Raw genomic sequence first — 57,671 nt, 5'->3', positions numbered from 1 at the left:
ATTTTAATTGCAACAAAGATTCTGCGATGGTTTTTTTTGCCGGGTTTTGGTCCTGCTTAGCCAGATTGTCCAGCCCGGATCTGTGGTAGCTGTAATAAACCGTTCTCAGCGTAGATGTATTTTCGTTTTGAAGTCCGGAGATCAGCGCACCTCTGTTTCTTTGACTTTCGATGGCGTTCCAACCTTCATAATTTTGATTCTGGGAGTTTTGAGCAATTTTGAATGCTTTGTCAAACCAGGGCTGTCCGCCTTTGAGCTGAAAGCTGTCTCCATCATAACCTAAAATCACATAGATGTAAAAACTGATGACATCGATAAGGTTTTTACCGGAGAATTGTCTCTCATTGAATATAAGATTCTCATTTTCATTATATTCGAAAGTGAAATTCGTATCGTTGATGTTCATCAAAGGGGTCTCGTATTGAGAGTTAAAAACCGGACGTGTCGCCTGAACCACCAGTGATCCTTTGAAGGTATTGTTACTTGGACGTTCCGAGATAACCAAAGCAAAATTGCACTTTACCTTTTCAAAATTTTGAAGCTTTTTCCCCGTCCAGCTTGTATTGTTGATGAAGTCACGCAAAGATTTTTCCAGAGTTCTGAAAACCTGTGTGTTACTTCCCGCAATCTGTTGGCTGTTAATTTGTACAGTGGCCAAAAGCTCCTGAGAATATGCTGTTTGAGCAAAAAGTAAAGCACAAATTATATAAAGTAGTTTTTTCATTCCAAATAAAAATGTTTGTAAAAATAAGGAATCTTTGCCAAAGATAGACATCTAAAATCCTTATAAAATCATAACGGAAAAGCAATTGTTTTTCTTACAATTTCTGCGCAACAAAATTCAAAATATCTTGGGCGACTTCTTCTTTGGATTTCAATGAAAAAGATTGCTCTTCAGCGGGGGTGAAAATTTTGATTTTGTTAGTAGCATTGGCAAAGCCCGCACCTTCATCTCTTAGAGAGTTAAGGACAATCATATCCAGGTTTTTCTTGACTAATTTTCCTTTCGCATTTTCCTCTTCATTCTGGGTTTCAAGTGCAAAGCCGACCAAAAACTGATGTGTCTTTTTCTCGCCCATCGTTCGGAGAATGTCTCGATTTTTAACCAGTTGTATAGTTAATTCGTTCTCGTTTTTCTTGATTTTTTCTGTGGCTTTGACTTTTGGGGTATAATCTGCAACCGCAGCGCTCATTATGGCCACGTCGATGTTGTCATAATATTTAAAAACTTCATCAAACATTTCCTGTGCTGAGGTAACTTTATGAAGTGTAATTTTTTTGTCCTCAACTTTCTGAGAAGATGGACCGGAAATCAAAATAACTTCGGCGCCTCTTCTGGCGGCTTCCTTTGCGAGATCAAATCCCATTTTGCCAGAAGAGTGATTGCCGATGAACCTTACAGGATCAATGTTTTCGTAGGTCGGGCCAGCGGTGATCAGGAACTTTTTTCCGGCAAAATTTTGCTCAGAATCAAATTGATTTTGAATAAATTTAAAAATCGTTTCAGGCTCAGCTAATCTTCCTTGTCCAACCAGTCCGCTAGCCAGCTCACCATATTCTGCAGGAATTATCTGATGCCCGAAACTTTCCACAGTTTGTAAATTTCTGGTCACTGTTGGATGCACATACATATCGAGATCCATTGCAGGAGCAATAACTACAGGACATTTTGCGGACATATAAACAGCCATCAAAAAATTGTCGCAAAGTCCGTAGGATATTTTGGCAAGCGTGTTGGCGGTACAAGGCGCAATCAGAATGAGATCTGCCCAAAGTGCCAGTTCTACATGGTTATTCCAGGTTTTGTTGTCGTCGTAAAAACCGGTGTAAACTTTATTCTTAGAAAGCGTTGAGAATGTCAGTGGCGAAACAAAATCTTCGGCAGATTTGGTCAAAATAACTTTGACTTCGGCGCCGGCTTTTATGAGTTCCCGAACGAGATAATTCATTTTGTAAGCAGCAATTCCGCCGGTAATTCCTAAGATCAGTTTTTTGCCTTGCAAGCTCATTTTGCTTTGATTTTTATTAACGAAAGTATTAATAATTTTAGAAACAAAAAAACCGTCTCGATAAGCAAGACGGTTTTTATATTGTAATCAGCAGATTATTTCTTTTCTTCAGTTTTTCTGAAATAGATTTCATCTTCTAACCATTCTTTAAGAGCGATAGAAGTTGGTTTTGGAAGTTTTTCGTAATGCTTAGAGATTTCGATTTGTTCTCTGTTTTCGAAAACTTCTTCTAAAGTAGAATTGTGAACTGCAAATTCATCCAATTTTCCATGAAGTTCAGAGCGGATCTCAGCATTGATCTGTTCTGCTCTTTTACCCATAATCACGATAGCCTCGTAGATGCTACCAACTTTTTCTTCGATTTTATCTTTGTCGTAAGTGATTGTGCTTACTTCAGCTTTTGTATCTTTAACACTCATTGGGCGAAATTATTTTTGAGAATGCAAATATAGTAATTATCTTTTAAATTTGAAAGTAGCTTGAGGTTCAGGCGAATTGATCTTGGCGCTGTCTCTTCTGGTTTGTTCTGCAGCCTTTTCCATATTCAGCTGGTTTTTTTCCTGAGCCAGTTCTTTTTTCTCCATTTCTTTGGCTTCAGCATTTTTTACTTTAGCCTCATATTCTGCTTTTCTTTTCTCAACTTCTACTTGGAGTTTTGCAAATTTTACTTTTTCATCTTCCAGTTTTGTGTAGAGATCGTTGGCTGTTTTCGCATATTCGGTATTAGGAATTTCTGTTGCCACTCTTTTCGCATAAGCTGCAGCAGCATCCAGTCTTTCTTTTTTGAGATCATAGATAGAGTTGACGGCCAACTCGTATTTGGATTTCATAATGATATCGTAGATCTGAGGTCTCAATTTAGTCGCTGGGAAATCTTCCAAAACATTTTCAAAAGCTACAGATGCTGCTTTGTACTCACCCATCTTGTAATATTGCTTTGCGTTTTCAAAGGCTTTGAACTCAAGCTTGTAGCCTAGTTCATCAATCATCTGGCTGATGTTTTTGGAGCGTTCAGAATCCGGATAATCGTTGATAAAATTCTGTAATTCTGTAATGGCAGATTCGGTATTGCTTTGATCCAGATTGTAATCCAAAGATCCCTCGTAATAACAAAGTGCAGAAAAATAAGCGGCTTCCTCTTTTCTCGGATCTTGAGGGAAACTGATGACAAAGTTTTTAAACTGGTTCGCAGCCAGCCTGTAGTTCTTATCGTAATAGTTAGCGTATGCAGAATTGAAAACCACATTCGGTGCATCATCTGTACCAGCTACAAGATTAGGCAATCTGTCATATAAAGCAAGCGCATCGCTCCATTTCTTTTTAGCAAATTTTTCGTTGGCAACCTTCAAGATAAACTCTTTGTCAGCGCTCTTCATTGCCCTATCCATTTCTGTTTTGCAAGACAGCAAAACCACCGACATCATCAGCAAACTAATATATTTCTTCATAGCAATTGTCAGAATATTCTGAAATATTGAATATTAATAATTTGCAAAAATAAAACTTTTTTCATCATTCTCTTTTTTTTATGAAAGATTAACGTTTATTGTAATAATAGAAAAGACAGGACGATTGATGCAGAAATTAATTTCAATAATCTCAATCATCTAATATCCATCTTCCATCATCCGGCAAAAAAATGTATTTTTGCAAATTACAAGAATTATAAATGAAGAATATCAGGAATTTCTGCATCATTGCACATATCGATCACGGTAAGAGTACATTGGCAGATCGTCTTTTGGAATATACAAACACCGTCACGCAGAGAGAATTGCAGTCTCAGACGCTGGACGATATGGATCTTGAGAAAGAACGCGGCATTACGATCAAGTCTCACGCAATCCAGATGGATTATGAATATAAAGGAGAAAAATTTGTTCTTAATCTGATTGATACACCGGGACACGTTGACTTTTCTTATGAGGTTTCCCGTTCTATTGCTGCTTGTGAAGGAGCGCTTTTGATTGTAGATGCAGCACAAAGTATCCAGGCACAGACAATCAGTAACTTATATTTGGCTTTGGAAAATGATTTAACCATTATTCCAATTCTGAATAAAATTGATCTTCCTTCTGCAAACCCGGAAGAAGTGACTGACGAGATTATGAATCTTATCGGTTGCGAATATGAAGATGTTTTGAGAGTGTCTGGAAAAACAGGTGAAGGCGTTCATCATTTATTGGAACAAATTGTTGAAAGGATTCCGGCACCGGTTGGAGATCCTAATGCTCCACTTCAGGCTTTGATATTTGATTCGGTTTACAATCCGTTTAGAGGGATTGAGGCTTATTTCAAAGTTGTGAATGGAAGCATTACTAAAAACGAGAAAATCAAATTCTTCGCAACAGGAAAAGAATATGGAGCTGATGAAGTTGGAACTTTAAAATTAAAACAAGTTCCGAAGAAAACGGTTGAATGTGGTGATGTAGGCTATTTGGTTTCGGGTATCAAAGATGCTCGTGAAGTCAAAGTTGGAGATACAATCACTTCTTTTAACAAGCCTGCTGCCGGGCCAATTGAAGGTTTTGAGGAAGTGAAACCAATGGTTTTCGCGGGGATTTATCCAATCGATTCTGAGGATTTTGAAGAATTAAGATTCTCTCTTGAAAAATTAAGACTAAATGACGCTTCTTTGGTTTTCGAACCGGAAAGCTCGGCGGCTCTTGGTTTCGGGTTCCGGTGCGGATTCCTGGGGATGTTGCATATGGAAATCGTCCAGGAACGTTTGGATAGAGAATTCAATATGAATGTGATCACGACAGTTCCGAACGTATCTTATTTTGGTTATTCTAAAAAAGAGCCGGAAGTTCCAATCTTAATCAATAACCCGTCAGAAATGATGGATCCATCGATAATGGACCGTGTAGAAGAACCTTTTATCAAGGCTTCTATCATTACAAAATCGGATTTCGTAGGTTCTGTAATGACACTTTGTATCGAAAAGCGTGGCGAGATCGTGAACCAAAGTTATTTAACCTCTGAAAGAGTTGAACTGATTTTCAATATGCCTTTGGCTGAGGTTGTTTTCGATTTCTATGACAGACTGAAATCTATTTCCAAAGGTTATGCGTCTTTCGATTATCATCCAATCGGGTTCAGAGCTTCTAAGTTGGTGAAGATGGATATCCTGATTAACGGCGATATGGTGGATGCCTTGTCTTCTTTGATTCACGATTCCAACGCTTATCACATAGGTAAAAAGATGTGTGAAAAACTTCGTGAGCTGATTCCGAGACAACAGTTTGATATTGCTGTTCAGGCGGCGTTGGGAACAAAAGTTATCGCCAGAGAAACCATCAAAGCGTTAAGAAAAGATGTTACTGCCAAATGTTACGGAGGTGATATTTCCAGAAAGCGTAAACTTCTTGAGAAACAGAAAGAAGGTAAGAAAAAGATGAAGCAGATTGGTAGAGTAGAGGTTCCACAGTCAGCGTTTATGGCGGTTTTGAAGCTGAATGACTAAATAATATTCTAATGCAAAATCTAATTCCTTCTTTTACAGACGTTACATTATGGCAAAAAAGGAATTTTGTAAATACAGGAGGCACAAGAGCTAAATTTATTTCCTTAAATGATAAGGAGGAAATTTTTTATTTCAAGGGTTCAAAAGAAGCTCCGGACGGAAGCATAAGATATCCTTTGGAATTTTGGTCTGAAATAATATCTTCTAAAATTGGTCGACTATTAGGATTTAATATGCTTGATTATAATATTGGCTATGACTCTAATCATATTCAAAAAATAGGATGTTTGTCAAAGTCAATGATCGACGAAAAAAAAGAAAGACTTACAGAAGGAATTACCTATCTAAAAGGATATTCACCCAATTATGACCCTGTCAATGATAAAAAAAATTATACATTTCAATTTATTAATAGAGCTTTAGTTCATCATAAAATTGATATGCATCTTCCGTCTTTGATTGATGTAATTATATTCGACTGCATTATTGGAAATTCAGATCGTCATCAAGAAAATTGGGGATTTGTAAGAGAATATATAGAAATTCCTGTTAGTGAAAAAGATTTAAGAAAATTAGAAAATACTACGGAATCGAATTTAGTAGAAAAGGTTAAAAATTTATTTATTAATAAAAGAAAAGAAGAGATAGAAAATAGGAGAAAGAATATTGGTATTATAAGAATTAATAATAATAATAGTACAAAATTTTCTCCTATTTATGATTCAGGTTGTTGTCTCGGAAGAGAAAAATTAGAAGAAGAAATTATTAAAATGAATAATGATGATTTATTAATAGAAAGGTACGTTAACAAAGGTAAATCAGAAATTCATTGGGAGGGGAACAAAATAAATCATTTCCAACTTGTAAAAAATTTGTTGCCCTTGCATAAAGATTTAATCACAAATAAGCTGAGAGAAATTAGAGAAATATATAATATAAAATCTTTAAAAGAAGTAATAAATAAAATAGATGATAGTTTGCCTGATTTTTGTAAGGACTATAAATTAACAAACGATAGGAAAGAAGTAATTGGAAAAATTGTAGATTTACGTATTAAAAAACTGCTCTCTTTATTATGAAAAAATCAATTAAAAATATATATTTAACTTGGAGAACAGGTAGAGGAGGAAGTAGAATTCCGATTGGAATAATAAAAAAAAATTCATCAGAAGGGGTTGTATTTAAGTACCTTAAGAAAGGAGTTGAAAAAGCTAAGAAGAGTGGATTTCTTCTTTTCGAAGGTTTTCCTGATGTCAATAAAGTTTATAATTCAAATGTATTAGATATATTTGGTCATAGGTTGATTAAAAATGAAAGAAATGATTCCAAATTTTTCTATGATTTTTGGATGATTGAACCTGGTAAAAGAGATGATACGTTTTATCTATTGGCGAAGACTCAAGGGCTTGTTCCTACAGATAATTTTGAATTTTTAGCAGACTTTTATCCACGTAAAGACCTTTGCTTTATCACCGAAATTTCGGGGTTGTCAACAACTAAAATTGAAAGTACTTTAGTAAATGAAGGAGATGTTTTAAGATCTGTTTTAGAAAAAGACAATTCCTATGATAAATATGCTGTCGCATTATATAAAGACGATATTAAATTAGGATATGTTAAATTGATTAATAGCAGAGTCTTTTATCACACTAAATATAAACCTAAAGTAATAGTACACTCAATTGAAAAAAATGGAGTTTTAAAAAAAGTTTTTATAAAAGTTACTTTTGAATAACTAAATCTTTTAAAGATTCATAATTTATAATTAATCCGCAGAATTTTCTGTGGATTTTTGTTTTAGTAAATCTCGAGTTTTCTACATTTGTACTATGAAAAATCTCTCAATCCTATTCATCCTAATTTCTATTTTCGGTTATTCTCAAATCCTCACACCTTACGAAAAAGGGAACGGCAATCAAACCACAACTTTTGACGAGATGCGAAAATTCTATCTAGAATTATCAAAACAGTATCCATCAATCAGTTATGAAATCCAAGGCGAAGATGATAACGGCGCTCCGATTGATGTTGTGATTTTCAATCCATCTGGGAAAAATTTTGATGAAGCCAGAAAAGGAAAATCGGTTTTGTTTGTGAATAACGGTATTCATCCAGGCGAACCAGACGGAATCGATGCGACGATGATGTTGATGCGAGATTTGGCAACCGGAAAAATCAAAGCTCCGAAGAATGTAATTTTCGCAGCCATTGCAAGTTACAACGTCAGCGGAATGTTGAACCGGGGAAGTTTTTCCCGAGCTAATCAAAACGGTCCGGAAGAATATGGCTTCCGTGGCAATGCTCGAAATTATGATTTGAATAGAGATTTCATCAAAACTGATTCTAAAAACTCCAGAAGTTTCCAACAGATTTTCCAGTGGTTGAAGCCTGATGTTTTTATTGATAATCACGTTAGCAACGGCGCAGATTATCAATATACCTTCACTTATATTTCCACGAACAAAGAACGTTTGGGAAATGTTCTCGGCAATTATTTCAATGACGAAATGCAAAAGACACTTCTCAAGAATATGGAGAAAAAAGGAGTGATTTCCGTTCCTTATGTCAATATTCACGGGGATGTTCCGGATGACGGTTTTCCTGCTTTTGTGGATTCTCCGAGATATGCGACGGGTTACACGACTTTGTTCAATTCTATCGGGACGGTTGTGGAAACGCATATGTTGAAACCTTACAAAGACCGTGTGAAAGTCACTTACGATTATATGGTTGACAACCTGAATTATATTGATGAAAATTACAAAGCCATTCAGCAGAAAAGAGTCGAAAATCTTAGACAATACAGAGTCGGAAGCCGATACGCTTTAGACTGGAAGCTTGATTCTACAAAATATGAAACGATTGATTTCAAAGGTTTCGAAGCTAAATATAAACCAAGCGATATTTCCGGAAAAAACAGACTTTGGTACGACAGGAATGTCAAATTTTCAAAGCCTGTCAAGTTTTATAATACTTACGTTCCGGCAAAAGAAATCACGATTCCAAAATATTACGTCATTCCACAATCTGAATGGAAAATCATTGATTTGCTGAAACTCAACCAAATCAAAATGACGCCGATAAAACAGGATTCTACGATTGTGGTGGAGCAGTACAGAATCAAAGATTTCAAAACCGTTCCGAATCCTTACGAAGGTCATTATCTGCATTACGACACATTTGTGACCAAAGAATCCGGAAAAACCAAATTCCGAGCCGGAGATTTTCTCATTCCGCTCAATCAGGAGGGCGTGAAATTTCTGTTAGAAACTTTGGAGCCGGAAGCAGTGGATTCTTACTTCAACTGGAATTTCTTTGATGCAATTCTTGGTCAGAAAGAATATTATTCGGCTTATGTTTTCGAAGATACAGCAAGCAAACTTCTGAAAGACAACAAGGCTTTGAAAACCGCTTTCGAAATGGAAAAATCCATTAATCCAAAATTGGCAGAAGACGGACAGGCACAGTTGGATTGGGTTTACAAACATTCAGACTATTACGAAAAGACGCATCGTCTTTATCCGATTTTTAGGGTTAATTAAAATTTGGGCTGCTTATTTCGCCTTCCGCTTCCAATCTTTTTTAAACGAAGTTTTTCACAATCAATTAAACTTGAAAATCTGATTAGCGTTCTCTTTCATAAACGAAATTAAAAATCAAATCTACAAAATTTCCAATCACAACCAACCTTCCCAACCTTTCCACTTGCCATTAACCAAAAACTTCCTATTTTTGGTAAAATTATTATAAAAATCCTTTCAGAGTTCAAAACTCTGAAAGGGTTGATAAAAACGAATCTATGAAAAAACTGAAATTCTCTCTATTCTCAATTCTTTTTTCTTTCATCTTGTCGGCTCAGCAAACGCCATATTACCAGCAATATGCCAAATATAAAATGGATATTGATGTGGATGCTGCCAATTTCACGTATCAGGGAAAACAGACTCTGGATTATAGAAATAATTCGCCGGATGAGTTGAAAGTGGCTTATTTTCATTTGTATTGGAATGCCTTCAAAGCAGGTTCTATGATGGACCAGCGTGTGCAGTCTCAGGGTGTGAATGCTGATGGAAGATTGGCAAAAAGAGTCGGAAATACTATAGTTTCTAGATTGTCCGAGATTCCAAAGAATGAAGAAGGTGCACAGAATATCCGTTGGATAAAGCAAAACGGAAAAGATTTGAAATTCGAGATTCAGGGAACTGTGATGAAAGTTTTCTTGGCAGAAGCCATTAAACCCAATTCTTCCACCACTTTCACAATGGAATGGGACGCTAATATTCCGATGCAAATCCGAAGAGCCGGAAGAAACAATCGTGAAGGTGTCGATATGACGATGACGCAATGGTACCCAAAAATTGCTGAATACGATTATGACGGCTGGGCAGCATTTGATTACGTGGGAAGAGAATTTCACGCACCGTTTTCTGATTATGAAGTGAATATCAAAATCGATAAAGACTACGTCATCGGCGCTGGTGGAAATCTTGAAAACTCAACAGAAGTGAAGGGTTATGACAGTAACGCTACCATAAAAGCGGATATTTCCAATAAAGTGACCTGGAAATGGACAGCGAAAAATATATTGGATTTTGCTTGGGCAGCCGATAGAGATTATTCCGTAGAAAGCTTCCCGATTTTGGATGGGCCAAAAGTGTATTTGGTTTACCAAAAATCTGAAAAAACAAAATATTGGTCGGAAATGAAACCTTATATCACCAAATATTACCAATTGATGAATGCGACTTTCGGACGTTACAAATGGCCAAGTTACTCATTCATCCAAGGTGGTGATGGCGGAATGGAATACGGGATGTGCACAATGATTCTCGGCGAAGCAAATTCTGTTGAAGGACTTTCTGGATTGATGTTCCACGAAGGTGCGCACTCTTGGTTTCAGCAAATGTTAGCGACCAACGAAAGTGTAAGGCCTTGGATGGATGAAGGTTTCACGCAGTATGCAGAAGATTTTGTGTCTTACAGATTGTTCCCGCCAAAAGAATCACAACCGAATCCATTTGTTGGCGCAATAAAAGCTTATGTTAATTTCGCCAAATCAGGAAAGGAAGAACCAGCGGTTTGGTTGGGCGACCATCACGATAACGGAACAGCTTACACTTATGCAAGTTATATCAAAGGTGAAACGTTTTTAGTAGAATTAGGTTACATCGTTGGCGAAGAAAATCTGAGCAAAATTATGCTGAAATATTACGACGAGTGGGCAATGAAACATCCAACAGAAAGAGATTTCATTCACATTGCACAATTGGTTTCTGGAATGGATTTGAAATGGTTCCAGCATTATTGGATTAATACAACCAAAACTATTGATTACGGTATCAAGAATGTGAAATATGATCCACAATCAACAACAATTACTTTGGTGAATAAAGGAGGAGTTCCGATGCCAATCGATTTCAGTATTTTGACAAAAGATAAAAAAGTTATCAATTATAATATCCCATTGAATTTGACCAGAGTTTGGAAGACGAAGGACATTTACGGTAATATTCAGACTTTGCCTTATTGGGCCTGGACACAGCAGGAGTACACGTTTACAATTCCTTATACCAAGTCTCAGTTATCAGCAATGGGAATTGATTTCAGCCAAAGATTAGCAGATGTGAATCCTGAGGATAATTATTTGGAAGTGAAATAATTGTAAAATGTAAAAAGTATTAATGTATCTACGATTTTTTGGAAAGTCATTAATACCTTTTACATCAAATGCATTAATACAACAAAATTAGAATGAACTCCATTGTAATCAATATAGGAAATACCAATATCCGTTTCGGATTGTTTGATGATGACAATTGTGACATCTCTTGGGTCATCAACACCAAACCTTATAAAACGACGGATGAGCTTTTTGTTCAGATTCTGATGCTTTATCAGACTTATAAAATTGAGGTTCAAGAAATTGATAAAGTCATTATCGGTTCAGTAGTTCCACAATTGACAAAAGTAGTAGCGAGTTCGATTAAGAAAATTCATCAGAAAATTCCGGTAATTGTTGACAGAAACACGCCATCCGGAGTGATTCCAAAATCTAAACAGATGGGAACAGATATCTACGCGAATCTTGTTGCAGCGCACAATCTGTACCCTGGAAATAAAAAAATCATTTTGGATTTTGGAACAGCGCTCACAGCAAGTTGTCTGGCGGAGAACGGAGAAACTTTAGGCGTTATCATCGCACCGGGAATTATAACTTCATTGAATAGTTTGATAAAAGGAACAGCGCAACTACCGGAAATTGAATTGGTAAAACCGAAATCAGTTCTAGGATTGGACACAATCACCTGTATGCAAAGCGGAATGGTTTACGGCTTCCTTGGAATGGTAGAAGGTTTTATTGACCGGATTAATGATGAGGTGAATGACCAATGTTTTGTGATTGCTACTGGCGGCGTTAGCCACGTCTACAAACCGCTGACCGACAAAATCAGTGTCGCAGACCGTTTGCATACGCTGAAAGGATTGTATTTTTTGGGGAAGGAGTTGTAGAGCTATCTCTTATTCTTGAAAAAAGTTTTCACAATCTCCGAACATTCATTTTCCAAAATTCCCGTTACAACCTCTGTTTTAGGGTGGAGAGATAAACCTTTGTTGATGAAGCCTCTTTGTTCATCTCTTGCGCCAATCACAACTTTTGAAATCTGTGACCAGGCTAAAGCTCCGGAACACATCACACAAGGCTCCAAAGTCACATATAAAGTACAATTCTGTAAGTATTTCCCACCAAGAAAATTAGCTGCAGAAGTGATGGCTTGCATTTCTGCGTGAGCCGTAACGTCAGTAAGTGTTTCTGTAAGATTATGTGATTTGGCAATCACTCTGTCGTTCGAAACGATGACACATCCAATCGGAACTTCGTCTTTTTCCAAAGCTAATTGAGCTTCCTGGAAAGCCATTTTCATAAAGTATTCGTCGGTAAACATCAGATAGGACAATTCTCAGATTTGGTCATATCGGCAATGCTTGTATCCAAAATTGGGAGCATACTGTCGCGAACATTAATCAATAATTTACGGATGCCGCAAGTTCCTTCGTCTGTACAATCTGCACATTTTTCATAAAAATTGAGAGAAGCACAAGGCAACATTGCGACTGGTCCGTCAACGATTCTGATAACATCAAGAACTTTGATATCGGCTGGGTCTTTCATGAAAGTGTAACCACCTTCAGCACCTCTTTCGCTTTTGAGAATTTTGTTTTGCTTCAGTTCACGCAGGATTTGTTCCAAAAATTTGAGCGGAATACGTTCGTTCTCCGATATTTTTTTAGCGGAAAATAATGAAGCATTGTTTGTCCTGTTAAGGAAAAGCAAAGTTTTGATGGCGTATTTGACTCTTTTTGAAAGCATTTTGTAAAAATAATCAAAATTTTATATTTTGAAAATATATTTATTACCAATAAAAAACCGCCTCATTAACTAAATGAGACGGTCATATAATATATCTACTTCTATCTACTTCTGATTAAGGAAACGTAACTCCAGAATAAGAATTTGGGCTAATCATTGGTAGGTTAGATTTGTATTTAGTATTGATTGCTTTTAAAAACTCGTTAGCAATAATAGCATAACCACGTCCTGTAAGGTGTACACCGTCAAGAGAGAAGGCGCCTCCAGTTACAAATTTTGCAGAATAGCGAACGCCGTCCCATTGGATTCCAGATGCAGAATTCAGCTCAACCATTTTGGCATTGGCATCTACAAAAGCAAGTCCGTATGCAGAAGCCAGAGCAGTAATTTGTGAATTGTACGCATCTATTGCAGTTTTCACATTAGCCGACTCATCTTTTGTCAATGATAGTTGATCCCCGATAGGATAAGAGGCTCCATAAACAAACTCAGATGTGTCTGTAGCTGGTTTTCCTGTTGCTACATCTATGCCAAGAAGACTTGAGGCAGGAAGTAATATCAAATCATCTGCAGTCGCTTGTCTTACCTGTCCAAATGCATTTCCTATCATAGCAGCTTTAGTCGCAGGAACACCAGAAGCTGTTAGCACAGCAGTAAGTTGTGCGGATAGATTAGTAAGTTTATTATCAACGATTAGCACTGGATTTTGACCTGCTGTTACTAGATTTAATCTTGATCCGGATCCCAGATAGGTAAGTGCATTTTTCATAGGCTGATAAAGACCAGTATTTAGCGCCTGGGCCTTAGCAGCAGTCAGAGGAATCGCATTATATGGCACGGTTGTAAAATAAGGAATAGAAGTAACATAAGGTATATTGGCTATAATTCCTTTTGTGGCTCCTGAAGCTTTAAGCGTTTCCAAAACAGTTTTGATAGAACCAGCTACAACCTGAGGACTGGATATATCATTGGATTGATAAGTAGTTGGATCTACACTTGTCTGTACCGTTGCCGCAACATAAGTATTTACATTATTAACTTTTACAGTATTAGTTCCACCGTTGGTAGCATAGCTAAGAACATCATTATTACCAATCCAAAGTGAGAAAAATGTCGGCTTCTGAGCGGCAGCATCAGCAGCAACCGTGGATGTATTGCTTGTAGAAAATCTCACATAATAAGGATTTGCTGTTCCAGCAAGGATGCCATTTACATTTCCGTATCCTGGGGCAATCAAATGAAATGATTTTGCTCCGGGAACGCCCATATTATTGATCGTGCCGGTTATTTTTTTTGTAACGTCAGTTGTAGGAGCAGCTTCAACATTTTTAAGAACCGGGGCACCGTTTGAGAAACCAGCTATATATAATTTTGTTCCCAATATTGCAGTAGTTCCCAAAACCATTCCCCCATTGTTATCTGCCATTAGAGGTTGAACAAATTCGCCTCCTCCCGCAAGCCTCATCTGTCCTGCTATTAGATTCGGGTATGACTCTTTTTGCCCATCTATGTAAAGAGCATTATCTCTATATCCTGATGTCAGAGAATTTCCTAAAGCAACATATTTTGAAAAGTCAGCGTCTCCGGCTGTAACAACGACATCTTCCGTGCTATTTTCAAAATCTGTCTGACAACTTGCTGCTAATAAGAGTGTAGCAGTTAAGGTTGATATATATAATTTTTTCATAATTGATTCAATTTAAAATGCGTTGTAAGATAGTCCTAAACCAAAATAGAATACATCAGCTTTTGCTTGTCCTGCAAAATTGATATTCGGGTTATTGAATGTTCTGCTTTTTGGCATGGCATAGGCTCCCGATAGATCAACACCAAGTTTGTTGAATTTGAAACCAACGCCCCCTGTAATCACATAATTGTCAAATGAAGGAGTCTCAGGAATGAAATCCTTGTCTGCATAAGGTGTTTCATCATAATACCAACCAAGTCTTCCAAAAATCATATCGTTGAATGCGTACTGTGTTCCAACACGCACGCTGGAAGTATTTCTGAAGTTTTTAGGATTGACCAAAACTGTCGGGTCGTTTGGTTGATTTCCAGCCGCAACATTTTCAAAATCCAAAGTCAGTTTGCTGTATCGCTCCCATCCATGATAGTTATAGTCAGCAGAGATAAGCCACTTCGGCGTTATTTTATAAGTCACCCCCAATGTATATTCATCTACAAGAGGTAAAGTTGCTTTGAAGTTATCTGAACCGCCGTTGAAGTTAGGTAATAACGAAGTTGGCACCATAAAAGTAGCTTTTCCTTCTTTGGCTTTCATATCTATCGGAGAACGGTAAGCCACACTTACATCCCACTTTTGATCGGGCTGGAAATAAAAACCGAATCCGAACCCGTGGCCTGTTGCAGTATCATCTAAAAGATTAAGTTGTCCATTATAGAGAGTCAGTGCTTTTGTCCAATCCACTTTACCCTTGGCGTAGATATAGCTTGCTCCAAATGAAGCCCAAGGCGCCAATTTTACTGAAACCATTGGTTGGAAAAAGTAACTTTTCAGCTCCAACTTTTGAACAATTTCTTTACCTTCCCAGTCGCTTGGCCACTCGATCGTACTACCAAACGGCGTAGAAAAACTAAAACCAAGAGAAAGATTATCCAGAACTTTATAAGCGACTGCAGCATAGATAGGTGTTCCTAGCGGATTATCCGTCTCAGTCTGTTGAAGTGTGCTTGTGTTTTGGTAAGTAATCTTATTTGATACTCCAAATCCACCTGCAGCAACACTTAATTTTGAAGGGATGAAAGAAATCCCTGCCGGGTTGAAGAATGCAACACTTGCGTCTTCGGCGTGTGCACTGGTATGAGCCATTGCCAACTGCTTAACACCCTGAAGAGATACTCGGAAACCTCCTGCGTATGCCATTACACCGGCAGCTAATGCCGTGGTTATTAAAATTCTTCTCATAAAATTATTATTAATGTTCCAAATTTATAATTATTTTAATAACAATTATAAAAATTATTAAAAAAAGTTAAACATTGCTATTCATAGAATAATTGTTTAATTGATGTTGTTTGTTATTTGTTTGAAATATAGTTATTTGTCGAAGTTTTTCAAGGGATTTGTATTTTAGTTTAACTTTAAACAATTGAATTCAAACCACAATATTATCAGTATTTTTAATTTGATTATCCATCAATTAAATCAAGTTTTTATTGGTTAATTGTCAATATTAAATTAGTATTAACAATAAATTAATAAAAAAATATTTTTAAAAAAGATATTCATCAGCCTTAAATAAAAATTGTATTAACTTTGCAATTCGACATAAAAAAATTATATATGAGTTGTGGATGTAAAACATCCGGCGATTCTTCCCATTCTTGTGGCACCAAAAGTGCGAATGGGTGTAGTAGTGTAGATACCTGCGGGAATAGTTATAAATTAAGTGTTTTTGACTGGCTTTCCGATGTCAATCCATCGGGATCAAAAAGTTCAGAATATGTGGAAGTTCGTTTTAAAAACGATCGTAAATTATATTATAAAAACGTCAATAACCTAGCCTTACATATTGGTAGCGTCATTGCTGTAGAATCTAGTCCGGGACACGATATAGGTGTAGTAAGTCTTGCTGGAGAGCTGGTGAAAATCCAGATGAAAAAGAAAAATGTCTCCGAAGACCAGACACTCAAAGTTTATCGGCTTGCCAATCAAAAAGATATAGAGACTTGGCAGGAACTTAGAAAAAAAGAAAACAATATCAAGATTGATGCCCGTAAGATTGCTTATGGTCTCAATCTTGAAATGAAAATCACCGATGTGGAATACCAAGGTGATGGTTCCAAGATAACGTTCTATTATACAGCAGATAATCGTGTAGATTTTCGCCAGCTGATAAAAGAATATGCAGGCACTTTCCGTACAAAGATTGATATGAAACAGATCGGATTCCGTCAGGAATCTGCAAAAGTCGGAGGAATTGGATCTTGTGGTAGAGAACTATGCTGCTCAACCTGGCTGACAGATTTCCGTTCTGTAAATACCAATGCTGCGAGATATCAGCAACTGAGTATCAATCCACAGAAATTAGCAGGACAATGTGGTAAACTGAAATGTTGTCTTAATTACGAATTGGACAGCTATCTGGATGTTTTAAGAGATTTCCCGTCATCTAGTACCGTTCTGAATACAGAAAAAGGAAAAGCATTTTGTATCAAGATCGATGTTTTCAAAAAGAAAATGTGGTTTGCTTATGTGGAAAACTCTATGGCTTGGTACGATCTGGACATTTTCGAAGTTAAGAAATTGATTTCGTTAAATAAGAAAGGCGAAAAAACGCCCGCTTTAGAAGATCTTCGGGTAATTGAAAATCCACTAGTGACTTCTGATCTTATTCAGGAAAACAGCGTGGACCGTTTCGAGAAAAAGAATAGAAAACCGCGATCAAATAATAGAGACAGAGATAGAAATTCTAGAAATCAGGACAATAGAAAACCAAAGCAAAACGAGGAAAGAAGTCAAAACGAAAACAGAAATTCTAAGTCTCAGGATAATAGAAACCCGAATCATAGAGATAATAGAAACCGCTCTTCCGAACAAAGATCTGGTGAAAACAGAACTGCTGCCCCTAAACAGAAACCGGTAGAAAATCAGGCATCGAATCACAACCAAAATTTGAATCAGCCTCAGGAAAATAAAAATCATAAAAAACCGTTCAAGAAAGCGAAAAAGAAAACGCCACCTAAAAATGAAGGTAATGCTTAAATCAATTGTTGCCCTTGTTTTGTTAATATCACTTTTTTCTTGTCAGGATGGAGATGATAAGATTCTGACAAAAGATATTGGTAGCAAATGGAATAAAAAGGATGTTCAGAAATTTGATTTTGATGTAACCGATGCACAGAATCAAAAAAATATTATTTTTATAGTGAGAAATAATAACGATTATCCTTACAGTAATCTCAGGCTGATTGCAAGTATAGAACATAATAAAAAGACGATCTCGACCGATACGCTCAATTATGTCCTGGCAAAACCGAATGGCGAATGGATTGGATCTGGTTTTGGTGACACAAAGGAGATTTTATTTCAATACAAATTGAATTACAAATTTCCTCAGAATGGTAATTATTCTGTAAAAGTGGTGCAGGCAATGAGACAAAATATACTGCCGGGAATTGAAGATCTTGGCGTGAAAATTCAAAATATAAAGCCTTAACAGATATTAATGGAAAATAAAAAATCTGAAAATAAAACTTTCCCTTTACCAGAGAAGAAAAAGTCCAAGCCATCCATCAAAAAGTGGATCAAGTTGGTTTGGATAGGATTTTTTGCGGTTGTACTAGGGATTTCTGCATTGTTTTTTGCCGTTTCTCAAGGTTTTGTAGGCGATATGCCTGATGTAAAAGAGCTTGAGAATCCTGATATTTATGTGGCGTCTGAGATCTATTCTTCGGATAACGTTTTGTTAGGGAAATTCGAAAAGGAAAAAACAAAACCAGTTACATACAAACAGCTTCCGCCGTTTTTGGTTTATGCGCTTCAGGCCAAGGAGGATGAGCGTTTCAAAGAACATTCCGGAATTGACCTCAAATCTATTCTTAGAGCTATTAGATTTGGTGGTGAAAGAGGTGGTGGTTCTACCATTACACAGCAGCTAGCAAAATTATTGTTTACAGGAAATGCTTCTCAGAATAAAATTGAAAGAGCTTTTCAGAAACTGAAAGAATGGTGCGTTGCGGTAAGTCTGGAAAAACGTTATACCAAAGAAGAGATTGTCGCTTTATATTTCAACAAAATGGATTTTCTCTTCAATGCGAAAGGAATCGAGATGGCTTCGAGAGTTTACTTCAATAAGTCTACAAGCCAACTGACGTTGCCCGAAGCTGCAACTTTTGTAGCCATGTTGGAAGCGCCAAGGAGAAATAATCCGTATAGAAATCCGGAAAGAGCAAAAACCAGAAGAGATGTGGTTTTGAAACAAATGCTGGATACGGGTTACATCGATAATGCAACTTATGAGAAAGCCGTTGCAACACCAGTTGTTGTAGATTTCCACGAGATCAAGACCGTTGAAGAAGGTTATTCTGCTTACTATAAGTTTTACCTGAGAAAAGAGATTCAGCAATATCTTGATTCTTACGAAAAAGAAACGGGTAAACAACTGAATCTTTATAAAAACGGACTTAAGATCTATGTGACTTTGGATTCAAGAATGCAGAGATATGCTGAAGATGCTATCAAAGAGCATTTGACCGTTCTACAGAAAAACTTCGATGGCGAGATGAGACGTAATCCCAATCGCCCTTATTATAACTTGAGCAAAAGTCAGATCAACGGCTTGATGATGTCCGCAGTTAAAAGAACAGGACGTTACAAACAGTTGAAAGCTGAAGGTATGCCGGAGGATTCTATCATGATGGAGTTCCACCAACCTACAAAAATGACAAGATTTACTTGGCAAGGAGAAGAAGAAGTCGAGATGTCGCCTTGGGATTCTATCCGGTATCACAAGCAGATTGCTCAGGCTGGTCTGATGTCTATGGAGCCTGCAACGGGTGATATCAAAGCTTGGGTTGGCGGGATCAACTGGCAACATTTCCAGTATGACCACGTGAAGCAAGGAAAACGTCAGGTAGGATCTACTTTCAAACCATTTGTATATGCCACGGCAATTATGCATCTTGGGATGACGCCATGTTCCACTGTTTCTAATGCGCCATATGCAAAAGGCAGCTGGTACGTAAAAGGTGGGGGCGGCAGCGTGACTATCAAAGAAGGTATTGCGAAGTCTTTAAACCCTGTAGCGATTCGTTTAGCGGAGATGGCAGGTACAGAAAATGTGATCCAGTTGGCAAGAGATTTAGGCGTAACTGATCCGATTGATAAGAGCTTACCAATGGCGCTTGGTACTTCCGATATAACAATATATGAGATGTTGGGAGCTTATAGCACATTTGCGAATTTTGGGAATTACACAAAACCCGAAATGATCTGGAGGATCGAAGATGCTAACGGACGTGTTATTAAGGAAGTGAAACCTGTAGTGAAGGAAGTGATGAACGAGATGTATGCCTACACGATGATTGACTTGATGAAAGGTGTTGCAGAGTTCGGTACAGCTTCTGGAGAATTGAGAAGAAGAGGCATTGCAGCCAATGTAGAAATTGCAGGTAAAACCGGAACGACGCAGAAAAACTCGGATGGTTGGTTTATGGGAATTGTTCCAAAACTTGCAACTGGTGTTTGGGTTGGATGGGAAGACAGAGCAACGCACTTCTGGAGCACAGGCGAAGGTCAGGGTGCTAAAATGGGTCTTCCGATTTGGGCCATCTATATGAAGAAAGTTTTTGCTGACAAAGCACTGAATATTTCAATGGAAGATAAATTTATCAAACCAGCCAATTGGACCGGAAGTTGCTCGGATCTTAATAATCTGAGAAATGGATACGGAGACGATGGTGGATTACAAACCATTGATGAACTCAAAAATCCGGTAAAGGAAGTTCCTGATAAACCAGTAAAAAAAGAAGATCATTCTAATGAAGCTATTAACTCTTCGGATGATATAGATTTTAATAAATAAAATGTTCCCGTCTCGCTACAACGAGGCGGGATTTTTAATGATGAACATAAAAAATATTACACATCATTTCACAGAACAATGTCCTGGCGATTTTTCAGGAAATCTGATGCAGAGACAAACACCTGATGTTATGTTTTGTACTGTGGAACCTGCAGATTTTCACCAAACTGAATTAATTGACTTTAACGAAGAATTGTCAATCGAGATTGGTTTAGGAAATTTAGAAAGCGATAAAAATTTCTTGGCAGCCCAAAACCTTCCGGGAAATATAAAAACCTATGCAACAGCTTATGCAGGTCATCAATTCGGGAACTGGGCAGGACAATTAGGCGACGGAAGAGCGATTTACGCCGGCGAAATTTTCAATCAAGGAAAGCAAACCGAAATCCAATGGAAAGGAGCTGGTGCAACACCATATTCCAGACACGCAGATGGAAGGGCAGTTTTGCGTTCTTCGATTCGGGAATATCTGATGAGTGAAGCCATGTTTCATTTAAACGTTCCGACGACTAGAGCTTTGAGCCTATCAAAAACGGGAGAAGATGTGATTCGGGATATTCAGTATTCCGGGAATCCTCAGAAAGAGCAAGGCGCAGTTGTGGTAAGAACGGCTGAGTCTTTTCTGAGATTCGGACATTTTGAATTGTTATCGGCAAGAAATCAAACTGATTTGCTGAAAAACTTGGCAGATTACACGATTGAAAATTTTTATCCCGAAATTAATTCTGAAAATAATCCCAATAAATATATCGATTGGTTTAAAGCAATTTGCGACAGAACTTTGAAAATGATAATCGATTGGTATCGTGTAGGTTTTGTTCACGGTGTGATGAATACCGATAATATGTCAATTCTTGGCTTGACGATAGATTACGGACCGTTTTCTATGATGGACGGTTATGATTTGGAATTCACGCCAAATACAACAGACTTGCCAGGAAAAAGATATGCTTTCGGAAAACAAGGGCAGATTTCACATTGGAATTTGGCAGCTTTAGCGAACGCTATTTTTCCTTTGATTAATGATTCTGAAATTCTGGAAAAAATCCTGGATGATTATGGAAAACGCTTCTGGACAGAACACGATAGAATGCTGGCCAACAAATTTGGGTTGGATGAGGTATTAGCAGAAGATGAAAAATTCTTCACAGAATGGCAACAGCTGATGCAGGATTTGAATCTCGATTATACTTTATTTTTCCAAAGTCTTGAGAAACCAGCTTCAGAAATTAAAACGGATGATTTCTCAAATTCTTTTTACCGAAGCCTGAATGAAAACGAGTTGAAACGACTTTCTAATTTTATCGAAAAGTATCAAACGAGAAAACTTAAAAATAAAATCACAGAAACAGAATCGTTAGAATTAATGTCCAAAACAAATCCGAAGTTCATTCTGAGAAATTATCTGCTATTCGAAGCGATTCAAGATGCTGAAAATGGCGATTATAAATTGTTTTTCAAACTGAAAGAAGCTTTACAAAATCCTTATGAAAACCGTTTTCCGGAGTTCAATAAGAAACGTCCTTCGAAATATGATAATCAAACAGGTTGTAGTCAATTGTCTTGTAGCTCTTAAATTATATTGCCCAAATTAATTTCAAAATATTCTCTATCTTTGTTACAACCAATCTATAAAACAATGAGTTTAGCATCTGAAAAAAGTGAGATCATCAAGTGGATTCACACTTTGGAAAATCCGGCTGTCATTGAAGAAATTAAAAAAATCAGGAGTAAAAATTCTTTTGATTTCGAAAAGGAGTGGGAAAGAGGTATTTCTGGTGAGGAACTTAAAAAGCGGACAAAAGAATTTTTGAAAACTTTACCTTGGAAAAAATAATTATTCAATATTTACCCGAAGCGGAAAAATATTTGAATGATTTAGCTTTTGTGCTTTTTCAAAAAGATTATTTTGGTTTTTTGGAAAGTTCATTTGATTATGTTGATGATATTGTAGATTTCATAGAATATAATCTTCCGATTTTCCCTTTTAGAAATACACCTGAGAGCTTGTTGCAGCTAGGATCAAAATATATTTTCTACAAAGCCAATCATACTACAACTTGGTATATTTTCTTTGAGAATATGGAAAATAGATATCTTGTAACTTTCATAACAAATAGTCATTCTGAGATTGTCAAACATCTTTAGTTTTCTGCTTCACTTTCATTTTCTATTTTTGCAGAAATATTCCAAACTTGAAAATCCTGAATAAAATTCTATCCATCCTGAAAATCATTTTTCCGTCAACCAAAACTGAATTATGGATTTTCCTTTTCTTTGTTATTCTTTATGGTACGAATGCCTGGTTCATCGCGGAGAATTTCAGAATCATTTATGATGACAGAATTCCTTGGGATGGTTATTTTAGTTTTGATAACCGGGCGATTGTCCAGACTGGCGGCGGTTTTGAGAGACATCCGTTGTCCAATTATTTTTTCGATTGTATCCGTGATTTTGCATTGTGGATTTCGGGAAATCATTATAATTCGGTTTTCAGATTGGTTTTGGCTATGTTTTCAACAGTTGTGATTTCTCTTGCCAATGTTCAAATATTCAAATATCTGAATAACATTATTCAGCTTCCTCTAAAAATCAGCCTGTTAATTTTAGTTTTCTACGGCTTGTTTGTGACGAATATTTTGCTAAGTTTTACACCAGAAACTTACACTTACACTTTATTGTTTCTTTCGATTTTCAATTATTATTCCGCCAGGAAAATTCAGGAAGAAAAACCAATTTCTTTTGGCGCAACGATTTTCAGTTCTGTTTTCATCGGGGGATTGACGATTACCAATATTGTCAAAGTTTACATTCCGTTCCTGTTTGAAAAGAAAATCTTCTGGAACTGGAAAAAAATCGGAATGGCTGCGGCAAAAATTGCAACTTCGGTTGTTGTTTTCGTATTCCTTTTTATGTTGAGACTGAATTTTAATTTCCAGAATTTCCTCAACAAAACCGAAGAACAATACGACAAATTCTCAAAACCTAAAGCTACGCCGCTTTGGGATATGATTTATTCCTGGTTTTTTGGAGGCAATATTTTGTTTTCGAATTATGAGATCCGAGATTATCATAACAAAGACAAAACGTTTTACTACAAAGCATTGTTTATGGATGTTTACAGCTCTGTGGTTCCTTATGTCTTCGTCGGATTGATTGTGTTGATAATGATTTGGAGCATTTTCAGGAATTATAAAAATAAGCTGATTTGGATTCTTGTGATTACATTCCTATTTGATGTTTTGGTTCATTGCATTTTGAAGTTCGGGCTTCATACTTCTTACATTTACGGCGGACATTTTGTTTTTGTGTATCCGCTTTTGATAGGCTGGCTGTTCTTCAGTTATCGAGATAAAACTGTTGCTTTGAGTTTATTTTACGGATTGCTTTTGATAATGACGGTCTATTTGGGAATGAACAATTATTATCGATTGACAGAGTTTTATCAATTCTTGGAAACTTATTATAGATAAAAAACGCCTTCGGATTCCGAAGGCGTTTTTTTATTTAGCATCTACACAAAAGACTGCGTAGGAAACGACGAGAGCAGTAGGATAAACCTTCTTGACATTCCTGAGATCTTCGGCGGCACTCTGTCTAGAAAAATAACTTCCGGCAAGGATTTTATAGTTCGGTCTGAGTGAAGCGTCTGTTTCCACTTTTAAATTTCTGAAATTACTTCTGAATTCTGTAGCGATTTTTCTGGCTTCTTCATTGCTTTTTACGGTAACAACCTGGATCTTGTAACCCATTATTTTTGGATTTTTTCTACAGATCTCGGCAGTGGTAAGTTCTCTGCTCGGAACCAAAATCTTTGTTGGTGTTTTTGCTGGAGCGTCGGTTATACGGTTGCAATTACCTTCTATTTTCTCAAGCGCGCTGTTTACACGTTCATCAAACGAGAAAGAAAGTTCAGTTCCGGATAAAGTGTCTTTTTTTACAACGTATTGAGCATCAATTTGGTAAAAACAGAATAGCGCGGAGATTATGAAAAGCTTAAGAAGATGATTCATTTAAAATTTATTTTTAGCAAATTTAAAATAATTTGTAGTAATCGCAAACGCTCTTATTTAGAACAATTACAAATTAAAAAGAAATGAGAAAATCCATCCCAATTGCTCTTCTTAATTTTTGTTAAAGTGCTATTTTTGCGGAATTGAATGTAAACTCAATACAATTTACTAACCCAAGATTATATAAATGATTAGTTGGAGAAAGCATTACAAAAAGGGTCTGATAGCAATTAGTTTATTGTTGTCAACCGGCGCTTCTGTTTATGCACAAGGCGATCCAAAAAAAGGACAGGAGTTGTTCAAGACAAACTGTACGGCTTGTCACGCATTGGATAAACAAGTTATTGGACCGGCACTTGGTGGCGTTGTAGACAGATTAAAAAAGGAACAGAATCTTGACACAGATTGGCTTCACAAATGGATTAAAGACAACAAGGCTTTAAGAGCATCTGGTGATAAGTATGCCAATGAGGTTTTTGAAAAGTTCAACAAAACTGAAATGTTACAGTTTCCTAATCTAACAGATCAGGATATCAATGATATTTTAGAATATACAACTAATCCTCCGGCTGAAGAACCAGCTGCGGATAATGCGGGAGAAGCTGCCAATGCAAACGACTTAGCTTCTATTGAAGCTGCAAAAGCCCAGCAGCTCAACTCTAAAATTATGGTTGCTGCGCTTATAGCAATTGCAGGTTTATTGTTCTGGTTGCTACTTAAGGTCCGTCAATTAGTAAAGATTCAGCAGTCACCAGAATTATCGGAACTTAATTCTACAAGACTTACTTCTTTCTCCAAGTTATACGAAAAGTACAGCTACGTTGGCAAAGGTGTTATCGCATTGCTGGCACTGTTTGCGGCTTACGGCGTTTGGAACTGGCTGATGTGGATTGGTGTTTACAAAGGCTATGCGCCGGAACAGCCGATCTACTTCTCACACAAGATTCACGCAGGAGAAAATAAAATCGACTGTCAGCTTTGTCACTCCAGTGCCAAATATGGTAAAGTGTCGGAGATCCCTTCTGTTAATGTTTGTATGAACTGTCACAGAGCGATTTCTGAGTACAAAGGAAAATACATAGAGCCAGGAAAAGACAGAGAATTCTACACAGGAGAAATCAAAAAAATCTATGCGGCAGCTGGTTGGGATGAGTCTAAGCAGGCTTATACTGGTAAGACAACACCAATCGAATGGACCAGAATCCACAATATGCCGGATTTCGTTTACTTCAATCACGCACAGCACGTAGTAGCGGGAGAGCAGGCGATTATCAGCAGTTTCAATGCTAAGCAGAAAGATCCGGCGAATAAGATTGATGTTGTTTGTAAGGCTTGTCACGGTAAAATTGACACGATGAATGTGGTGCAGATGGCGAACAACTTCACGATGGGATGGTGTATCGAGTGTCACAGAACTACAGAGGTCGATATGAACAATGGTTACAATAAAGAATACTTCAAGAATCTCCACGATAAGTTGAAAAAACAATATGGTGAAGGAACTAAGATTACTGTAGATGCAATCGGAGGTCTTGAGTGTGGTAAATGTCATTATTAATAACAAAAATTAGAAGTATAAATGGCTTCAAATAAAATACAATTCAGAAGTATTCACGAACTAAAAGATCCGACTTTGAATGCAAAGTTGGCGGCTAAAGAGTTCCAGAATGAAATTCCGGTTGAAGATTTCTTAGATAACTCTGAGAACAATTCAGGGACTTCTCGTAGAGATTTCCTGAAACTATTGGGATTCTCTACCGCTGCAGTAACTTTGGCAGCTTGTGAGGCACCGGTGATCAAAACAATTCCGTATGTGGTTAAGCCACACGATATCATCCCGGGAATTCCAAACTTTTTCGCATCTTCATATTTTGACGGTTACGATTTTGCCAGCGTTTTGGTAAAAACCAGAGAAGGTCGTCCTATCAGAATCGATGCGAATCCAGCAGCAGGCAATCTTGGGAAAACCAATGCCAGAGCTCAAGCCAGCGTTCTTTCGCTTTATGATAATGACAAGGTGAAAAATCCTTCATTGAATGGCGATGAACAGACAGATTTCAATAAAGTAGATGATTTCATCCTGAAAGGGCTTGCAGAGTCACAGAATGGCGGGAAGAAGATTGTAGTATTATCTCACTCTTTTCCAAGCCCAACTTTCAAGAAACTTTTTGGAGATTTCAAAACTAAATATCCTTCTGCCGAACTGATTACTTATGATGCGATTCCTTATGCCGCAGCTTTGGATGCAGCTGAGGAAGTATTCGGTCAGAGAGCTTTGCCGGTTTATGACCTTAGCAAATCTCAGTTGGTGGTTTCTTTCAATGCAGATTTCTTAGGCGATTATAACGCATCAAGCCTTGAAGTTTCCTACGCTGCAGCAAGAAAGCCAGGCGAAAATATGTTGAGACATATCCAGGTAGAATCCAATATGAGCTTGACAGGTGCTAATGCCGACAGCCGATACAGACTGAAGCCAAGTGCAGTTTTCAAAACTTTGGTAGAAGTTTATAATGGACTAAATGGTGGAACATCAGATAAATTAGCTTCCGAAATCGTGAAGGAACTTCAGGCAAAAGGCGGCAATGCTGTTGTTTTCGCTGATGGTTCCAAAGCGGCTTATGTTTTGGCGCACTTAATCAACCAAAAATTAGCATCTAATGCTTTCACAGGTAGAGCTAATTTCCTTAAGGAATACGACAACGCAAGATTCAACGAGTTTTTATCCTGGTTAAATGGCGGACAGGTTGGCGTTTTGATTACGAATAACATCAATCCAATTTATTCGCACGCAAAAGGTCAGTCTCTGAAGGCAGCTATTGAAAAAGTTCCTTATTCTGTCGCAATCATTGATAAGAAAAACGAATTATACAAAGCATCAAAAGCAGTTATCCCTTCTACACATTGGTTGGAATCTTGGGGTGACATCACGCCGGAAACCGGAGCTTATTCATTGATGCAGCCGACTATTCAGAAAATCTACAAATCAAGACAGATCGAAGAATCACTTTTGGTTTGGACCAATGGTAAGGATAATCCGGCTAACAATTATTACAATTATCTTAAGGCTAATGCACTGACATTAAACGGTGGATTGTCTTTTAACAAAAATCTTTACAACGGATTTACTGCCGGAGGTCTTTCTACGGGATTAGCTTACTCGGGCGGAAACGCTGCTCAGGCAGTTGCTGAATTGTCAGCTTTCAAACCGGCACAATTAGAACTACAACTTTACACCAAACCTTCTATAGGAGACGGAACACAGGCTAACAACCCTTGGTTGATGGAGCTTCCGGACCCAATTTCGAGATTGTCTTGGGATAATTACCTGACAATTTCTCCAAAAGATGCAGAAAGCTTAGGATTGGAAAACAGTCTTAATGCGAGAATGCAGTTGGACGGTGATACTGTAAATGTAACGGTAAACGGTGTAACATTGAAAGATGTTCCTGTATTTATCCAACCTGGCCAGGCAGACGGTTCTCTAGGATTGGCTTTGGGTTATGGTAAAAAAGATTCGGGTAAAGTAGCAGAAACCGGTGTTAATGCTTATCCATTGTTCGATGGTTACAACACCGTTCTTACGAACGTTAAAATTGAAAAATCAGGCAACGGACACGAGTTTGCAGGAATGCAGCTTCAAAATACTTTGATGGGACGTTATGAGATTGCCAAGGAGGTAACTTTGGATGATTTTATCAACAAACCTGTGGATGAGTGGAACAAACCATTGGCAATGCATACGATTGGAGGTGAACTTCCAATTGGTAAAGTGGACCTTTGGGATGCTTATGATGATACAGACGGTCCTCACTTCAATCTTTCTGTAGACCTTAACTCTTGTACAGGATGTGGCGCTTGCGTTATCGCTTGTCAGGCGGAGAACAACGTTCCTGTTGTTGGTAAGGAAGAGGTGAGAATGTCCAGAGATATGTACTGGTTGAGAATCGACCGTTATTATTCTACTGAACAAAAAGTGGAAGTGTACGAAGGTTTGAAAGAAGGAATGGCTGTGCCGGAACTTTATGGTAGTGACCTTCTGGGAATCAAAGGTGCGTTGGAAAATGCAGCAGAGAATCCGGATGTTATCTTCCAGCCGGTAATGTGTCAGCATTGTAACCACGCACCTTGTGAAACAGTTTGTCCGGTAGCGGCAACTTCACACGGTAAGCAGGGGCAAAACCAAATGGCTTATAACAGATGTATCGGTACAAGATATTGTGCTAACAACTGTCCTTATAAGGTAAGACGTTTCAACTGGTTCAACTATGCGTTGAACGACAGATTCGACTTCCATATGAACAACGACTTGGGAAGAATGGTTCTTAACCCGGATGTTGTGACAAGAACAAGAGGGGTGATGGAAAAATGTTCTATGTGTATCCAATTGACACAGAACGTGATTCTTGAAGCTAAAAAAGATGGCAGAAAAGTTCAGGATGGAGAATTCCAGGTAGCTTGTGCTAACGCTTGTTCTACAGGCTCACTGAAGTTTGGAGATATGAATGATGTTAATTCAGAAGTTCGTAGCTTGTTCAGCAGCAACAGAAAATATGTATTGCTAGAGGAGATTGGTACAAAACCAAACGTCTTCTATCATACTAAAATCAGAAACAGAAAAGAAAGTTTAAATAATAAATAGGTAAAAAATGTCAGGACATTACGAAGCTCCGATAAGGGAACCTTTAATTATTGGTCACAAGACTTATCACGATATCACAGAAGATATCGCCAGACCTATCGAAGAACGTGCAGGAAAACTGTGGTGGGCATCTCTGTATGCAGCCTTGATACTGTTCGTTTACGGATTTGGTTGTATCGCCTACACTATTGGAACCGGAATCGGTGCGTGGGGACTTAACAGAACTATCAACTGGGGTTGGGATATTACCAATTTCGTATGGTGGGTAGGTATCGGTCACGCCGGAACATTGATTTCTGCTGTACTATTATTATTTAGACAACGATGGAGAATGTCGGTAAACCGTTCTGCAGAAGCGATGACTATCTTCGCAGTATGTCAGGCAGCGATTTTCCCGGTGATTCACATGGGTAGAGTTTGGGTAGGTTACTGGGTTTTCCCTTTGCCAAATCAATTTGGTTCTCTTTGGGTTAACTTTAACTCGCCGTTACTTTGGGACGTATTTGCAATCTCAACTTATTTCTCGGTATCCGTTGTATTCTGGTTTATGGGATTGATTCCTGACTTTGCAATGATTAGAGATAGAGCAAAAACGCCTTTCAATAAAAAGATTTATACGCTTTTAGCATTTGGATGGGGTGGAAAAGCAAAACATTGGCAGAGATTCGAAGAGCTATCTTTGGTTCTTGCAGGTTTGGCGACACCGCTTGTATTCTCGGTACATACCACGGTATCCTTTGACTTTGCTACTTCGGTAATCAAAGGATGGCACTCAACAATCTATCCTCCGTACTTCGTGGCAGGTGCGATCTTCTCAGGATTTGCAATGGTACAAACACTATTGTTGGTTGCCAGAAAAGTTTGTCATCTTGAGGATTATATTACAATGTACCACATCGAGATTATGAACATCGTAATCGTGGTAACTGGTGGTATGGTAACTGTAGCTTATGCTACTGAATATTTTATCGGTTGGTACTCCGGTTCAAGATTCGAAGATTTTACTTACTTATCGCCTGGAGCCGCAGTTGGTCCTTATTGGTGGGCATTCTGGGCATTGATTATCTGTAACCTGGTAGTTCCTGCGGCATTTTGGTTCAAAAAAGTCAGAACCAACATCTTCTGGACATTCATCATAGCATTGATTATCAACATTGGTATGTGGTTCGAGCGTTTTGATATTATTGTTATCAACTTATCAAGAGATTATTTACCATCATCCTGGACAATGTTTAAACCAACGATTATTGACGTTGGAGTATATCTTGGAACAATCGGATTCTTCTCTGTATTATTCCTTTTATATGCGAGAACATTCCCTGTAATTGCACAGGCTGAATTGAAGAGTATTTTGAAAATTTCTGGTGAAACTTATAAAGCAAAAGAAGGAGATGAGCACCACTAAGATTATATATGGACTTTATGGCGACGACGATGACTTGATGCACGGCGTCAAAGCCTTCAACGATAAAGGAATCAAGATCAACGAAGTGTATACGCCATTTCCGGTTCACGGATTGGACAAAGCACTCGGTTTAAGAAAAACCAGAATCTCTGACGCCGCATTTATCTACGCATGTTATGGTGTGACCATTGGGATTACTTTGACTGCCTGGATTATGAATCACGACTGGCCACAAAACATCGGTGGTAAGCCGTCATTCGACTGGATTCACAACTTTCCGGCTTTTATTGACCCGATGTTTGAATTGATGGTATTCTGTTCTGCTCACCTGATGTCATTAACGTTTCTTGTAAGAAACAAAATGTATCCTGGAGCAAAACCACAAAATCCGGACCCAAGAACAACGGATGATAAATTTATGATGGAATTTGTATCAGATGATGTGGAAACCATTAAGCAACTGTTAATTGATACAGGTGTTGAAGAAATAACCGTTAAAGATGCCTAAGATGAAGAATAGTATATTGAAAATTACAGCAATCTTTGGTTTAACAACTGTTTTACTGAATTCTTGCGGACCAAAAGATAATCCACCTTTGGTGTACTTCCCGGATATGTATTTTCCGGTAGCTTACGACCCATTGATGAAAGCTCAGGATGCCTATTCCAAGCACGAAAATGAAATTCCTGCTTTTGTAGCGCGTAATGGTGCTACAGGTCTTTCTCCGGTAGAAGGTACGGTTTCACAAAACAAAGATGGTGTCATCAGCGAGGAAACACTTCCTAAAAATATGGATGAGTACAACGCAGGTTATGATGCTTCTAAAAATATCACTGTATCCCCTTTGAAAGCTGAAAATCTTGAAAAGGATTTGGCGAGAGGAAAAATTTTATACGAGCGTACCTGTTCTGCTTGTCACGGTGTAAATGGTGACGGACAAGGTCCAATCGTACAAAGTGGTGCTTACTCGGGTGTTCCGAAATATGCAGACAGAGATATCACCATCGGTTCTGTACACTATGTTTTAACCAATGGTAGAAATGCGATGGGTTCTTACGCGGGACAACTTAATGTTGGTGACAGATGGAGAGTAGCTCTTTATGTTTATAACACATTCAAGGCACCAACGGCTGCGGCTGCACCTGCGGCTTCCGATGCAGCACCGGCGGCAACTACTACAGCTGCACCGGCGAAAACTGAAGATAAAGCTAATGCTAAATAAAAAAAGAAGTAATGTATAGTTTTTCACCTAAATTAAGATTATATTCAATCATACTCATTGTAGTGGGCGTTGTTTTATTCGGGATCGGTTATGCACTTAACCACGGATTGGATGATACTGCCATTTCCCATTGGATGGAGTCTGTTCATTCCAAAGGACACGAGGCGCCTTCTCATTCCAGCGAATTGGTTGGTCCACAAGACCACGATTCTCATTTGGAGCATGCTAAACATCAGATTCATAATCAGCCATTGGCAGCGATACATACTTTTGCGGTTTTTGCATTTGGAATCAGCTGTTGTGCATTATTTTTCTATAGTATCCAGCACGCGGCTCACGCAGGTTGGTCCATTATTGTAACCAGAGTGATGGAAGCGATTGCTTCTTTCATTCCGTACGGTGGTGCACTTTTGGTCATTATAATGTTATTAAACATCACACACCAAGGTCATCTCTTCCATTGGATGGACGAAAGTCTTACCACACCGGGCGACCCTAATTTTGATGTGATCCTATTCGAAAAGAAAAGATTCCTTAATATTCCTTTTTATGCTATCAGAACGTTTATTTACGTTGTAGGTGCATCGTTCTTCGTTTGGAAACTGAAAAATCTTTCCAAGAAAGTAGATGAGAATAAAGGTAACAGAAAAATCTACGCAAGTTTATATAGCTGGAGTGTTGGTTACATTGTATTTTTTGGCTTTGCATCTGCAGCCTGGGCTTGGGATTGGTTGATGTCTATTGACCCGCACTGGTACTCTACGCTTTATATTTGGTATTCAATGGTGAGTTGCTTGTCAACATCCATCGCTGTGATGATTATCATCAGTGTTTATCTTAAGAAAAAAGGCGTTTATCCGCAGTTCAATAACAACCATCTTCACGATCTTGGTAAGTTCCTGTTCGCAACCAGTATGTTATGGTCTTACCTTTGGTTCTGTCAGTTCATGCTATATTGGTATGCAAACGTCCCGGAAGAGGTCAACTACTTCTTTGGTAGATTCGAATACTACAGGCCGACCTTCCTGCCAATGTTGGTTGTTAACTTCCTTGTACCGTTATTGGTTTTGGTAAGCAGCAGCATCAAGAGAAATTATAAAGTGGTAACCTTTATGGCTTGCTTAGTGATTTTCGGTCACGCCGTGGATTATTTCAATATGGTAATGCCGGGAACGGTTGGTCCATACTGGAACAATGCTTCTAACGCATTATTGGTATTAGGTTCATTTGTTTTCGTAGTAGGTTTATTTACATTCACTGTAATGACTGCTTTAGCGAAACTGAAGTTGATGCCAACAGGAAATCCGTACTATCACGAATCCGAGATTTACGAATATCCTTTCTAAGTCAATTAGAAAATCAATATATAACCCAGCAGCAATGTTGGGTTTTTTTATTAATTTTAATGAAATTAAATACAGATGATCCAGAAAATTCCTATTGAAAATATTCTCTTCCTCGATATCGAAACCGTTCCGCAAATCGATGCTTGGAATAATGTAGATGCAACAACGCAATACCTTTGGGACAAAAAAACTAAGTCTCAAAGAAAAGATGAAATTGAGGCTTCGGAATTCTACGAGCAACGCGCGGGGATTATGGCAGAATTCGGGATGATCATCTGTATCTCAATAGGAATGATTGATAACAATTCCGGAAAGCTGAAAATCAAAACATTCTCTGGCTATGAAAGAAACCTATTGCTGGAATTTTGTGAGATATTTAATTCTCCAAGAATGAATAACGTCATTCTCTGTGCGCACAACGGAAAAGAGTTCGATTTTCCTTACATCGCCAGACGACTTTTGATTCATGGCATCCAACCACCAGTTCCATTCCAGATGTTCGGAAAAAAGCCTTGGGAAATTCCACATCTCGATACAATGGAATTGTGGAAATTTGGAGATTGGAAAAGTTATGTTTCACTGGAATTATTGGCCCATATCTTCGGGATACCGACACCGAAGGACGATATCGATGGAAGTATGGTGGCCGATATATACTACAAAGAAGGCGATATAGACAGAATCATTCATTATTGTGAAAAAGATGTCTTAACTTTGGCCAATGTTTTCCGGCGAATGCGTCAGGAAGATTTATTAAAAAGATTAGATTAAAAATGAAATATACAGACGACCAAATTGCAGATATTGGTGAAGAAATAATCAAGGAACTGAAAACGGTTTTCGACCCCGAAATTCCGGTGGATATTTACGAATTAGGATTGGTTTACGACGTTCAGATTTCGGATGAAGGTGAAGTTCTAGTCATAATGACATTAACCTCTCCGAACTGTCCAGTCGCAGAAACATTACCAGTCGAAGTGGAGGATAAGGTGAGAAGTGTAGAAGGCGTCAAATCAGCCAAAATTGAACTCACTTTTGAACCAACTTGGACTAAGGAAATGATGAGCGAAGAAGCCAAGTTTGAACTTGGTATGCTATAAAAAAATCCTGCTAAAGCAGGTTTTTTAATCTTTATATTCGAAAAGTAGAATTTTCTTAATGTCCGGATGTAAACTCAGGTAAACCGGAGAATTCTTCGCCGTATGTTCTATAAATTCTTTCTCTTCCAAAGTGTAAGAATGAGGAAATTTGAAAACGCAGAAAATCTCACCAATTCTTCTTGGCTCGAAATACATTGTCTTTTTTAATTCACAAGTTGCGCCTGTGATATCGATATTCCTGTCTTTACCCAAAACAACAAGCGATGCAAATACGCTCTCTGCCAATGCCGTTGCAAAAATATCTGTTGGAGAAAAATGCTCACGCACAGTAAAATCATTGGAAGGAACGTAGGTTGAGAAAACATCACCGGAGGCTTCGTGTACAGATTCAATTTTAGAGTCGCCTAAATAAGTTGTTTTTGAAGTCATAATGTGGATATTAAATTGTTTTTTTCTGTAATAAATTTACGCCATTTTTTTTGAATCCATAATTTAGATTCGGATTATTTATGGAAAATATGATAAAATTTATATCCGCTTCAGAAAATTAAAAATGGAAAATATCCTTCGCCATATTGTAAGCACTTTCAAAATGCAGCAGATTCTGATGAACGTCCAATTTTTCAGATTGCATAAACGTGAACACTTTTTCAGTCGGCATATTTCCTACCAAATCATCTTTCGCCATCGGACAGCCACCAATGCCTTTAATCGCACTGTCAAATCTTCTGCAGCCTTCGTCGTATGCTGCTTTCAGCTTCACATAAGAATCTTCATAACGGTTATGAAAATGCGCTCCGAAATTAATGCCAGGATATTTCGAAGGAATTTTATTAAACAATAGCGCAATTCTCTCCACGTCGCCAACGCCGGTTGTGTCCGATAAAAGAACATCACGGATGCCGATTTCCTCAAAACGCTTCGCCCAAAAATCCACATCTTCCCATTTCCAGCTTTCGCCGTAAGGATTACCGAAAGCCATCGAGAAATAAAGATTAAGCTGTCTGCCTTCTGATTTGGTCAGTTCAAGGATTTTCACCACTTCGGTAAAAGCTTCCTCACGGCTTTTATTAGTGTTGCGGTGCTGAAATGTTTCGGAAATCGAGAACGGAAAACCCAGGATATCAACCTGCTCGTGACTCAGGGCCTTTTCTGCCCCCCGGAGATTTGCGACTACCACAGATAGTTTGGTATTGGACAGCGATTTGTCGATTTCATCCACCACAGTTCCCGAATCAGCCATTTGAGGCATTGTTTTCGGATTCACAAAACTGCCACAGTCCAAAACATCAAAACGCACTTCCATCAATCGGTTGATGTAATCGATTTTTTTCTGTGTAGGGATAAACTCACCCCAGCCTTGCATTGCGTCCCGTGGACATTCAGTTAAGAACATTGACTCATTTTTAAAATTTATTTGGGCAGCTTTTCCGCCTTCCACTCCCGCTTTTTTCTTTTTTACCAAAAAAGAAAAAGAGCTCCGCTCAAGTCGGGCTGCGGGTTTCGGTGTAAAACAAGATCGGGCAATCAGTCGCCGGCAGCTGTCACATCCAACTTACAACTCTCATCCGGAATTGTTTGCTGTTCACTCCATAAATATATAACTTTGCGGAGATATAGCAAATTATATGGTAAACATCCAATTAGACGGTATCTGGAGAGAAAAACTCCTGAACAGATTCATCACTTACATCAAGATATTTTCTACCAGCGACGCAGAAAGCGAGACTACGCCTTCTACGGAAAGGCAGTGGGACATTGCGAATTACTTATACAAAGAACTGCAGGTACTCGGTTTGGAAGATGTCAGTATCGATGAAAAAGGTTACGTTTTCGGATTCATTCCTTCCAATCAGGAAGAAAAAGTGCCACAGGTCGGGTTCATTGCGCATTACGATTCCTCACCGGATTTCAATGGCGAAAACGTGAATCCACAGATTTGGGAAAATTATGACGGTGGCGATTTGTTATTGAACAAGGAAACCGGATTTACTTTGTCATCAACCAAATTTGAGTCTTTAAAAAAATACATCGGACAAACCATCATCACAACAGACGGAACTACTCTGTTGAGTGCTGATGACAAAGCTGGTGTTGCAGAGATTGTAACCGCAGCCGAATTTCTTTTAGCTAATCCACAAATTAAACATGGCAGAATTTCCATAGGATTCAATCCGGACGAAGAAATTGGAAGAGGTGCGCATCATTTTGATGTTGAGAAATTCGGTGCTGAGTGGGCTTACACAATGGACGGCGGAGAAATCGGAGAATTGGAATATGAAAACTTCAATGCTGCGGGAGCTGTGGTGAAAATTCACGGTTTGTCTGTACATCCGGGCTATTCGTACGGAAAAATGCTGAATGCCGGATTAGTGGCGTCAGAATTTATCCAATCGCTTCCGGCTAATGAAACACCTGCAACAACTAAAGGTTTTGAAGGATTTTTTCACTTAACCGATTTCGAAGGTGATGTTTCCGAAGCTAAACTTCAATACATTATTCGTGATCACGATGACCAAAAATTTGAAGACAGAAAAAAACTGATTGCTGAAAAAGTGGAAGCTATCAACCAAAAATATGGTGAGAAAACAGCTGAGATAGAAATCAAGCAGCAATATCTCAATATGAAAAAGCAGTTCGAAGGCAAAATGCACATCGTAGATATTGCAGAACAAGCCATGAAAGATTCTGGAATAGAACCAAAAATCAAAGCGATTAGAGGCGGAACTGACGGTGCGCAGCTTTCTTATATGGGATTGCCTTGCCCGAATATTTTCGCTGGTGGACATAATTTCCACGGACCTTACGAATTTGTACCTTTGGAAAGTATGCTGGCTGCAGTCAAAGTGATTGTGAATATCGCACAGTCTGTAAAATAGATCGACCACAAAAGAAACAAAAGATTATACTGAAGTCGTAATTATAAAAAAGATAAGAGGTTTTTAATCTTTCAACTAAATGACTTTTGTGCTTTTTGTGGTTTCATAAAATAATTTAAATTTAATCCAAATCCATTCGGAATGACCATCAAAGAAAAACAACAGGAACTCATTGAAGAATTTGCCTTTCTGGAAGATTGGGAACAGAAGTATGAATATATCATCGACCTTGGAAAAGAATTAGAAGGTCTTCCTGATGATAAAAAAACCGATGAAAATCTCATCAGAGGCTGTCAGTCCAAAGTTTGGATTGATGCCGAATTTCGTGATGGAAAATTGTTTTTCAATGCCGATTCCGACGGGATTCTGCCGAAAGGAATCGTATCTCTTTTGGTAAGAATCTACAGCGGCCATTCGACACAGGAAATTCTCGATTCTGATTTTGATTTTATTTCAGAAATCGGCTTGCAGGAATTCTTGTCTCCGTCCAGAGCCAATGGCCTGATGGCGATGACCAAGCAGATTAAATTTTACGCTGTTGCATTTCAACTAAAGAAGTAGGTGAAGAGAATTCTGGCATATCGTTTTTCCGCATTCGGAGATGTGGCGATGACTGTTCCGGTCTGCGTGGAGTTTCTGGAGCAGAATCCCGATGTAGAAATTATATTCGTAAGCAGAGACAATTTCAAAGACCTTTTTGACAAACATCCAAGACTGAAATTCCACGGCGTTAGTTTCGACGATTATAAAGGGATTTTCGGCATCCGGAAATTGACTAAACAATTGATTAAAGCTTATCGACCCGAATTTGTTGCAGACCTTCACGACGTTATCCGAACGAAAATGATTAATTCAATCTTTATCCGTCACGGCTACAAAGTCTACCAGATTGATAAAGGTAAAGATGAAAAAGAGAAGCTGACCAATGTCTGGAACCTGAATAAATTTCAGTTAAAAAGAACTGTCGAACGTTATGCTGATGTTTTCAGAAAAATGGGTTTTGATGTTGAATTATCTCATCAATTAAGAAATCAATCGGACAACAAAAAAGATATCGGTTTTGCGCCTTTTGCTCAGCACAAAGGTAAAATGATGCCCGAGGAAAAATCTTTTGAGTTAGCAAGAATATTAGCAAAAACGCATAAAGTCTATTTTTTCGGAGGCGGGAAAGAAGAGAATGACATTCTTACAAAATGGGAAAAACAAATTCCCAATACCCATAGTTTATCAGGAAAATTGACTCTTAAGGAGGAGCTTAAAAAGATTTCTGAGTTAGAAGTGATGATTTCTATGGATTCGGCGAATATGCATTTGGCGAGCCTGATGGGGACAAGATGCATCTCAGTTTGGGGCTCGACACATCATTACGCAGGTTTTTTAGGTTATGGGCAAAGTGAAAACGATATTGTTCACGTCAAAGATCTGTCGTGCAGACCTTGTTCTGTTTTTGGTGATAAGGAATGCTTCCGTGGCGATTATGCTTGTCTTGAGGAACTGAATATTCAGCAAATTGTAGACAAAATATGAAACTGAGCATTTGTATTCCTGTTTATAATTTCGATGTCAATGATTTGGTTAATGATCTTAGTAATCAGATTGTTTCAAATCAATTAGATGCTGAAATAATCCTAATTGATGATGCTTCAACGAAGGAATTCGTAGAAAAAAATAAATTGCTGGAATCGAAAGTCAGCCGATTTATTTTTCTCGATAAAAATATCGGGCGTTCAAAAATCCGAAATCTGTTTACAAAATATTCCACAGCAGATTACCTGCTTTTTTTGGATTGCGATGGTAAGATAATCAGCCAAAGTTTCATTAAAAACTATTTTGATTTTATCAATGAGAAAAATCCGGAGGTCATTTTCGGAGGTAGAAAAGTCAGTGATACAAAGCCAGATTCTGAATTTGGGTTGCGATGGAAATTTGCAACCGAACGGGAAAATCTTCCGGTAAAGGAACGTATTAAGACGCCTTATTCGAGTTTCCAAACCAATAATTTTATCGTCAGGAAGACTATTTTGGAAAAAGTTCCTTTCAACGAGAGTATTACTCAATATGGCTATGAAGATTTGATTTTTGCTAAAGATCTTTTTAAATTAAAGATAAAAATCGATCATATTGATAATCCTGTCTTCAATAATGATGTAGAAAGCAATTCTGTTTTTTTAGAAAAAGCAGATCAATCAGCCAAGAGCTTATCTCAATTAATTAAAAAAGATAAGGACGTCGAAAGAATCTCCAGGATCAAATTGGCAAGAGCTTATTTCCGACTCAAAAAAACGGGCGGAATTTTTTTATACAGACTGATTTACAAATTATCGAAATCCTACATAGAAAAAAAGCTTTTAGAAGGAAATGCCTCACTAAAAGCTCTTGATTTTTATAAGTTAGGTCAACTTATCGGTTATATGAATAAGGATTGACTTCGGAATAATTGCTTAATTCTAATCTTATATTCGCTAAGTTAAACCATTTTGCAACTTGAAGAGCGAAATATCCGATCAGCATTCCAAAGGTATTAAGGAAAACATCATCTATATCCGCCGTTCCCCTTGCTGTGTAAAGCTGTGCCAACTCAATCATCGATATCCACGAAATGAATAAGAAAAATAGTAGAGGAAGATTATTCAGGCGCTTGTCTAAAATTCCTAACCAGCCGTAAGGGATAAACACTAAAATATTTCCAATAATATTTACCATAAATTTTTCGGAGAAAATATTGTAATAATTCAAAAAGTATTTGATGCTTTGAAAGGGATTTAGCTGTAAGAACCCGAATTCAGGGTGGCGCCCGCATCCATAGAACATCATATATAACAGAAAAATAGTGTAGAAAACAATTAACACCGCATAATATCTTTTCATAGGTTTCCTTTTTAGAGGATTAGTATAAAAAGTGCTTATGCCAAAAAACGAGGCTGCAACAATTTACCAGCTGTTCGCATCAAAAATCTTTCCTTTCTTTAAAAATTAAACAGTTGATTAATTTTTTTATAAAAACTTTAACGAATATGTTAAGCGGAAATTAATAAATTAAGAAAACTTTAAGAATGTGGGCGATACAGGATTCGAACCAGTGACCTCTGGTATTTGATTGGAGATCTGTATTTGTCAACTATTTGAGTCACTAATTTATTCAGGGTACTTTTATTTCATTCAATAGTTGCTGTTGTATCGAAGCCATTTATTTTGACGATCAGAATTTTTATAGCGAAACGTCTTAATTAGCTTGTTCTAAAATTCTTCTAGAATTGGTTTTATACAAATTTATACATCATTTTAGTTACAAAGAATATCATTATTATGATAATCATAAAAACTGTTATAATTCTGTGATATCCGGATATATTTATAATAAATATCATTTTTTTTATAATTTAATTCACAATATAGTGAATAATTAAAATAATTATATATCTTTGTTAGGCAAGGGGAAGTTGAATTTTGAATATATAACATTTACGGTAAAAAAGACAGGCCTGAATCCTTTCTTCCCCTTTTTTTAAATAAACACCATGATTACGAGAAAAAACTTCCTTAAGGTAAGCTCTTTAGGTCTAGCATCTGTTTTAATTCCCAATTTTCTTTTTTCAAAGTCATTATTATATCCATTCGTTGATGATGTCACGACATTGTTGAAGCAGGCAAGACGATACCGAAGACAGGGTAGGTTTGCAAAAGCCAAGACTATTTATCAGCAGATATTGTCAATAGATAATTCTGAATTAAGAGCTTATAATGGCATCAGAAAAATTCTTCTAAAAGAAAAACATAAGGAACTTGAGGTTATTCAGCTTTACCAACAAGCATTATCCAATGTGCCGAATAATTTCCGATTAAAAAGAAGTTTATACGGCGAATATTTGAGAGCTAGTATTGGAAATCAAAAACTCTTCAGACAGTTAAACTTGACATCCGGCAGGCCGTTATCTTTTGTAAAGCAGAAGTTTGATGATTTATTATTAGAACATCCCAATAACAAGAATATTCAAAACCAGGTTGCCAAGATTGATCAATATATAGCTATGAATGTGGATACGATGTATGCGCATAAAAATAAAGCACTAAAGCAATTTCGTAAGAACAATAAAAAAGCACATAAAAATCGATTTGCGACTTTGACATCTGTGGAGACGACGCAAAAATTAGCAGATCTCAATGCTCTTCCTGTTAATCCAGACCGTCAGCAGCATATAAGAGAGATGAGCCAAGTCAATATCAAAGCTTTAAGGGCTGATAAGGATTACACCGCTGCGCTTACTGCTACAGAAGATTATCTAACCGGAGTCAATAGTTCCGATGCATACTTTATTAAGCAGTTCCGAGACTTGTCGAAACAACTAAACCAATATGATAAGCTGATCAATTTTGAAACTCAGAACCATGCTGCCAAAAATACATTCTGGTCTGCTATTGCTTTATTTGATGCGTACCAAAGAAAGGCAGAAAAGATGAATCAGCAGCCAACAGCTAATATGGATACCTTGCTGCAATTTATCAAATCCAACTACAATAACCCAATGCAGAGGTTCGAAGCGGCAACAAGGAAAATAAAACTAAGTTTATTAAAAAACGAATTAAATGTTGTTAGAGAACTATTAATAGAACAGTGCAAGGAGAAGATGCTTGTTAGCGATTCCCATTCCATTGACAGGATCAATATACTTATTGCAAAATACTGGAAGAAGAGTGGGGAAAGCGATTATAAAAAAATACTCAGCATTTGCAGTTTGCCAAACGATTATCTTCAGTCTACTGATGAATTAATATCCAATGCTTCATTAATGAATATGAACCGCGCCAAGAATAAGGCTGTCCATATCGATCAATTACAATACAGGATTTCCAAACTTTAATTTCCTTCTATGATTAAAAGAATTACCATTTTAGGTCTTCTTATATTTTTAATAAATATAAGAGCTCAAATTGTTATTACAGAAGTCTTTTATGATACACCGTATAGTGAACGTCTATACCGTCTGAATATGACTAATCAGCAGATCGAAGAAGCAAGGAGACACCACTGGGGAGAATTTATTGAAATTTATAACTATAGCGACAGAGATCTTAGTTTAGCCAACTGGTATGTTCAGGATAAATTAGGGACCTTTTGGTTACCCGGAAATAAAGTTATAAAGTCGGGTGAGCTGATGGTGATTGCTTACAGTAAACTGGGTTACAATACCACGCCGTTTACGGAACTTTTCTCTCGAACACAAGGCAAAGAATCGCAGGTTATTCTACAAGATCAGATTTTACTGAGAAATAAAAGTGAGGTGGTTAAGCTGGGTTATAATGCAATTGATGGTAAAGTTCCACTTCAAAAAAGTTATCTTCAGTGGAATAGTGCTACAGCACAAGCCAATCACATACCATATACTTGGCAAACTCCGGACGCTTGCTACGGAGCCAACTCATATAATCTAACTTCTAACAATACATATGTGCTTGCGCCTTCAAATCCTTTAGAGGCCGCTTATAAACCTCCCATTCAGAAATACGAAGATATTATGAAGGATGTTTATCAGCAGTACTACTCTTATATTGACTGGGGTGAATTTGTACGGGAGTTAGTCAATAAAATCTGTGGGATAAGTATTCCGTTGGAACAGCAAATGCCAAATGGAACTTACACAAGTGCCGGGAAATGCTTTCAATACGACATTGGAGGAAACAGGGTTGTTGCGACCGATTGTTCATCTCCTTCAACAAACAATCCTCCGGCTAATGGTACCGTTTACACAAGTGAAGAGCTGAATGAAATTAAAAGCTATATCGCTGTATATCCCAATCCGGCAACTGCCGCAAACCAATACCTTGTTAATATAGGTTGGGGCGGTCCGGCAATTGATAAAGTATACAGTGTTGAAGTATACAATTCGGCAGGGGGCGTTATTTATGGATTCAATCCGACAAGCGGTATCAACACTACAAGCATTTCACTAGCAAATCAATTGCCAGGGGTATTCGTGGCGAGATTTACTCTGAATACAGGTCAGACAATTACCAAGAATATTCTTAAATGGTAGAAAACTAAACTAAATGACAGAAAACTAAACTATGAAACTAAAGTTGCTTTTTTTCTCTGCTTTAATCAGCTGCTCTCTATATTCACAAAACGTTACAGAATCTATCCAGCTAGAATACGACACCTCTGGGTATCTAGAAAATAATACATCCCAAGAGGGAATTGTGGCTGGTCCTGTTAATCCTGGTGATCAGTTAGCCACCGTAATTCCGACCGTCAATGCTGAGATGAATATCAATGAAGTTGGAGCATTGACTTACATGATTCCTATTGAGGTGCTAAAGGGCGTGAATAATTTTCAACCCAATCTGGCTTTAGTTTATAACAGTCAAAGTGGAAATGGTCAGGCAGGCTACGGCTGGAACATCAGTGGAACTTCTACTATTTCCAGAGGAGGAAAAAGCAAAGAGGTTGATGGAATCACAATCGGCCCACAATTTAATAATTCAGACCCTTTTTATTTAGATGGTCAGCGTCTTATTAAAATCAGCGATACTGAGTACGTAACTGAGAAATTTTCAAAAATTAAAATTCAAAAATTCAGTAGTGGAGAGTACTCCTTCATAGTAAAATATACAGATGGACGAATCGCTAAATATAAGGAGTTCTTAACGGGACAGCATTATGTAACGGTTATGATTGATGCATTCAACAATGAGATTCATTATGGTTATAACCTAGAACATAATACGCTGACACTAGCTAGAGTCTCCTACGGAGGTACTAGTTGGACAAATGATAAATATTTTGTAAACATTTATTATAAAGACAGGCGTAATGCAATTCCTATATACAGAAACGGGAGTCCATCGTTAAGTTTTTATGTTTTAGACAGGATTACTACCTCATCTACTTATACCGGGGTTTACAGAACTTATCAACTTACTCATGACTATATAGAGAATAGCACAACAGAACGGCTAAGGACTATTACTGTTTCCAATGAGAACGGTGAACCTCTAAAGCCATTAAATTTTTCTTACAATTCACCCTCAAGTACGGGCCTAGTTACTCCAATATACAAAAATAGCACAGCAATTCCACAAGGAACCATAGGTTTGGGAAGTATTGCAATGGGAGATTTTTTTGGAAAAAGCGAGGTGGAACCACTTTATCAAGTTAAGAATGGTTCAAATTCCTACTCACTATTTTCCAATAATGGAAAATTAAATACTACAGTTGGTACCAAAGGAAATGACGAATTCTTTTCCGGAAAAATTTTAATAAATAATAAAATAACTAAAAATGATCAATTAATTACGGCCTCCACGGATTATCTAGGTAATATTTCAGATGATAATGATAGTAATAATCCAATTAATAATAATCTGGTCGATCAAGTCACATTTCATATTAATGACTTGGCATCTAACGTGACAAGAAATGTTGTAGTAAATCTTGTGGGAAGTTCATCTTATTATGTAACCTATGACCCTTATGATGACTGGAATGGTAGTGGTGGTAGCGGCACTCAAACCTTAGAAAGGGATAGAACCGAAAGAGAATTTATTTCAGGGGATTTTAATAACGATGGATTAATCGATTTTTTGATCTATGAAACACCTGGTTTAAACAGAGCCGGTCAGTTGTATTTGGTCGAGATTGGTAAAACACAGACAGGGACATTGATGCCAAGCAAAATTTTGGGAGGATTAAATACTAATTATGTTCCTGATCCAAAAATCATAGAATTTGACGGGGATGGTATTCCTGAGGTTATGGTTGTTGATAAGTATTCCGCAAAATACTCAATCTACAAAATTGATCTTGCAAACAAAGTTAATGGTAATGATTATAATTCTACACCAGTTATAACAAATCAAACGCTTACCAATTTTGGCTATAACATCCCAATGTTCTTTGGCGATTTTAACGGAGATGGATTGACGGACTTTATGACTCCTCACAAGGTATATAAAATGGATGAAGATGATTATTCTTTGGCACGCGAGTTTTATAATATTGAGCATGAACAGCTACTATGGAATAAGTATATATCTACCGGCAATTCATTTAGTAAATCTGTTGAAGACCTTACTAGCCAGCGTGTCGCATACATCGAATCAACACAAAGAAATATTATCAAAAGATCTTCCTTCTGGCAAAAATTATGGTCAGGAAAAATGGATGAGTATACACATACGGAATATTCTACCAACAATATAGTTGTTACTGATTTTAATGGAGATGGTCGTTCGGACATCATTATGATTAATAAGATCGGAAAGATCAAATACAGCACTAATGGTTATTTACGAAGTGCTGATGTTCAAAATTTAGGCAGCAATTTAAGTTTTAGAAGGATACAATCGACTTGGCCATTTATCGAAACTGTTAACTTTCAATCAAACATCGCCAACAAGATCACTTTTATACAGAATATATCTGCCCGTATCGCATCAACCTCTACTTTCAGCGCAACAAACAACCCTTATAAATCAATAGAGCAAAGTAATTACTCGCCATTCACATTAATTACCCCAACTGCTACGCTAAATCAGCTGAATCAGTACAAATCCGGTGTGGTCCTGCATGATGTACTAAAGGATACTTTTACATCTTGGGTAGTAGATAATGATAGCTTCCTGGAGAAACAAATTCAAACTGTGGACAATGGTTCCGGTGTCATCCAAAAGGTTGAGTACCGGACAATGGCCCCAAGCTATACAACCAGCGAAGCACCTTACAATTATAATAAATCGGAAGCGGACAAGTTCGACTACCCAATTTATATACATAATACCAATGCAGGACTGTACCTGGCACATAAAATACATACTGAGTTCGACGGGAAAATTCTGACCAAGGAATATCGATTTGAAAACGGAGTACAACATTTGGAAGGAAAAGGTTTTATGGGGTTCCAGAAAACTTATGTCAGTGATGCGTACGAATCCGAGATAAAAGACGGAAAATATATCAATAAATATCCGCTTAGAGCAGTCTTCTGGAATATCCAGACCAAAGACCCATTAAAAGAGAATGCCGTAATGATAACTACTTATGGTGGATTGAAAGATTTTTTTACCGTAAATCGTATTACGAATGAAAGATTCGATCGCGGAAATCATCAATATCTGCTACTTTCAACTGAAGAAGAATCGTTTGATTATCTAAAGAAGATCACTATCAGCAAAAGGTATTTCTATGATCCCAATGACGAGCTGAAACTAAAAAAGGCTTATACCGATTACGATGGAGTTGGGGCATCAGAAGAAGAATATGCTTATAAACCCGAGTTTAGTAATGGAGATCATTATTTCTATGGCAAAATAGCATCAGTTATACAGAAATCATACAGAGATAATCTTTCCTTTGCTACAAGGGAAGAAAGTGACTATTTTCCGAATGGTAATCTACAGGAGAGCAGAAAGTATGGAAATGATGCCAATGCCCCTCCAATAACTACGAACTACACTTATGATCAGGTTGGAAATCTTAGTAGCCAAACGGTTTCTACAACCGGTATCGCTTCACAGACCACATCATATGAGTATGATCCAACTCAACGTTACGTTAAGAAAACAACGACACCCGATGGTTTGTTTTCAGAATCTGTTGTCAATACACTTGGCAGAGTTTCTGAAGAAACGTCATCGCTAGGACTTAAAACCTATTATCAATTTGACAGTTGGGGAAATATTACCAAGATCACAGATTATCTTGGCAAGCATACTACAATTAGTAAATCACTTGCAAACTCGCCTACCGGTGCTGCCTACACGCTATCTAAAAAGAGAGAAGGTGGTGCGATGACTATTGTTACCTTTGACAAATTTGACCGGGAAATACAATCCAGAACGCAAAGCATCAATAGTAAATGGACTGTTGTTCAAACGGAATATGATATATATGGCAGAAAAATAAGATACTCTGAGCCATTCTACATGGGAGCAACTCCTAAGTGGAACAGCATTGAGTATGATGCACTCAATCGTCCAATAAAAAACATTGCTTACACTGGAAAAATCATTACTTCTTGTTACGAAGGGATGAAGGTCACTGTTGACGATGGTTATAAAAAAACTTCCAAAACCCTTGATGCGATGGGGAATACTGTTCGCTATGAGGATCACGGCGGAACAATTAATTTTTCTTTTTATCCTAACGGGGCTCCAAAAGAGACTAATTATGACGGAATAAAAACAACCTTTGAGATCGACGGGTGGGGGAACAAAACAAAAATGATCGATCCATCAGCAGGGACTTTTGAATACAAATATGACAACCTTAGCAGGATCATCAGGGAAGACAACCCTAAAGGTTATACGCTTTTTACATATGATGATTTAGGTAGACCGTTAACAGAAAAAACATACGGTAATTCTACTGCGGAAAATACTAACATTGAAAAAACTTATACCTACAACAACAATACAAAACTACCTGAGACAATTACCGGACAGAGCAATGGTAAAACATTTATTTACACGACTTATTATGACCAATACTACAGAATAAACGGTAAAAAGGAACAGACTCCCGATTTCACTTATACAAGTAATACCACATTTGATAGTTATGGACGTGCGGATGTTGTTACGATAAGCACCACAATCAATAATCCTAATCACACAACAAGCACTTCCATCAAAAACATTTATGATACCAATGGTATCCTGATCCGTCAGAATGACAATGCCACAGGAAACAAAATATGGTCGGTTACATCCATAAATGCTGACGGCAAAACCACAGAGATGGAATATGGTAACGGTTATACTATTAAAAACAATTATCGGGAAAGTGATAATACCCTTACAGACATCCAGCATATCAGGCAGTCAGATTGGCAGTCTATTGTTGATATTGGCTATGATTATGATCTAAATAGAGGTGTCCTAAAGTCCCGCAATAACAGGACGTTCAATAAATCTGAGGCTTATGCCTATGATAAGCTGAACAGGCTGTTAACAGAAAAAATAGATAATATTGTCGTTAATGAGTATACTTATGACCAGCGTGGACGAATGACATCTAATTCGGAACTTGGAAAATATAATTATAATGCCGGTGACTATAAGCTCCAAAGCATCAACTTTAATAGTAACGGGCAAAATGTCAACACACAACGGGGATTTGCCGATATAACATACAATGCTTACAGAAGCCCTTTAAAAATTACTCTTGCGGGAAAAGATGACCTGCAGTTTAATTACAATATCCTGAAGACGCGTTACGAAATGACCTCTTCCGTAACAGGAAAACAGAAATTATACTCATCTGATTTTGCCATTGAGATCACAAAGCAGGATAATAAAACAGAGGTCATTACATTCATTACGGGTGACCCTTACAGTGCTAATTATATCAAAAAAGAAACTTTGATCAATGGCAGTGTAAGTGAGAGTGGAAATTACTACCTTCACCGCGATAATCAGGGTAGTATCCTGGCTATTACCAAAGCTAGTGATGGTACAGTAGTAGAAAAACGTTATTTTGATGCGTGGGGCAACCTTAAAGCGATGACCAATGCCCAGCAACAGCTGGTCACAAGCAATCCTCAGATGCTGTTTATGGATCGTGGTTATACAGGGCATGAGCACTTACAAAGTGTGGGACTGATCAATATGAACGCTAGGATCTATGATCCTGTTGTCAGGAAGTTCCTGAGTGCCGATAATCTGATATCAGATCCATTCAACACGCAGGCGTATGACCGGTATTCTTACGTGCTGAATAATCCATTATTATATATGGATCTGGATGGCAATGAACCGATATCTTTCGGAATGGCGGTAGTAATTGGAGTAGCTGTTGCGATTTTCTCCAAAGCTATTATGAATATGATCAGTGGTATACCATTCTGGTATGGGCTCGGAAAAGCAGCTACAATGGGAGCAGTAAGTGCAGCAATTAGTTTTGGTATTGGATCAGTCGCAACATCGCCATTTGGAGCCTCGCTTGGTTCGGTAGGAAAAGCAGCGTTTGAAGCGGGTCTACATGCTATTACTAGTGGCGCAATGTCGGCACTGGATGGAGGTAAGTTTGGAAGCGGATTCTTAAGTGGGATGATGTCTTCTCTGGTTTCTTCCGGAATACAAGGAATAGGCGAGTCCGGGGCAAGGCTAGAAGGAATGAGCATGTCGAGCGTCGGTGGGATGCCAATGGCAATGCCAGAGATAACAAATCTCATGACAAGAAATCCTGGTCTTTTCAAAGCCATAATGTTGGCCTCAGGAGGGCTAAGTGGTGGGTTGTCGAGTACAATTGCTGGTGGCAAGTTTATTGATGGACTCAAACAGGGGCTTATTATAAGCGGATTAAATCACGTGGCGCATTCGTTTATTGGAACAAATACTGATGAGAAATATAAGCAATTTCGTAAAGGTTTTAGAAAACTAGTAAGAGATGAAAAGTATATTGAGGCGGCAACTCTGGCAAGTGATACATATAGTCTGGATAGTGATGTAAAGGGTCGATATAGTTATTCTATTACAAAAAGTGAAAAAAGTTACATGACAACAGGTGGTGATGCATATGAAAATCAAGTTGTTGAAATCACAACAGGTTTCTTTAGTGACCATTTAGGTGATTTTGTAAGAGCACTACATCATGAGTTTGTGCACGTATTTCAGCGTAGTGTGCTAGGAAATGATTCTGTAAATAATCATGGCCTTAGAGAATATTTTGCACATTTAGATTCAGTTTATAATACATCATTACCTAAGGCTAGTCCCCAAGCTGAGACATGGTGGAAAAGCCGACTAGATTTCTATTGGAAACTATCATTGTATAATAGTGGACAAAGCAATGTTAATCCTTTGGTTAAATAAATTATAACAGATTATATAATGAGAAAAACCATTTTATTTTTCATATTCTTTATACTGAATTCATTATATTATTCTCAGTCGGGGAATAACTGTAATTTAGAATTTTCATATACTTCAGATAGCATTGTATCCAAACAAAATGACTTTCTACTAGAAGTAAAAAACACTGGAGATCACAGTCTAAAAATATTTAAGCATTTATCAGTTGCTAATTTTCAGATATTTGATATTCAAAAGTATAATTCTGAAACCAAAAGATTTGAAGATATCGGCTATAAAATGAAGGATATTCAGTTTCTGCCCAATATGAGAAGAGACTTTTTCGCTCTCAAAAAAAATCGATTTCACGTTTTCAAAATTAAGGTTGAAGATTTGATATATCATGCGAGAAACAGAATCGATAATGGATATTATCGATTCAGAATATTTTTTGAGTATATTGACGCAGGCTCCTGTAGCTTTTCAACAAATTATCTATACTATAGAAATAGTTTATAGTGGTGTTTACCTGTATCGTATTGATAATATTAATGGCAATGTTCCACATAAGTTGGTAAATTAAAATAGTATTGAATTTCAATATTATTTTTTAGAAAATAAGATAGAAAAATTGATTTTGAAAAAGTATTGCAGATATCCAGAATAGGAGCAATTAGAAAAATGGCTATCTAAAATATTTAGAATCATAACAGGTGTTTCAGACGTGTCGATGGATTTACAATTAGTCACGGATTACAAATCAGCGACATCGGGTGGAACAATTTCTTCAGTAGGACAGGCGTATGTAAACAACGTTTTGAACTTTTTTACTTTGATAAGACAATGAAAAGGACATTAATAATTTTGACAATTATGTTATTTAATAATTGCTCAACCCAAATCAAATTAAATAAGGGTAGAAATGTTGATTTTATTGAGATGCAACCGTCATTATCAGATGGCAAGTTCCTAATAAGAAATAAAACTTCTGATACCTACATTGTAGATCCAATGGGATTTTTTGGAAAGACAATATACTTAGAAAATGATAAACCTGCCTCATTAATGCTTTACCCTGAGGGATATTTTTATAGATTTTCTGATGCGGATTGTAAAAGTGATTTGATCATTTTGGAACCGTATCAGCAGATTGAGGCTAATTTTACATTGTGCAGAGATCTTAGCGGTTTAGGCATCGATATTACAAAATTTCTAAGTCTAATAAATATTCTTATATAGTAAAATCTGTGCATAATAAATCTACAGCAACAGCATCCGGCTGTAAAAACTATATTGAGAATTTAGAAAAAAAAGGTTACAAAGTTTTGGAAGATAGTATAAGTGCAAAAGTTCCTTTGACATTTGATTATTTAGAGAAGTAGTTTCAAAGTGTTAAAGGCGTATGTGTTGATAGATTTATAATTGGTCACGGATTACAAATCCGCGAAGTCAGATTATTATTCAGGATTTAACACATGGTTGAATTTAAAAAAATAACTCTAATGAAAAGCTTTATTTTTAGTTTTTTTCTACTATCTATATGGGGATCTTCTCAAATTATTGATGAGGATTTTAAGAAAATTCCTGATAGCTTATATTTCAGGGATAATCTATATAAATATATACGCCCTAACCATAATTATAGCTATTGGAAAGTTGTTCGCAAAGATGACTCACTAACTACTGAATTAATTTATGAAAGTACAAAAAGTAAAAATTGGAATTACTTGGAAAGCTTTTCACCTAATAATGGTTTTTTTGAAGAATGCCACCCTGATGGATGTTTTACATATATTATTGCGTATCAAAATAAGGAGGTGAAATATTTTACTGATGGAAAAGAATTAAGAAATTTTATAGGATTTATTAATAATTTGCCAGAGGCATTATTGATTGCTAGAACGTATAATTTATGGTTTGATGATAAAAATTCTCTTGGTGGTTCATATAAAATAGAGAAAGATTTTATTTATCTGTATCTTGCCAAATTTGAAAGTTGTCCGATTAGTCGTGAAGCTTTTTTTGTAAAAATAAATAGGAAAACAGGAGAATTGGAGAAAGAAAGTAAAGGAATATATTATAAAAAAAATGATTGTTATACCTCTTAAAAGATAATAGTTGGTTAAATAAGGTAAATAATAGCATTTAGTATCAATACTATTTTAATGAAGTAAGACTGATAATAAATTTTAAAGCGACTTCTTATGTATGATAATGTCTTCTCTGGTTTCATCCGGAATACAGGGGATAGGAGAATCTGGAGCAAGGCTAGAAGGGATGAGTATGACAAATATTGGTGGGATGCCAATGGCAATGCCAGAGATAAGTAACCTCATAACAAGAAATCCTGGGCTCTTCAAAGCAATTATGCTGACATCTGGCGGATTGACCGGTGGACTTTCAAGTACAATTGCTGGTGGTAAGTTTATTGATGGATTTAGACAGGGACTTGTTACTAGTGGGTTAAATCATTTAGCACATACCTTTAGTGAGGAATTTGAGAGTACTGCTAGATCAAGGCAAGAAATAAGAGATGTAGGTTTGGATCCAGATGCAATAGCACCGAACGATTGCTCTTCGATTGACCAATTGTTGCAAACGAAAACCCTTGCATCGCTGAATGGCGAAGCTGGTTCACCTAACATTGTTTATGATAAATCCATAAGCTATGGAACAGGAGCGGTAACATATTCTAATATTCAAGGAAAGAGTGTATCATCTATAAGAATAAATGGAAATACAGAGAAAAGCTATTACAAACTATATGGACAAATTGGACATGAATTAATTCATGCTATTGATACAGTAAGTGGTGCGAGACTTGATATTTATAATCTATTCAGGTCAAAAGGTTATAGCGATGCTGCAGCGAGAAAAAATTCAGGCTACTGGACTGAATCAAATGCTTATCAATGGAACATGAAGCATACGCCAAGTTTACTATACAACAATTTTTATGAAGAGTATAACAACGCTTACATACTTTCTCAATTTAAATTTTAATTAGAAATGAAAATAATTATAATGATTTTTTTAAGTGTATCCGGCCTACTCAGTGCGCAGAAAAATAAATCAGGAGATTTTTTGCAAATTAGTTACAATAAATTTAATAACATGTTAAAGGTAAAGAACTGCTCCATTGCGAAATCTAAGATTGATAACAGACTTTGGCTATTTGATGATGAATACCCTGACACATCAGCCCATTTTATTTTAGAAGTTTATAGCAATAATGTAAAGATTTTACCAGAAACAATTGATATTTCGGTATTACCTGATGGTGATATAAATTTGAATTATCAGAAGTATGGCATTCCAAAAATGGATAGTATTAAAGATGATGAATTTTACTTTAAAATAATTGATGATAAGACTAAACACAGTGCTCTTGAATTTAACCAATCCACAAGCGGGAGTTTAAATTATTTTAATTTTAAAGAAGGACATAAGTATATATTGGTTGTTAACCTAGTATCTAAAAATCAAGTTATTGCTAGATCTAACAAAATAGAATTGATTTATTAATAAGCCAAACAAGCCGTAAAATAAAAAAATTGTAGATATCGATATTTCAAACTATTTACATTTTTTCTCTATTTCTTTATGATGCGAAACATAAAAAAACTGGTAATGTTCCAAATAAGTTGGTAAATGAAAATAGTATTGAATTTCAATACTATTTTTAGAAAATAAGATAGAAAAAATGATTTTGAAAAAGTATTGCAGATATCCAGAATAGGAGCAATTAGAAAAATGGCTATCTAAAATATTGAGAATCATAACAGGTGTTTCAGACGTGTTGATGGATTTATAATTAGTTACGGATTACAAATCCGCGACATTGGGATTATTATTGCACAAGCTGTGTTGTCTATGCAGAATTATGAAGCGGGTTTTGTAGTCGTCCATGAAATTAAACATTATACAAATTGCGTAATCAATATGTACCAAGGAAACGGTATATTCCACGATATGAATGAAACATCTGCTTATTTGGAAGAAAAAAGCTGGGGCGGATCTATATCTTCAGTGGGTCAGACACATATAAATAACGTTTTGAACTTTTTCATGATGATCAGACAATGAAAAGAACATTAACAATTTTGACAATTATATTATTTAATAATTGTTCAACCCAAATTAAATTAAATAAAGGTAATAATGTTGATTTTATTCAGATGCATAAGCCAACGCCCGATGGCAAATTCTTGATAAAAAATAATACATCCGATACTTATATCATCGACCCTATGGGCTTTTTTGGAAAAATATTTTATCTAGAAAATGATGGACCAGCTCCGTTAATGTGGTACCCAGAAGGATATTTTTATAGATTTTCTGATGCGGACTGTAATAGAGATTTGATCATTTTGGAACCTTATAAACAAATTGAAGCTAATTTTACTTTGTGTAGAGATCTAAGTGGTTCAGATTTGGACGTTACAAAGATTTCTAGATCAAATAGATATTCGTATATAGTAAAATCAGTGCATAATAAATCTACGGCGATAGCTTCCGGTTGTAAAAACTATATTGAAAATTTAGAAAGATTAGGTTACAAAGTTTTGGAAGATAGTATAAGTGCAAAAGTTCCTTTGACATTTGATTATTTAGAGAAGTAGTTTCAAAGTGTTAAAGGCGTATGTGTTGATAGATTTATAATTGGTCACGGATTACAAATCCGCGAAGTCAGATTATTATTCAGGATTTAACACATGATTGAATTTAAAAAAATAGCTCTAATGAAAAGCTTTATTTTTAGTTTTTTTCTACTATCTATGTGGGGATCTTCTCAAATTATTGTGCCAAAAGATTTTATGAAAATTCCTGACAGTTTATTTTATAAGGAACAATTATACAAAAATATTATTCCAAATAAGCAATACAACTACTGGTGTAAGTCTCCCCGAACGTTGGACAGAGTTATACCCTCATTTTGTTTTGTAAAACTATAAAATATTTCATTCTGTTGTTGGTGTTGTAAAACTTTGTTGAAAAGGAGAAAGCTCGATGTTGGAATCTTGCGTTGGCGAGCTTTCCTTTTTCAACAAATACTGTTTCGGGGATAGATTTCCTAAACTTTCATGAGGTCTTTCGTTATTGTAATGCTCCAGCCATTCTGCTGTGATTTCACGGACTTCAATTAGGTTACTAAAGATCCTTGCATCCAGAACCTCTGTTCTATAACTTCTGTTGAACCTTTCAATAAAAGCGTTTTGAACAGGTTTCCCTGGTTGGATGTATCTGATTTCAATTCTGTGCTTGTGACACCAGTTCGTGAAAGTAGAACTAATAAACTCGGGACCATTATCAGTTCGAATTGCTTTTGGCTTTCCTCTCTCTTTTACGATCCACTCTAATAGATCGGTCATGTGCATAGCCCCAATGGAAAGACCAATTTCCATCCAAATCGCTTCTCTGTTGTAATCGTCAATAATGTTCAGCGTGCGGAATCTTCTTGAATTGAACAACGCATCACTCATAAAATCCATACTCCAAACTTCATTGTAATGACCCGGAACTTCCAGATTTTGACGTTCTCTCGAAGCGAGTCTTCTTCTGCGTTTTCTCAAAAGATTCAGTCCCAATTTTTTGTAAACCCTATAGACTTTCTTGTGATTCCATCCAAATCCCTGATTCCGGAGACTATGAACAGCTTCTTAAATCCATAGCTGGGATGTTTCTCGGAAAGCTGGTTCAGGCAATCAATGACCTTCGTATCATCTTTTCTTTTGGGATGATAGTAATAGCTGCTTCGCTCCAAATCCAAAGATTTACACGCCTGCCGGATGTTCATCGGATATTCTGAAACCAGATAAGCAACCACTTCCCGTTTTGTGGCAGGCTTCACCACTTTTTTGAGAGTACGTCTTTCAGTGCTTCATGTTCCAAACAAAGGTTGGCAAACATCTTCTTCAAACGATTGTTCTCAGATTCCAGTTCCTTGATTTTCTGTAGTTCTTTTGTCGAAGTTATCCCACCAAATTTCTTTTTCCAATCGTGCAAAGTCTGATAATGGAAACCATATTTTCGGGACAATTCCTTCGCTGTTTGTCCTGATTCGTATTCCTTTAAAATTGCCAATATCTGGCTGTCTGTAAATTTGCTCGTTCTCATAGCCTAAAATTAATTGTTTTTTATCATTAATAATAGGGTTATAAAATGTCCAGTTTTTAGGGAGACTTACAGCTCGTTTTTAAAATCTTTATTAAAAAGTCTTTCAATTTCCTCCTCAGTTAAATAGGTTCTGGTTACTTCATCAAAGGAAGACTTATAATTTTGAAAAGGATTTTTTGCATCCACCCATTATCGAGGCACATTCTGATAATTTTACCAAAGTTCTTTTTTACGTATTTAATTGCTGTGTTATTACTGCAAGATTTTTCAGTTCTTAACTAGATTTGAGTTCAACTCAAATCATTTAAAAAGCTAAGTCAATTTTTAAAATATCAATGTCCGAAACGTTATATTTCCACATTAAAAATTCACTGATATGCTTCAATGTTATTTTATAACGTTCCATTGTTCCATCAGCATATTCCTTTCCAATTAATTTTTTCATTCTATCATTATGATCTTGAAAAATAGGAACTAACATCCTGGTACAGATTTCATTTCCTATGAGCTTATTTTTTTAATCCTGACAAGTCGGAGTTTCTTTGTCTCTTATCATTTGATGATAAATGTCGTAAACCCTTTGTTCAAAAGATTTTAGGTAAAAGTTTATAGATTTGCTTTCTTCCGAAGATTTAGTAACCTTCTGGGATACGGAATTCCACTTCGAAGGGATAATAGTTCTTTTCGTTGACAATTCACATATTTTACCGTCAATTGTGATGCGTAAGTAAATTGGAGATTCGCCTACTGAATTTTCTTTTGATTTCTTAACCATAGAAAAGTAAATTAAAAGTCTTGTTCATTTTCTTAGTATTTAAAGTTTAAAATTAATCTTGAGTCAATCCTTTTGCAAGATCTTCAGTTTATGAACTGGCTTTTATAAAGGATTTCTTTAAATTTCCAGTGACCTAATTAATTTTTATTTTTAAGGTCACTGGTGAGGTCACTAAGAACGCTACTAGAAGTGTTTGATTTTTGCCATTGAATATCAAAACGTCTTCAAATTTTTTCAGTGACCTGTTACAGCTGACTTAAATCGGTCACCGAATAGGTCACTTTCATAATGTGAACTTTTAATGTATTTTGAACAGATGTAGAAACAAAAAATGCTGTAAAACGTATGTTTTACAGCATTTTGCACTATTTTGTTTTAATAGTTGTGGGTCCTGAGGGATTCGAACCCCCGACCCTCTGGGTGTAAACCAGATGCTCTGAACCAACTGAGCTAAGAACCCGAATTTTTTGAAAAGGTTTCGTTCCTTTTTTGTGGGTCCTGAGGGATTCGAACCCCCGACCCTCTGGGTGTAAACCAGATGCTCTGAACCAACTGAGCTAAGAACCCTCTAATTCTCTTTTAGAGTGGTGCAAATATACAATTTATTACTATATCAGCAAATTTTTTTCTAAAAAATCTCCCACTACAAAGTTACTTCCACCAACAAAAATCATTTCGTCATCTTTACAATTCTGTTTTGCAGCAAGATAGCCTTCCTGAACAGAATCAAAAATTTTATAATTCAAGTTAGACTTTTTTAGTAATTCTTCATAATCTTCCGGATGTCTTCCTCTGCTAACGCTTGGTTTTACAAAGTAGAATCGAGCTTCCGAAGGCAGCATTGGAATCACATCATCAATTTTTTTATCATTCACAAAACCAAGAATAATATGCTTTTGTTGAGGGTAATCTTTTAATTGATTGAAAACTTCTTCCAATCCGGCTTGATTGTGTCCTGTATCACAAATGGTTAAAGGTTCTTTTGAAAATTCGAACC

At 36.9% G+C, this 57,671-nt stretch carries 50 protein-coding genes, 2 tRNA genes and 1 pseudogene (2 of these 53 cut by a window edge); 35 read left to right on the top strand and 18 right to left on the bottom strand.

The features are described 5' to 3' along the window. From porD to BXY58_RS00845, 4 genes are all read right to left on the bottom strand, one after another. Positions 1–724: the 5' portion of a type IX secretion system protein PorD gene (porD, locus tag BXY58_RS00860; protein WP_120212508.1), read on the bottom strand. The gene continues 182 nt to the left of window position 1, outside the view; only the first 724 of its 906 coding nucleotides appear in the window; it begins with the start codon at positions 722–724; its stop codon lies off the left edge, out of view. A gap of 94 nt (positions 725–818) precedes the next feature. Continuing rightward, positions 819–2,009 carry a bifunctional phosphopantothenoylcysteine decarboxylase/phosphopantothenate--cysteine ligase CoaBC gene (gene coaBC / locus BXY58_RS00855; RefSeq protein WP_120211913.1) on the bottom strand — a complete coding sequence of 397 codons (1,191 nt, stop codon included), beginning with the start codon at positions 2,007–2,009 and terminating at the stop codon, positions 819–821. A gap of 95 nt (positions 2,010–2,104) precedes the next feature. Then, positions 2,105–2,428 (bottom strand): DNA-directed RNA polymerase subunit omega, encoded by a 324-nt coding sequence (locus BXY58_RS00850; protein WP_120211912.1) that lies wholly within the window; start codon positions 2,426–2,428, stop codon positions 2,105–2,107. A gap of 36 nt (positions 2,429–2,464) precedes the next feature. Then, positions 2,465–3,457, bottom strand: coding sequence for an outer membrane protein assembly factor BamD (locus BXY58_RS00845; protein WP_120211911.1), 993 nt, complete (start codon positions 3,455–3,457; stop codon positions 2,465–2,467). 221 nt (positions 3,458–3,678) lie between these two features. On the opposite strand from BXY58_RS00845, the gene lepA reads away from it, so the two are divergent. From lepA to BXY58_RS00815, 6 genes are all read left to right on the top strand, one after another. Continuing rightward, entirely contained in the window at positions 3,679–5,475 is a 1,797-nt protein-coding gene (gene lepA, locus BXY58_RS00840) for a translation elongation factor 4 (RefSeq protein WP_120211910.1), read from the top strand. A gap of 11 nt (positions 5,476–5,486) precedes the next feature. Further along, complete coding sequence (locus BXY58_RS00835) at positions 5,487–6,554, top strand: HipA domain-containing protein (RefSeq protein WP_120211909.1); 1,068 nt, start codon at positions 5,487–5,489, stop codon at positions 6,552–6,554. Continuing rightward, positions 6,551–7,210 (top strand): hypothetical protein, encoded by a 660-nt coding sequence (locus tag BXY58_RS00830; RefSeq protein WP_120211908.1) that lies wholly within the window; start codon positions 6,551–6,553, stop codon positions 7,208–7,210. Before BXY58_RS00835 ends, BXY58_RS00830 begins: the two co-directional genes overlap by 4 nt. Before the next feature lie 94 nt (positions 7,211–7,304). Next, on the top strand, positions 7,305–9,017 hold the full coding sequence (locus BXY58_RS00825; protein WP_120211907.1) for a M14 family metallopeptidase: 1,713 nt from the start codon (positions 7,305–7,307) through the stop codon (positions 9,015–9,017). Positions 9,018–9,274: 257 nt separating this feature from the next. After that, positions 9,275–11,134: a M1 family metallopeptidase gene (locus BXY58_RS00820; protein WP_120211906.1), complete on the top strand. Its 1,860-nt coding sequence runs from the start codon at positions 9,275–9,277 to the stop codon at positions 11,132–11,134. Positions 11,135–11,226: 92 nt separating this feature from the next. Continuing rightward, positions 11,227–11,985, top strand: a complete 759-nt coding sequence (locus BXY58_RS00815; RefSeq protein WP_120211905.1) for a type III pantothenate kinase — start codon at positions 11,227–11,229, stop codon at positions 11,983–11,985. A gap of 2 nt (positions 11,986–11,987) precedes the next feature. Here BXY58_RS00815 and BXY58_RS00810 read toward each other — a convergent pair whose 3' ends face one another. The 4 genes from BXY58_RS00810 to BXY58_RS00795 form a co-directional block, all read right to left on the bottom strand. Further along, on the bottom strand, positions 11,988–12,419 hold the full coding sequence (locus tag BXY58_RS00810; protein WP_120211904.1) for a nucleoside deaminase: 432 nt from the start codon (positions 12,417–12,419) through the stop codon (positions 11,988–11,990). Further along, the gene (locus tag BXY58_RS00805) at positions 12,419–12,844 is read right to left on the bottom strand and encodes an RrF2 family transcriptional regulator (protein ID WP_120211903.1); all 426 of its coding nucleotides are present in this window, start codon (positions 12,842–12,844) and stop codon (positions 12,419–12,421) included. Before BXY58_RS00805 ends, BXY58_RS00810 begins: the two co-directional genes overlap by 1 nt. Positions 12,845–12,959: 115 nt before the next feature. Next, entirely contained in the window at positions 12,960–14,531 is a 1,572-nt protein-coding gene (locus BXY58_RS00800; RefSeq protein WP_120211902.1) for an SGNH/GDSL hydrolase family protein, read from the bottom strand. Between the two features lie 12 nt (positions 14,532–14,543). Further along, the gene (locus BXY58_RS00795; RefSeq protein WP_120211901.1) at positions 14,544–15,770 is read right to left on the bottom strand and encodes an OmpP1/FadL family transporter; all 1,227 of its coding nucleotides are present in this window, start codon (positions 15,768–15,770) and stop codon (positions 14,544–14,546) included. Between the two features lie 378 nt (positions 15,771–16,148). On the opposite strand from BXY58_RS00795, the gene BXY58_RS00790 reads away from it, so the two are divergent. The 7 genes from BXY58_RS00790 to BXY58_RS00760 all read left to right on the top strand — a co-directional run bounded on the left by BXY58_RS00790 (position 16,149) and on the right by BXY58_RS00760 (position 23,864). Then, positions 16,149–17,570, top strand: a complete 1,422-nt coding sequence (locus BXY58_RS00790) for a PSP1 domain-containing protein (protein ID WP_120211900.1) — start codon at positions 16,149–16,151, stop codon at positions 17,568–17,570. Beyond that, positions 17,563–18,024: a gliding motility lipoprotein GldH gene (locus BXY58_RS00785; RefSeq protein WP_120212507.1), complete on the top strand. Its 462-nt coding sequence runs from the start codon at positions 17,563–17,565 to the stop codon at positions 18,022–18,024. Before BXY58_RS00790 ends, BXY58_RS00785 begins: the two co-directional genes overlap by 8 nt. Before the next feature lie 9 nt (positions 18,025–18,033). Next, entirely contained in the window at positions 18,034–20,391 is a 2,358-nt protein-coding gene (locus BXY58_RS00780; protein ID WP_120211899.1) for a penicillin-binding protein 1A, read from the top strand. Positions 20,392–20,431: 40 nt separating this feature from the next. Beyond that, positions 20,432–21,967, top strand: coding sequence for a protein adenylyltransferase SelO (locus tag BXY58_RS00775; protein WP_120211898.1), 1,536 nt, complete (start codon positions 20,432–20,434; stop codon positions 21,965–21,967). 63 nt (positions 21,968–22,030) lie between these two features. Beyond that, on the top strand, positions 22,031–22,228 hold the full coding sequence (locus tag BXY58_RS00770; RefSeq protein WP_120211897.1) for a hypothetical protein: 198 nt from the start codon (positions 22,031–22,033) through the stop codon (positions 22,226–22,228). Further along, positions 22,216–22,539 carry a hypothetical protein gene (locus BXY58_RS00765; RefSeq protein WP_120211896.1) on the top strand — a complete coding sequence of 108 codons (324 nt, stop codon included), beginning with the start codon at positions 22,216–22,218 and terminating at the stop codon, positions 22,537–22,539. The genes BXY58_RS00770 and BXY58_RS00765 overlap by 13 nt, the downstream gene beginning before the upstream one ends. A gap of 47 nt (positions 22,540–22,586) precedes the next feature. Continuing rightward, complete coding sequence (locus BXY58_RS00760; RefSeq protein WP_229728371.1) at positions 22,587–23,864, top strand: DUF6080 domain-containing protein; 1,278 nt, start codon at positions 22,587–22,589, stop codon at positions 23,862–23,864. A 30-nt stretch (positions 23,865–23,894) separates the two neighbouring features. Here the strand turns inward: BXY58_RS00760 and BXY58_RS00755 are convergent, their stop codons facing one another. Then, positions 23,895–24,404: an SPOR domain-containing protein gene (locus tag BXY58_RS00755; RefSeq protein WP_120211895.1), complete on the bottom strand. Its 510-nt coding sequence runs from the start codon at positions 24,402–24,404 to the stop codon at positions 23,895–23,897. Between the two features lie 187 nt (positions 24,405–24,591). Between BXY58_RS00755 and BXY58_RS00750 the strand changes: the two genes are divergently transcribed. The 8 genes from BXY58_RS00750 to BXY58_RS00715 all read left to right on the top strand — a co-directional run bounded on the left by BXY58_RS00750 (position 24,592) and on the right by BXY58_RS00715 (position 34,117). Beyond that, positions 24,592–25,962, top strand: coding sequence for a c-type cytochrome (locus tag BXY58_RS00750; protein ID WP_120211894.1), 1,371 nt, complete (start codon positions 24,592–24,594; stop codon positions 25,960–25,962). A 21-nt stretch (positions 25,963–25,983) separates the two neighbouring features. After that, on the top strand, positions 25,984–29,043 hold the full coding sequence (locus BXY58_RS00745; RefSeq protein WP_120211893.1) for a TAT-variant-translocated molybdopterin oxidoreductase: 3,060 nt from the start codon (positions 25,984–25,986) through the stop codon (positions 29,041–29,043). Positions 29,044–29,050: 7 nt separating this feature from the next. Then, positions 29,051–30,448 carry an NrfD/PsrC family molybdoenzyme membrane anchor subunit gene (gene nrfD, locus BXY58_RS00740; RefSeq protein ID WP_120211892.1) on the top strand — a complete coding sequence of 466 codons (1,398 nt, stop codon included), beginning with the start codon at positions 29,051–29,053 and terminating at the stop codon, positions 30,446–30,448. Then, complete coding sequence (locus BXY58_RS00735; RefSeq protein WP_120211891.1) at positions 30,435–30,956, top strand: DUF3341 domain-containing protein; 522 nt, start codon at positions 30,435–30,437, stop codon at positions 30,954–30,956. Before nrfD ends, BXY58_RS00735 begins: the two co-directional genes overlap by 14 nt. Next, on the top strand, positions 30,949–31,671 hold the full coding sequence (locus tag BXY58_RS00730) for a c-type cytochrome (protein ID WP_120211890.1): 723 nt from the start codon (positions 30,949–30,951) through the stop codon (positions 31,669–31,671). The genes BXY58_RS00735 and BXY58_RS00730 overlap by 8 nt, the downstream gene beginning before the upstream one ends. An 11-nt stretch (positions 31,672–31,682) precedes the next feature. After that, entirely contained in the window at positions 31,683–33,017 is a 1,335-nt protein-coding gene (locus BXY58_RS00725) for a quinol:cytochrome C oxidoreductase (protein WP_120211889.1), read from the top strand. Positions 33,018–33,092: 75 nt separating this feature from the next. Beyond that, the gene (locus tag BXY58_RS00720; RefSeq protein ID WP_120211888.1) at positions 33,093–33,788 is read left to right on the top strand and encodes a 3'-5' exonuclease; all 696 of its coding nucleotides are present in this window, start codon (positions 33,093–33,095) and stop codon (positions 33,786–33,788) included. A 2-nt stretch (positions 33,789–33,790) separates the two neighbouring features. Continuing rightward, positions 33,791–34,117, top strand: coding sequence for an SUF system Fe-S cluster assembly protein (locus BXY58_RS00715; RefSeq protein ID WP_120211887.1), 327 nt, complete (start codon positions 33,791–33,793; stop codon positions 34,115–34,117). A gap of 24 nt (positions 34,118–34,141) precedes the next feature. Here the strand turns inward: BXY58_RS00715 and BXY58_RS00710 are convergent, their stop codons facing one another. Continuing rightward, a complete protein-coding gene (locus tag BXY58_RS00710) occupies positions 34,142–34,546 on the bottom strand; it encodes an OsmC family protein (RefSeq protein ID WP_120211886.1) in 405 nt (134 codons plus the stop codon). Positions 34,547–34,664: 118 nt separating this feature from the next. Beyond that, positions 34,665–35,513 carry a beta/alpha barrel domain-containing protein gene (locus BXY58_RS00705; protein WP_120212505.1) on the bottom strand — a complete coding sequence of 283 codons (849 nt, stop codon included), beginning with the start codon at positions 35,511–35,513 and terminating at the stop codon, positions 34,665–34,667. A gap of 232 nt (positions 35,514–35,745) precedes the next feature. Here BXY58_RS00705 and pepT point away from each other — a divergent pair, with 232 nt between their 5' ends. The 4 genes from pepT to BXY58_RS00685 all read left to right on the top strand — a co-directional run bounded on the left by pepT (position 35,746) and on the right by BXY58_RS00685 (position 39,422). Continuing rightward, complete coding sequence (gene pepT, locus BXY58_RS00700) at positions 35,746–36,996, top strand: peptidase T (RefSeq protein ID WP_120211885.1); 1,251 nt, start codon at positions 35,746–35,748, stop codon at positions 36,994–36,996. A 141-nt stretch (positions 36,997–37,137) separates the two neighbouring features. Continuing rightward, complete coding sequence (locus BXY58_RS00695; protein ID WP_120211884.1) at positions 37,138–37,557, top strand: SufE family protein; 420 nt, start codon at positions 37,138–37,140, stop codon at positions 37,555–37,557. Further along, complete coding sequence (locus BXY58_RS00690; RefSeq protein WP_229728370.1) at positions 37,558–38,523, top strand: glycosyltransferase family 9 protein; 966 nt, start codon at positions 37,558–37,560, stop codon at positions 38,521–38,523. Further along, positions 38,520–39,422 (top strand): glycosyltransferase family 2 protein, encoded by a 903-nt coding sequence (locus BXY58_RS00685; protein WP_120211883.1) that lies wholly within the window; start codon positions 38,520–38,522, stop codon positions 39,420–39,422. The genes BXY58_RS00690 and BXY58_RS00685 overlap by 4 nt, the downstream gene beginning before the upstream one ends. Here BXY58_RS00685 and BXY58_RS00680 read toward each other — a convergent pair. Further along, positions 39,397–39,864: a VanZ family protein gene (locus BXY58_RS00680; RefSeq protein ID WP_120211882.1), complete on the bottom strand. Its 468-nt coding sequence runs from the start codon at positions 39,862–39,864 to the stop codon at positions 39,397–39,399. The two genes, BXY58_RS00685 and BXY58_RS00680, sit on opposite strands and share 26 nt — an antisense overlap. 650 nt (positions 39,865–40,514) lie before the next feature. Here BXY58_RS00680 and BXY58_RS00675 point away from each other — a divergent pair. The 10 genes from BXY58_RS00675 (at position 40,515) to BXY58_RS00625 (ending at position 54,404) form a co-directional block, all read left to right on the top strand. Then, positions 40,515–41,855 (top strand): tetratricopeptide repeat protein, encoded by a 1,341-nt coding sequence (locus BXY58_RS00675; RefSeq protein ID WP_120211881.1) that lies wholly within the window; start codon positions 40,515–40,517, stop codon positions 41,853–41,855. Between the two features lie 9 nt (positions 41,856–41,864). Continuing rightward, a complete protein-coding gene (locus BXY58_RS00670; protein ID WP_120211880.1) occupies positions 41,865–43,028 on the top strand; it encodes a lamin tail domain-containing protein in 1,164 nt (387 codons plus the stop codon). 31 nt (positions 43,029–43,059) lie between these two features. Further along, positions 43,060–49,803: an RHS repeat-associated core domain-containing protein gene (locus tag BXY58_RS00665; RefSeq protein WP_120211879.1), complete on the top strand. Its 6,744-nt coding sequence runs from the start codon at positions 43,060–43,062 to the stop codon at positions 49,801–49,803. A 382-nt stretch (positions 49,804–50,185) separates the two neighbouring features. Beyond that, positions 50,186–50,365: a hypothetical protein gene (locus BXY58_RS00655; protein ID WP_120211877.1), complete on the top strand. Its 180-nt coding sequence runs from the start codon at positions 50,186–50,188 to the stop codon at positions 50,363–50,365. Between the two features lie 260 nt (positions 50,366–50,625). Continuing rightward, positions 50,626–51,021 carry a hypothetical protein gene (locus tag BXY58_RS00650; protein ID WP_120211876.1) on the top strand — a complete coding sequence of 132 codons (396 nt, stop codon included), beginning with the start codon at positions 50,626–50,628 and terminating at the stop codon, positions 51,019–51,021. Positions 51,022–51,284: 263 nt separating this feature from the next. Further along, on the top strand, positions 51,285–51,890 hold the full coding sequence (locus BXY58_RS00645) for a hypothetical protein (RefSeq protein ID WP_147366781.1): 606 nt from the start codon (positions 51,285–51,287) through the stop codon (positions 51,888–51,890). Positions 51,891–51,986: 96 nt separating this feature from the next. Next, positions 51,987–52,112: a hypothetical protein gene (locus tag BXY58_RS17115; protein WP_262891340.1), complete on the top strand. Its 126-nt coding sequence runs from the start codon at positions 51,987–51,989 to the stop codon at positions 52,110–52,112. Then, entirely contained in the window at positions 52,066–52,785 is a 720-nt protein-coding gene (locus BXY58_RS00640) for a hypothetical protein (protein ID WP_170144173.1), read from the top strand. Before BXY58_RS17115 ends, BXY58_RS00640 begins: the two co-directional genes overlap by 47 nt. A 6-nt stretch (positions 52,786–52,791) precedes the next feature. Continuing rightward, entirely contained in the window at positions 52,792–53,307 is a 516-nt protein-coding gene (locus BXY58_RS00635) for a hypothetical protein (RefSeq protein WP_120211873.1), read from the top strand. Positions 53,308–53,864: 557 nt separating this feature from the next. Next, on the top strand, positions 53,865–54,404 hold the full coding sequence (locus BXY58_RS00625; protein WP_120211871.1) for a hypothetical protein: 540 nt from the start codon (positions 53,865–53,867) through the stop codon (positions 54,402–54,404). A gap of 339 nt (positions 54,405–54,743) precedes the next feature. Here BXY58_RS00625 and BXY58_RS00615 read toward each other — a convergent pair. The 6 genes and pseudogenes from BXY58_RS00615 to BXY58_RS00595 form a co-directional block, all read right to left on the bottom strand. Continuing rightward, positions 54,744–55,899 (bottom strand): annotated as a pseudogene (locus BXY58_RS00615) (IS3 family transposase). Positions 55,900–56,203: 304 nt separating this feature from the next. Next, positions 56,204–56,380 carry a phage integrase SAM-like domain-containing protein gene (locus BXY58_RS16880; protein ID WP_170144172.1) on the bottom strand — a complete coding sequence of 59 codons (177 nt, stop codon included), beginning with the start codon at positions 56,378–56,380 and terminating at the stop codon, positions 56,204–56,206. A 36-nt stretch (positions 56,381–56,416) separates the two neighbouring features. Further along, a complete protein-coding gene (locus BXY58_RS00610; protein ID WP_120211869.1) occupies positions 56,417–56,674 on the bottom strand; it encodes an Arm DNA-binding domain-containing protein in 258 nt (85 codons plus the stop codon). Between the two features lie 385 nt (positions 56,675–57,059). Continuing rightward, a tRNA-Val gene (locus BXY58_RS00605) sits at positions 57,060–57,134 on the bottom strand. Between the two features lie 32 nt (positions 57,135–57,166). After that, positions 57,167–57,241, bottom strand: a tRNA-Val gene (locus tag BXY58_RS00600). Between the two features lie 41 nt (positions 57,242–57,282). Further along, positions 57,283–57,671: the 3' end of a bifunctional folylpolyglutamate synthase/dihydrofolate synthase gene (locus BXY58_RS00595; RefSeq protein ID WP_120211868.1), read on the bottom strand. Its footprint extends 850 nt past the window's final position; only the last 389 of its 1,239 coding nucleotides appear in the window; its start codon lies beyond the right edge, outside the window; it ends in the stop codon at positions 57,283–57,285.

Source organism: Epilithonimonas arachidiradicis (genome assembly GCF_003610695.1).
In the GTDB taxonomy this organism is placed as follows: domain Bacteria; phylum Bacteroidota; class Bacteroidia; order Flavobacteriales; family Weeksellaceae; genus Epilithonimonas; species Epilithonimonas arachidiradicis.
Note: the sequence above shows the minus strand (reverse complement) of the source record. Positions and strands in the feature narration are given on the sequence as shown.

What these genes read in the sequence shown, in the direction of transcription:
- coaBC (WP_120211913.1), bottom strand. Translation starts at nt 2,009, where the DNA reads ATGAGCTTGCAAGGCAAAAAACTGATCTTAGGAATTACCGGCGGAATT.
- BXY58_RS00850 (WP_120211912.1), bottom strand. Translation starts at nt 2,428, where the DNA reads ATGAGTGTTAAAGATACAAAAGCTGAAGTAAGCACAATCACTTACGAC.
- BXY58_RS00845 (WP_120211911.1), bottom strand. Translation starts at nt 3,457, where the DNA reads ATGAAGAAATATATTAGTTTGCTGATGATGTCGGTGGTTTTGCTGTCT.
- lepA (WP_120211910.1), top strand. Translation starts at nt 3,679, where the DNA reads ATGAAGAATATCAGGAATTTCTGCATCATTGCACATATCGATCACGGT.
- BXY58_RS00835 (WP_120211909.1), top strand. Translation starts at nt 5,487, where the DNA reads ATGCAAAATCTAATTCCTTCTTTTACAGACGTTACATTATGGCAAAAA.
- BXY58_RS00830 (WP_120211908.1), top strand. Translation starts at nt 6,551, where the DNA reads ATGAAAAAATCAATTAAAAATATATATTTAACTTGGAGAACAGGTAGA.
- BXY58_RS00825 (WP_120211907.1), top strand. Translation starts at nt 7,305, where the DNA reads ATGAAAAATCTCTCAATCCTATTCATCCTAATTTCTATTTTCGGTTAT.
- BXY58_RS00820 (WP_120211906.1), top strand. Translation starts at nt 9,275, where the DNA reads ATGAAAAAACTGAAATTCTCTCTATTCTCAATTCTTTTTTCTTTCATC.
- BXY58_RS00815 (WP_120211905.1), top strand. Translation starts at nt 11,227, where the DNA reads ATGAACTCCATTGTAATCAATATAGGAAATACCAATATCCGTTTCGGA.
- BXY58_RS00810 (WP_120211904.1), bottom strand. Translation starts at nt 12,419, where the DNA reads ATGTTTACCGACGAATACTTTATGAAAATGGCTTTCCAGGAAGCTCAA.
- BXY58_RS00805 (WP_120211903.1), bottom strand. Translation starts at nt 12,844, where the DNA reads ATGCTTTCAAAAAGAGTCAAATACGCCATCAAAACTTTGCTTTTCCTT.
- BXY58_RS00800 (WP_120211902.1), bottom strand. Translation starts at nt 14,531, where the DNA reads ATGAAAAAATTATATATATCAACCTTAACTGCTACACTCTTATTAGCA.
- BXY58_RS00795 (WP_120211901.1), bottom strand. Translation starts at nt 15,770, where the DNA reads ATGAGAAGAATTTTAATAACCACGGCATTAGCTGCCGGTGTAATGGCA.
- BXY58_RS00790 (WP_120211900.1), top strand. Translation starts at nt 16,149, where the DNA reads ATGAGTTGTGGATGTAAAACATCCGGCGATTCTTCCCATTCTTGTGGC.
- BXY58_RS00785 (WP_120212507.1), top strand. Translation starts at nt 17,563, where the DNA reads ATGCTTAAATCAATTGTTGCCCTTGTTTTGTTAATATCACTTTTTTCT.
- BXY58_RS00780 (WP_120211899.1), top strand. Translation starts at nt 18,034, where the DNA reads ATGGAAAATAAAAAATCTGAAAATAAAACTTTCCCTTTACCAGAGAAG.
- BXY58_RS00775 (WP_120211898.1), top strand. Translation starts at nt 20,432, where the DNA reads ATGAACATAAAAAATATTACACATCATTTCACAGAACAATGTCCTGGC.
- BXY58_RS00770 (WP_120211897.1), top strand. Translation starts at nt 22,031, where the DNA reads ATGAGTTTAGCATCTGAAAAAAGTGAGATCATCAAGTGGATTCACACT.
- BXY58_RS00755 (WP_120211895.1), bottom strand. Translation starts at nt 24,404, where the DNA reads ATGAATCATCTTCTTAAGCTTTTCATAATCTCCGCGCTATTCTGTTTT.
- BXY58_RS00750 (WP_120211894.1), top strand. Translation starts at nt 24,592, where the DNA reads ATGATTAGTTGGAGAAAGCATTACAAAAAGGGTCTGATAGCAATTAGT.
- BXY58_RS00745 (WP_120211893.1), top strand. Translation starts at nt 25,984, where the DNA reads ATGGCTTCAAATAAAATACAATTCAGAAGTATTCACGAACTAAAAGAT.
- nrfD (WP_120211892.1), top strand. Translation starts at nt 29,051, where the DNA reads ATGTCAGGACATTACGAAGCTCCGATAAGGGAACCTTTAATTATTGGT.
- BXY58_RS00735 (WP_120211891.1), top strand. Translation starts at nt 30,435, where the DNA reads ATGAGCACCACTAAGATTATATATGGACTTTATGGCGACGACGATGAC.
- BXY58_RS00730 (WP_120211890.1), top strand. Translation starts at nt 30,949, where the DNA reads ATGCCTAAGATGAAGAATAGTATATTGAAAATTACAGCAATCTTTGGT.
- BXY58_RS00725 (WP_120211889.1), top strand. Translation starts at nt 31,683, where the DNA reads ATGTATAGTTTTTCACCTAAATTAAGATTATATTCAATCATACTCATT.
- BXY58_RS00720 (WP_120211888.1), top strand. Translation starts at nt 33,093, where the DNA reads ATGATCCAGAAAATTCCTATTGAAAATATTCTCTTCCTCGATATCGAA.
- BXY58_RS00715 (WP_120211887.1), top strand. Translation starts at nt 33,791, where the DNA reads ATGAAATATACAGACGACCAAATTGCAGATATTGGTGAAGAAATAATC.
- BXY58_RS00710 (WP_120211886.1), bottom strand. Translation starts at nt 34,546, where the DNA reads ATGACTTCAAAAACAACTTATTTAGGCGACTCTAAAATTGAATCTGTA.
- BXY58_RS00705 (WP_120212505.1), bottom strand. Translation starts at nt 35,513, where the DNA reads ATGTTCTTAACTGAATGTCCACGGGACGCAATGCAAGGCTGGGGTGAG.
- pepT (WP_120211885.1), top strand. Translation starts at nt 35,746, where the DNA reads ATGGTAAACATCCAATTAGACGGTATCTGGAGAGAAAAACTCCTGAAC.
- BXY58_RS00695 (WP_120211884.1), top strand. Translation starts at nt 37,138, where the DNA reads ATGACCATCAAAGAAAAACAACAGGAACTCATTGAAGAATTTGCCTTT.
- BXY58_RS00685 (WP_120211883.1), top strand. Translation starts at nt 38,520, where the DNA reads ATGAAACTGAGCATTTGTATTCCTGTTTATAATTTCGATGTCAATGAT.
- BXY58_RS00680 (WP_120211882.1), bottom strand. Translation starts at nt 39,864, where the DNA reads ATGAAAAGATATTATGCGGTGTTAATTGTTTTCTACACTATTTTTCTG.
- BXY58_RS00675 (WP_120211881.1), top strand. Translation starts at nt 40,515, where the DNA reads ATGATTACGAGAAAAAACTTCCTTAAGGTAAGCTCTTTAGGTCTAGCA.
- BXY58_RS00670 (WP_120211880.1), top strand. Translation starts at nt 41,865, where the DNA reads ATGATTAAAAGAATTACCATTTTAGGTCTTCTTATATTTTTAATAAAT.
- BXY58_RS00665 (WP_120211879.1), top strand. Translation starts at nt 43,060, where the DNA reads ATGAAACTAAAGTTGCTTTTTTTCTCTGCTTTAATCAGCTGCTCTCTA.
- BXY58_RS00655 (WP_120211877.1), top strand. Translation starts at nt 50,186, where the DNA reads ATGCGAGAAACAGAATCGATAATGGATATTATCGATTCAGAATATTTT.
- BXY58_RS00650 (WP_120211876.1), top strand. Translation starts at nt 50,626, where the DNA reads ATGAAAAGGACATTAATAATTTTGACAATTATGTTATTTAATAATTGC.
- BXY58_RS00645 (WP_147366781.1), top strand. Translation starts at nt 51,285, where the DNA reads ATGAAAAGCTTTATTTTTAGTTTTTTTCTACTATCTATATGGGGATCT.
- BXY58_RS17115 (WP_262891340.1), top strand. Translation starts at nt 51,987, where the DNA reads ATGTATGATAATGTCTTCTCTGGTTTCATCCGGAATACAGGGGATAGG.
- BXY58_RS00640 (WP_170144173.1), top strand. Translation starts at nt 52,066, where the DNA reads ATGACAAATATTGGTGGGATGCCAATGGCAATGCCAGAGATAAGTAAC.
- BXY58_RS00635 (WP_120211873.1), top strand. Translation starts at nt 52,792, where the DNA reads ATGAAAATAATTATAATGATTTTTTTAAGTGTATCCGGCCTACTCAGT.
- BXY58_RS00625 (WP_120211871.1), top strand. Translation starts at nt 53,865, where the DNA reads ATGAAAAGAACATTAACAATTTTGACAATTATATTATTTAATAATTGT.
- BXY58_RS16880 (WP_170144172.1), bottom strand. Translation starts at nt 56,380, where the DNA reads ATGTTAGTTCCTATTTTTCAAGATCATAATGATAGAATGAAAAAATTA.
- BXY58_RS00610 (WP_120211869.1), bottom strand. Translation starts at nt 56,674, where the DNA reads ATGGTTAAGAAATCAAAAGAAAATTCAGTAGGCGAATCTCCAATTTAC.